A 50,973-nucleotide genomic window follows, 5' to 3' on the forward strand; every position below is an offset into this window, starting at 1 on the left:
TGGCTGGCCAGGCACCCTCGCTTTCACATGCACTTCACCCCGACCGGCTCATCCTGGATCAACCAGGTCGAGAGGTGGTTCGGCTTTCTGGCTGACCAGAAGATCCGTCGCGGCGCACACAAGAGCGTCCAGGCACTCGAAGCCGACATCCGCGCCTGGGTCAAGGACTGGAACGCAGACCCAAAGCCGTTCATCTGGACCAAGACCGCCGAGGAAATCCTTGAATCCCTCGCCCAATTCTGCCGACGGATCTCCGGCGCAGGACACTAGGTCCCGTCGGGGGTCAACGCGGCAGCCCTGGTTTTCCGTCATCACGGTGGTTTGCCGTACCCGGCCGCCGTCGTCGTGTCCGGTCACGCCCGAGACTTTCCGGCGTGGTGGCCGCGTGGCCACCGGGGAAGGCGAGGGCACGCGATGGCCGACAGCAGGATCCTGGTCGCGGTACCGCAGCACCCGCGCGCCGAGGGCGCCGGGGCCGAGCAGTTGCGGAAGATCCGGGACGCCGTGGAGGCGGACGGCTTCGAGGTGCGCTGGGCGGTCAGCGCCGAGGACGCCGAGGCGGTGCTGCGGACCGAGGCGGGCCTCGCGGCGGCCGTGGTCGCCTGGGACCTGCCGGGGGACGGGGTACGGCGGCACGGTGACGGTCCCGGCGCCGCGCTCGCCCCGGCGGACGGCGCCCCCGGCGGGAACCCGGGCGGGGCCGCCGTACTGCGCCGGATCGGGCGGCGGTTCCGGGATCTGCCGGTGTTCCTGGTCATGGCCGAGGAGGGCGTGCGGGAGCTGCCGCTGTGGGTGTCGGAGACGGTCGTCGGGTACGTGTGGCCGCTGGAGGACACCCCGGGGTTCATCGCGGGCCGCATCACCAGCGCGGCCCGCGCCTACCGGGAGGACGTGCTGCCGCCGTTCTTCCGGGCGCTGCGGCGCTTCGACGACGCCCACGAGTACTCCTGGCACACCCCGGCCCACTCCGGTGGCGTCGCCTTCCTCAAGTCGCCCGCGGGGCGCGCCTTCCACGACTACTTCGGTGAACGGCTGCTCCGCTCCGACCTGTCGATCTCGGTGGAGGAGCTGGGCTCGCTGTTCGAGCACACCGGCCCGATCGGGGAGGCGGAGCGCAACGCGGCCCGCGTCTTCGGCTCCGACCTCACCTACTTCGTGCTGCACGGCGACTCCACCTGCAACCGCCTGGTGGGCCACTTCAGCGTCACCCGTGACGAACTGGCGCTGGTGGACCGCAACTGCCACAAGTCGGTGCTGCACGGCCTGGTGGTCTCCGGCGCCCGGCCCGTCTACCTGGTGCCCACGCGCAACGGGTACGGCCTCGCCGGGCCGCTGCCCCCGGCCGAGCTGGCCGCGGACTCGATCGCGGCCCGGATCGCCGGGCACCCGCTGGCCGAGGGTGCGGTGTCCCGCGAGCCGCAGTACGCGGTGTTCACCAACTCCACCTACGACGGCCTGAGTTACGCCGCCGTACCCACCGCGCGGGCGCTCGCGGCCAGCACGCCCCGGGTGCACTTCGACGAGGCGTGGTTCGCGTACGCCCGGTTCCACCCGCTGTACCGGGGGCGGTACGGCATGTCGGTGGACGCGGACGCCTTCCCGGGCCCGGACCGGCCGACGGTCTTCGTGACCCAGTCCACGCACAAGCTGCTGGCCGCGCTGTCCCAGTCGGCGATGGTGCACGTACGGCCCGCGCCCCGGGCGCCGGTGGAGCACGACCGGTTCAACGAGGCCCTGATGATGCACGGCACCACCTCGCCGCTGTACCCGATGATCGCCTCGTTGGACGTGGCGACGGCGATGATGGACGGCCCGCAGGGCGAGTGGCTGGTGGACGAGGCGGTGACGGAGGCGGTCCGCTTCCGTCAGGAGATGGTCCGGCTGCGCCGGCGGGTGGAGAGCGCCGGGGACCGGCCGCCGTGGTTCTTCGGCGTCTGGCAGCCGGAGGAGGTCACCGACTCGGCGACCGGCGAACGCCTGCCCTTCGACGAGGCCCCGCCGGAACTGCTGCGCACGGAGCAGTCCTGCTGGCTGCTGGAGCCGGGCGCGGCCTGGCACGGCTTCCCCGGGCTGACCGAGGGCCACTGCATGCTGGACCCGGTCAAGGTCACGCTGACCTGCCCCGGCATCACCGCGACCGGGGAGATGGCGGAGGAGGGCATCCCGGCGCGCGTCCTGACCGCCTATCTCGCCACCCGGAACATCGTGGTCGAGAAGACCGACAGCTACACCACGCTGATCCTGTTCTCGATGGGCATCACGAAGGGCAAGTGGGGCACGCTGCTGGACGCCCTGATGGACTTCAAGGCCCTGTACGACGCCGACGCCCCGCTCGCCCGGGTCCTTCCCGAGGCGGTCGCCGCGCACCCTCGCCGCTACTCGGGCCTGACCCTGCGCGAGCTGTGCCGGCAGATGCACGAGCAGCTGCGCTCGGCGCGCCTGGTGGAGCTGCTGGACACCGCGTTCCAGCAGCTCCCGGAGCCGGTCCAGCCGCCGCAGCACTGCTACCAGCGCCTGGTGCGGGGCGGTACCGAGCGGGTGCGGATCGCCGACGCGGCGCACCGGGTGGCGGCGGCGATGGTCACGGTCACCCCGCCCGGCATCCCGGTCCTCATGCCGGGCGAGTCCACCGGCGCCCCCGACGGCCCCCTCCTGCGCTACCTCACGGCCCTGGAGACCTTCGACCGCCGCTTCCCGGGCTTCCGCAGCGAGACCCACGGGGTGACGATCGACGAGGACAGCGGGGACTACGAGATCGAGTGCCTGCGCGACCACTGAGCCGACCGTCGAACGTGGTCACGGGGCGGCGGTCCGGACGGCCTCGGCCGGCACGCACCGCCACGCGAGGCCCGCCGCGAGCAGGTAGGCGAGGGCGCCGACGGCCATGCAGAGGCGCACCCCGGAGCCGTAGTCCGTACTGGTCGCCAGCAGGCTGCCGCCGAGCGCGACGCCGGTGGCGCTGCCGATCTGGCGGGTGGTGTTGAACAGGGCGGAAGCGGCTCCCGCGTACGCCCGGGGCGCGGCGCCCATCACCGTGGTGGTGGAGCCGGTCAGGGCGAAGGACGTGCCGAAGCCGGCGGCCGTCATCGGGGCCACCAGCAGCGCGTAGGCCGGGTCGTTCCCCGCCGCGGCCCAGCCGGCCAGCCCGAGGGCGCCCAGGAGCATGCCGGAGACCACCAGCGGGCGGTCTCCGGTACGGCGGGTCAGGCGCCCGGACAGGACGGAGGCGAACATGGTCACCGCCACGGCCGGGAACAGCGCCAGCCCGGTCCGCAGGGCGCTGAAGCCGCGCTGGTGCTGGAAGTACAGGCTGGCGGTGAACACCATGCCGTAGAAGCCGAGGTTGAACAGGAGCCCGACGACGGCCGCTCCGCTCATCGCCGGTGAGCGCAGCAGCCGCGGCGGGAGGGCCGGACCCCGGGCGAGCCGCTCACGCACCGCGAACCCGGCCACGGCCAGTGCCGCCAGACCCAGTCCGGCGAGGACGGCCGGGTCGGACCAGCCGCGCCGTCCGGCCTCGTTCAGGGCGGCGGTCAGCAGGGTGACGGCCGCCACCACGGCGGCCTGGGCCGGCCAGTCCACGGCGCGGTCCGGATGCCGCGGCGAGGGCGCGACGGACCGCGCTGTCAGGGCCAGGCAGGCCGCGCCGACGGGCACGTTGATGAGGAACACCCACCGCCAGCCCGCGGTGGACACCAGCAGCCCGCCCAGCAGGGGCCCGGCGGAGGCGGCGATCCCTGCCATCGACCCCCACAGCCCGAAGGCGCGCGAGCGGGCCGCCGGCTCGGGGTAGGCCTCCTGGAGCAGGGCGAGCGAGCCGGGAACGATCAGCGCCGCGCCGAGCCCTTCGACCAGCCGGGCGGCGACGAGTGCCGGGGCACTGGGCGCGCCCGCGCACAGGGCCGATGCCACCGTGAACAGCGCCACGCCCGCGCAGAAGACCCGCCGGTTGCCCAGCCGGTCACCGAGCGCACCGCCCGTCATCAGGAACCCGGCGAGAACGAGGGTGTAGCCGTCGGTGATCCACTGGATGCCGGTGAGCGAGGCCGAAAGCGCACGGCCCACCGCGGGCACGGCGACATTGATGATCGTGACGTCCAGGATGACCATGAAGTACCCGGCGCACACGGCGAGCAGCGGTGCCACAGGCGCATGCTAGGGCCGGGCGAACCCCGGACCGACGACCGCGGGTGCGTGTTCACGACCGTGGGGGCCGACGATCGATGACCGCCGGCCCCTCCTGGATCGGGCCTACAGCACCGGCAGGTTCTTCCGCAGCTCGAAGGCCGTCACCTCGGAGCGGTACTCCTCCCACTCCTGCTTCTTGTTACGGAGGAAGAAGTCGAAGACGTGCTCGCCGAGGGTTTCGGCGACCAGGTCGCTGCCCTCCATGAGGGTCAGGGCCTCGCCGAGGTTCTGCGGGAGGGGCTCGATGCCCATGGCGCGGCGTTCGGCGTTGGAGAGGGCCCAGACGTCGTCCTCGGCGCCCGGCGGGAGCTCGTAGCCCTCCTCGATGCCCTTCAGTCCGGCGGCGAGGAGGACGGCGTAGGACAGGTACGGGTTGGCGCCGGAGTCGAGGGAGCGGACCTCGACGCGGGCCGAGCCGGTCTTGCCGGGCTTGTACATCGGGACGCGGACCAGGGCGCTGCGGTTGTTGTGGCCCCAGCAGATGTAGGAGGGGGCCTCGCCGCCGGCGCCGGCGGTGCGCTCGGAGCCGCCCCAGATGCGCTTGTAGGAGTTCACCCACTGGTTGGTGACCGCGGAGATCTCCGCCGCGTGACGCAGCAGGCCCGCGATGAAGGAGCGGCCGACCTTGGAGAGCTGGTACTCGGCGCCGGACTCGTAGAAGGCGTTGCGGTCGCCCTCGAAGAGGGACAGGTGGGTGTGCATGCCGGAGCCGGGGTGCTCGGAGAAGGGCTTCGGCATGAATGTCGCCTGCACGCCCTGCTCCAGCGCCACCTGCTTCATGACCAGCCGGAACGTCATGATGTTGTCGGCGGTGGAGAGCGCGTCGGCGTAGCGCAGGTCGATCTCCTGCTGGCCCGGCGCGCCCTCGTGGTGGGAGAACTCCACCGAGATGCCCATCGACTCCAGCATGGTGATCGCCTGGCGGCGGAAGTCCATGCCGACGTTGGTCGGGGTGTGGTCGAAGTAGCCCGAGTTGTCGGCGGGGGTCGGGCGGGAGCCGTCCAGCGGGCGGTCCTTCAGCAGGAAGAACTCGATCTCCGGGTGGGTGTAGAAGGTGAAGCCCAGGTCGGAGGTGCGGGCGAGGGCGCGCTTGAGGACGTACCGCGGGTCGGCGAAGGACGGCGAGCCGTCGGGCATGAGGATGTCGCAGAACATGCGGGCCGTGCCGGGGGTCTCCGCGCGCCACGGCAGGACCTGGAAGGTGGACGGGTCCGGCTTGGCGATCATGTCGGACTCGTAGACCCGGGCGAAGCCCTCGATGGCGGAGCCGTCGAAGCCGATGCCCTCGTCGAAGGCCTGTTCCAGCTCGGCGGGGGCCACGGCGACGGACTTGAGGAAGCCCAGCACGTCCGTGAACCACAGGCGTACGAACCGGATGTCACGCTCCTCCAAGGTCCGGAGCACGAACTCCTGCTGCTTGTCCATCTTCCGCTTCCCCATCCTTGCTGGTCAGGCCGCCTGTCCCCCGTACCACGGGAGGCGGTCGGGCACCTGAGCATCCCACCACAACACCATTTCACGCGCGTTGCGGACCTTGATCACTGATGCGTCCACGCCCTGAACGCCTCCCGTACGGCAGGTGTACTGCGCTCTCGCCCCATCTTGCCTGCTCGGACCGGCATCCGTAATGGCCGGTCCGCTTGCTCCGTGACCGACACCACGCCCGTTAAATTTGAATCCCAGATGCAAGTTTTCATAGCGTGGTGATCAGCCGAGTTCTCCGAGGAGTCCCGATGCTGACCGAGCAGTCCGCAGCCACCGTCCGTGCCACCCTGCCCGCCGTCGGCGCGGCGATCGGCGAGATCACCGAGCGCTTCTACGCCCGCCTCTTCGACGCCCACCCCGACCTGCTGCGCAACCTCTTCAACCGCGGCAACCAGGCCGCCGGCACCCAGAAGCAGGCCCTCGCCGGGTCGATCGCCGCCTTCGCCACGCACCTGCTGGACCACCCGGACCAGCGGCCGGACGCGATGCTCGGCCGCATCGCGCACAAGCACGCCTCCCTGGGCGTGGCCCCCGAGCAGTACGACGTCGTCCACGAGCACCTCTTCGCCGCCATCGCCGAGGTCCTCGGCGAGGCCGTCACCCCCGAGGTGGCCGCCGCCTGGGACGAGGTGTACTGGCTGATGGCGAACGCCCTCATCGCGATCGAGAAGCGGCTGTACGAGGAGAGCGGCGGCCCCGGCCTGCGCGCCTGGGAGGTCGTCGAGCGCGTCGAGGAGACCCCGGACGTCGTCACCTTCCGGCTGCGTCCGGCCGACGGCGGCCCGGTGGCCGGCTTCCGCGCCGGGCAGTACGTCTCCGTCGGCGTCACCCTGCCCGACGGCGCCCGGCAGATACGGCAGTACAGCCTGACCGGGGCGCCGGGCGAGGCGGTGCGCCAGATCAGCGTCAAGCGCGTACGGGGCGAGGCGACGCCCGACGGCGAGGTCTCGCACCACCTCCACACGCACGTGCGGCCCGGCGACGTCCTGGAACTGTCCGAGCCGTACGGCGACCTCGTGCTGGCCGGCACCCCGGACACGCCCCTGCTGCTCGCCTCGGCGGGCATCGGCGTGACCCCGATGATCGCGATGCTGGCCGCCCTCGCGGCCGACGGCCACCGCGCCCCGGTCACCGTCGTGCACGGCGACCGCTCCCCCGCCGACCACGCCCTGCGCACCGACCACACGGCGTACGCGGAGAAGCTGCCCGACGCCACCGCGCACTTCTTCTACGAGCGCGACGCCGAACCGGGCACCCGGACCGGCCTGGTCGACCTGACCGGCATCGCCGTACACCCCGGCACGCGCGCGTACCTGTGCGGCCCCCTCCCCTTCATGCGCGCGATCCGCACCCAGCTGATCGAGCAGGGCGTCGCCCCGGCCGACATCCACTACGAGGTCTTCGGCCCCGACCTGTGGCTGGCACAGGGCTGAGCGCTCGCAAGACGGCGCGAGGCTGAGCGCCCCGAAGGGGCGCGGGGAACTGCGCGACCAGCCACGACGGCGCCGCACACGCCAGGCGGCCTCTCGTGGCTGGCCGTGACGCGTTCAGTCCAGCCCCGGCCGCCGGGAGATCCCCAGCAGCAAAGGCCCCGTCGGCCCAGTGACGAGGTCCCCGATCGTGACGGAGTCCAGCGCGGCGAAGAACGCCTCCTGAGCCCCGCGCAGAGCGCCCCGCAGGCGGCAGTCGGAGCGCAGGGGGCAGGCCGGCGTCCCCTGCGTCCCCTCGCAGTCCACCACGTCACCGTCGCCCTCGAAGGTCCGCACGACCGCGCCCACCGACGCGGTGCGGCCCCGCTCCGTGAGCGCCAGCCCGCCGCCCCGCCCGCGCCGGGCGTCGACCAGGCCCAGGTGCTGGAGTTCGGCGACGACCTTCGCGGCGTGCGTGTAGGGCACGTCCATGTCGGCGGCGACCTGACGGGTCGTCGGGGTGGAGTCGGCGACGACCGCGAGTCGCATCAGGACGCGCAGGGCCAGGTCGGTGGAGCGCAGCAACCGCATACCGCGAGCGTAGATAATGCGCATCCCCGGTTCAAAATTATCCGGTTCCTGTGCCCTCCCTACGGAAGGGTGCTCCCGCCGCATTACGATCAGCGGGCCCCACCGTCCACGTCCCCCTTCCCCCGAAGGACACGCCTCATGGGTTCCGGCAAGAACAGCAGCACCGCGGCGCGCAAGGCGCGCATCGAGGAGATGCGGCGCGCGGAGCGTGTCCGCGAGCGCCGCAACCGGGTGCTCACCATCACCGCCAGCGCGGTGGTCGTCGTCGGTCTGGTCGTCGGCGGTGTGGTCCTGGTGAAGACACAGGGCGACTCCGGCAAGGACCAGGCGACGCCGAGCGGTGACGCCAAGGGCTCCGGGGACTCCGGGAAGTTCACCACCGGCGCGGACGGCGTGAAGACCTGGGCGGGCAAGCTGTCCCGGACGCACGTGACGACCAAGGTGTCGTACCCGATGCACCCGCCGGTCGGCGGCAACCACAACCCGGTCTGGCTGAACTGCAACGGCGACGTCTACACCAAGGCGGTGCCGGAGGAGAACGCCGTGCACTCGCTGGAGCACGGCGCGGTCTGGGTGACGTACACCGACAAGGCGGCCAAGGCCGACGTCGACGCGCTCGCGGCGAAGGTGAAGAAGACGCCGTACTCGCTGATGAGCCCGTACGAGAACCAGGACGCCCCGCTGATCCTGTCGGCCTGGGGCCACCAGGTGGCGGTGAAGAGCGCGAAGGACCCGGAAGTGGACAAGTTCTTCGCCACGTACGTGCAGGGCCGGCAGACGCCCGAGCCGGGCGCCTCGTGCACCGGCGGGGTCATGAAGTGAGGCGGCAGCACATCGGCTGGGTCGCCGGGGCCGCGGCGGCGGTGCTCGTCGCGGCCGGTGCGATCACCTACGCGGTCGCCGAGGAGACCGGCGGATCGGATCCGAAGACGCCGAGCGCGGAGTCGGCGGACGCCGGGTTCGCCCGGGACATGGCCGTCCACCACCAGCAGGCCGTCGAGATGTCGTACATCGTGCGCGACCGCACGAAGGACGAGGAGGTGCGGCGGCTCGCCTACGACATCGCGCAGACGCAGGCCAACCAGCGCGGGATGCTGCTGGGCTGGCTGGACCTGTGGAACCTGCCGAAGGTGTCGGCCGACCCGCCGATGACCTGGATGGGCATGGGCGGCATGGCCTCCGGCAAGGACGGCGCGCTGATGCCGGGTATGGCCACGAACACCGAGTTGAAGAAGCTCGGGTCGCTCAGCGGCAAGCAGGCCGAGATCTTCTACCTCCAGCTGATGACGGACCATCACAAGGGCGGCATCCACATGGCCGAGGGCTGTGTCGCCAAGTGCACGGTCGGCGTGGAGAAGCGGCTCGCGCAGGGCATGGTCGACGCGCAGCAGTCGGAGATCGAGCTGATGGCCGGAATGCTCAAGGAGCGGGGCGCGCAAGCCCGTTCGTAACACCGCCGCAAGGACGAAAGGGTCAAACCGCCCGACATGGCGGTTACTTGAGCTTCTCTTGACTTTCACGTTCCCCTCGCATGAACGGTTCATCGCAAGAGTGGCCCCCATCGTGTGATCCACTCGCCGGCCGACACCGCCGCGGGCCGGCGCGCGCCTCCACGACGTGCCAACCACTACATGCATGCGAACCGCATCGCAGGGGGTTCTATGAGATCCAACCGCGCCACCGTGCGCGCCGGTGTGAGCATGGCAGCGACACTGCCCATGATCGCCGGTGCGCTGGCGCTGGGCATACCCGCGGCACACGCCGCGGACAGCCCCGCTCGTGACGTACTGAAGGGCACCAAGCCGCTCTGGGCCACGGCCAAGGCGGACAAGGGCGCGACCTCGGACACCTCCCAGGTCAAGGCCCGCGTCTACCTGGCCGGCCGGGACGCGGCCGGACTCGCCGCCTACGCCAAGGCGGTGTCCGACCCCAGCTCGCCCCTGTACGGCAAGTACCTCAGCGCCAAGAAGGCGCAGGCCCGCTTCGGGGCCACCAAGGCCCAGGTGGCCGCCGTCACGTCCTGGCTGAAGTCGGCCGGTCTGACGGTCACCGCGGTCACCCCGCACTACGTCGCCGTCTCCGGTGACGTGGCCGCCGCCGAGAAGGCGTTCGGCACCCAGCTGCACAACTACGCCAAGGGCTCCAAGACCTACCGCGCCCCGGCGCGCACGGCCTCCGCCCCGGCCACCCTCAAGGGCGCCGTGCTGACCGTCACCGGCCTGGACACCGCCCCGCACAAGGCGAACCACGACGACCAGCTTCCGCCCCCGGACGCGGTCTTCAAGAACGCCGGCCCCTTCTCGTCGTACTACGGCTCGAACGTCGCGACGACGCTCCCGGACGCCTACGGCCAGAAGATCCCGTACGCCGTCAAGGGCTACACCGGCAAGCAGTTGCGCGCCGCGTACGGCGCCGGCACGTACACCGGCCACGGGGTGCGCATCGCGATCACCGACGCGTACGCCTCCCCGACGATCGCCTACGACGCCGGCGCGTACGCGGTGAAGAACGGCGACGCGGCCTGGAAGACCGGCCAGCTGCACCAGGTGCTGCCGAAGAACTACACCAAGACCGACGAGTGCGGGGCCGCCGGCTGGTACGGCGAGGAGACCCTGGACGTCGAGGCGGTCCACGCGGTCGCCCCGAACGCCGACGTCACCTACGTGGGCGCGGCCTCCTGCTACGACGACGACCTGCTGGACTCCCTCAGCAAGATCGTCGACGACCACCTGGCCGACATCGTCTCCAACTCCTGGGGCGACGTCGAGGCCAACCAGACGCCGGACCTCGCCGCCGCCTACGACCAGGTCTTCCAGCTGGGCGCGGTCCAGGGCATCGGCTTCTACTTCTCCTCCGGCGACGACGGCGACCAGGTCGCCAACACCGGTGTGAAGCAGGTCGACACCCCGGCCAACTCCGCCTGGGTCACCGCGGTCGGCGGCACCTCGCTGGCCGTCGGCAAGGGCGACAAGTACCAGTGGGAGACCGGCTGGGGCACCGAGAAGGCCTCGCTGGCACCCGACGGCAAGAGCTGGGTCGGCTTCCCCGGCGCGTTCACCTCGGGCGCGGGCGGCGGCACCAGCAAGACGGTCGCCGAGCCGTACTACCAGAAGGGCGTCGTGCCGAACGCGTTGGCCACGGCCAACAACGCCTCCGGCAACCGCGTCGTCCCGGACATCGCGGCCATCGCCGACCCGAACACCGGCTTCCTGGTCGGCCAGACCCAGACCTTCCCCGACGGCACCGAGCAGTACAGCGAGTACCGCATCGGCGGCACCTCGCTGGCCGCGCCGGTCATCGCGGCGGTCCAGGCCCTGGCCCAGGAGGCCCGCGGCGGCAAGCCCCTCGGCTTCGCCAACCCGGTGATCTACGCCAAGTACGGCAAGAAGGGCGTCTTCCACGACGTCACGGACAACCCGACGGGGTCGGGGCTGGCTGTGGCGCGCGTGGACTTCGCCAACGGCCTCGACGCCGCGGACGGTCTTCTCACGTCGGTCCGCAGCCTGGGCAAGGACAGCTCGCTGTCCGCGGTGAAGGGCTACGACGACGTGACGGGGGTCGGCTCACCGGCCAACGGGTATGTGGAGTCGTTCCGGCAGCGGTAAGTCGCCGGGTTGTTGTCTCGCTGACGGGGCGTGGGGTGCCGGGCACCTCACGCCCCGTTCGCGTTGCTGGTCAGCGGGACTTGAGCGCGGCGATGAAGGGGGTCCAGGCGGTGGGGGGGAGGAGGAGGACGGGGCCGCCGGGGGTTTTTGAGTCGCGTACGGGGATGACTCCGGGGACGTTGGAGGCGACTTCCAGACAGTTACCGCCGTCTTCGTTGCTGTAGCTGCTCTTGAACCAGAGAGCTCTACTGAAGTCGATCCGATTGCTTGCCATTTCGGTAATCCTCTGCCGCTGACTTGATCATGGCGAGGGACGTGTCTGGTGACAGCGCGACGGCCCTGAGCCGATCGTATGCCTTGCGGTACCGCTCCACGAGGGCCGGATCATCGACGGTGACTCCGCTGTAGGACGCCTCGGTGTAAACCAGCGGTGGGGCATCTGGGAACGTCATGATCATGATGGAAGCGGCCATCAGGGGATACGCCCGTTGCTTCCACGGAACGATCTGCGGAGTGATCCGGCGCCGGTCCGCCAACTTCCCGATGTGATCGAGCTGCACCGCCATGTCCGGTGCCTCCAGGAGCGGTTGGGTGAGCAGCGACTCGTGCATGATGACCCAGTACTCCGGGGTGTGGTGGTCCGCTTCGAAGAGGGCGGCGCGCGCTGTTCGGCCGCTGACCTTCTCTTCCACCTCGGCGTCGGAGGACAGCGGGAGACCGGCCAGGATGACAGCCCGCGCGTAGGCCGGAGTCTGAAGTAGTCCCGGCAAGAGCGTCGGGCACCACTCTTCGATGGCCAGCGCATACTTCTCCGCTTCCAAGACCTTCTCGAAATACGCGGGGTGCCCAGCCCTCCTCGCCCTCCGCACATCCTCGCAACGGCGCTCGAAGAAGCCGTCGGTGTCCAGCACCCGATCCGCATGCCGAGCCAGATCGATGGGCATCCTCCGCTCCCCGTGCTCGATATCGCTGAGGTACGTCTTGCCGTAGAAGCTGCCCTCAAGGAACGCTTCCAACGACAGGCCGGCCGCCTCCCGCTTCCACCGCAACTCCTTGCCGTAGAAGGTCGGGACGCTCATCGAGCCGTCAATGTCCTTGCCCCGAGCCACCGCTCACTCTCCTCCGCTGCCCTGGTCGCGAACGCGAAACCTCTTCCACGGTAGCGAGCGCGGCGACATTCTGTGAGGCGTTCGTCACGCACAGCACAGAAGGTTGCCGCCTCTCATGTCCGACCGCTCCCCCACCGCCTACGACGTCACGCTCTGCGTCGAGGACCTCCGTGCCGCGCTCGCCCTGCACGGCATCACGCTCCCCTCGCTCCGGGTCGACCTGCCGAGCTTCGCGGGTACGTACGCCCCGCCCGCCGGACTCGTCACGCTCGGGAACTGCAACACGGCCACGGCGCGGGCGCTGGCCGCCGCGCTGAGGAAGGCGGCGGCGGAGTGATGACGCCGATGGCACCGCTGGAACTGCACCTGCTGGCCACGCCGAAGGCCGCGCCGGAACTGCGCCACCACCTCCGCGCGCACGGCTTCGACGTCCGGCTGTGTGCGACGGAGCTGTTGACGAACGTCATCGACCACCTCGGCGAGGGAACACCGGTGACGGTCCGGGTCGGGGGTACGGCGGTGGGGGACCGTACCCGGATCGAGGTGACCGATCCCGACCCGCGCGCGTTGCCCGTCCTGCTGTCGGCCGGGGAAACGGCGGAGTCGGGGCGGGGGTTGGCTCTCGTGGACGCGCTGGCCGAGCGGTGGGGCGTGGAACAGGGGCCGGACCGGAAGACGGTGTGGTGCGAGCTGAGGAACTGAGGCGGGTGCTGCGGGGGCCTCTCGGGGAACTGATGTGAACGGATGCCGGGAAGTGGCCGTCGGGCCGCCCGCTTCTCGGCCAGTGTCGGGCTTCCGCGAGGTGAGTCAAGGGCGCTGCGCGTCGCCTTCGGCGATGGCCCTCCGGGCCACCCTTGACACACCTCGCTCCAGCCCGGGGAAGAAGCGAGCGGGCGACCGGAGGAAAGTGGCCCCCTCACCGGCACCGGTCCCCGCCGCCAACTGCGTCCGCACCGTCGGAAGGGGAGCGCGACCGCGCCTCGCCAGCACGCCGGGAGGGCTTGGCGGCGAACGGTGGGTTGGGGGTGGGCTCAGTGCAGTTGTACTGCGAGTCCGGGGCAGTGGCGCCGCATCGCGTCCAGGACCGCTTCCGGCGGCACCGGCAAGGTGTTCGTGGCCATGTTGGCCGGACCGAAGCCGAGCCGTGCGTTCATGGACGCGGTCCTGCGGGCGAGCTTGGGTGCGCGAGCCAGGTAGGCATCCGGGTCGTGCAGCACCAGTTCCGGTCGGTCGCGAAGCAGGCGCTGGATGAAGATCGCCGAGCAGAACCCGAAGAAGAGGACGGCCAGCACCCCCGCCACAGTCATCTTCACGGTGCTGTGAGCGACCAGGAGAACGACGCCCACAGCGACGAAGACCAGGGAACCGGCCAGCATGGCCCACGCACGTCCCTTGGCGAGCGGGTAGACCGTCGGGGACAGGGGAACGCCTTTTCCGTTCACGGGCAGACGATAGGACCGGAGCCCCCGCCAGCGGAACCCCAGCGCCCCTCACCCCACACGAAGGCCGGTGATTGGCGGATTTGGGCCACTGCGACCGCCTACCCACCCCTCTGACCTGCGGTACTGCTGCGCCCGTTGGCACAAATCCGCCAATCACGGCCTGCGGCGACCAGCGGGGCCCCATCCACCCGCCGCCCACCACCCGCAGCCGCTAAGCCGACCCGGCGTCCATGTGAGGCGCGTCCGCGTGCCCTCGCCGACGGCGCGCACCCGGCTGGCCTGGGGGCCCGTTGCCGCTGGGGCCACCGCTGTTTCGGGCCGCTCGCTCGCTTCTTCCCCGGGCTGGAGCGAGGTGTGTCAAGGGTGGCCCGGAGGGTCATCGCCGAAGGCGACGCGGAACGCGCCCTTGACTCACCTCGCGGAAGCCCGACACTGGCCGGGAAGCGAGCGGACCAACGGTCACCTCGGCAGCTCGGGCAGGTGCAGCAAGCCGTACGGGGGTGCCGGTGGGTCCCCCCTCAGCGGTACAGCACCTCCACGCCCTCCGTCTCCGACTCCGGCTCCAGAACCCGGGACGCCACCACCCGTCCCACCGACGGAGTCTCCCGGCGGCGGTCCACCGCGTACGCCACGCTGGCCACGCCCAGGCCCAGGACGGCCAGGGCCGCTCCCGCGAGTGCCGGGGACGTCGTGCCGAGGCCGGCCGCCAGGGCCAGGCCGCCGATCCAGGCGCCACCCGCGTTGGCCAGGTTGAACGCCGCCTGGTTGGCCGAGGAGGCGAGGGAGGGGGCCGCCGACGCCTTCTCCATCACCATGAGCTGGAGCGGGGAGCCGGTGATGAACGCCGCCATGCCCAGCAGGGTGACCGCCAGGGCCGCGCTCCACTCCGCCCGCATCAGCAACGGGAAGAGCACCAGCACCGCGCCCAGGGACGCCAGGCCGCCGAAGAGGGTGCCGCGCAGGGAGTGGTCGGCGAGCCGGCCGCCCAGCAGGTTGCCCGCCGTGGCGCCGACGCCGAAGAGGGCCAGGAGCAGGGTCACGCTGGAGTCGGCGTAACCCGCCGCGTCCGTCAGCATCGGGGTGACGTAGCTGTAGGCCGCGAAGAGCGCGCCGAAGCCCGCGACCGTCGTACCGAGGGCCAGCCAGACCGGTACCGACTTCAGGGCCGCCAGTTCGCCGCGCAGGCCCGTCGACGTGGCCGCGTGGTTCCGGTCGTGCGGGATCAGGAGGGCCAGGGAGGCGATCGCCGCCAGGCCGATCACGCTCACGCCCAGGAACGTCGCCCGCCAGCCCAGGTGCTGGCCCATCAGCGTGGCGACGGGGACGCCCGCGACGTTGGCGACGGTCAGGCCGAGGAACATCAGCGACACCGAGCGGGCCTTGCGCTCCGGTGGGACCATCGCCGTGGCGACGACCGCGCCGACGCCGAAGAAGGCGCCGTGCGGCAAGCCGCTGAGGAAGCGGGCGGCCAGCAGGGAGCCGTTGCCGGGGGCGAACGCCGACAGGGCGTTGCCCGCCACGAACAGGGCCATGAGGGAGATCAGGACCGTGCGGCGGGACATCCGCGCGGTCAGGGCGGCCAGCAGCGGGGCGCCGATGACGACGCCCAGCGCGTACGCCGAGACCAGGTGGCCGGCGGCGGGGATCGAGATGTGCAGGTCGTCCGCGACGTCGGGCAGGAGGCCCATCATCACGAACTCGGTCGTACCGATGCCGAAGGCGCCCACGGCGAGGGCGAGCAGGGCCAGGGGCATGAGGGACCTTTCAGAGAGCGGAGTGCCGTACAGAGTCGAGTCTCGCAGTATGTTCCTGGACGGAACAAACGCTCTCAGGTCCAGTATTCCGGCAGGTTAAGACCCTGTGTCGAGCTTCACACGGGCCGCTATGGGCAGGTGATCGCTGTCCGTGCGCGGCAGCGTCCAGCTCTTCTCCGGCTCCACGCCCTTCACCAGGATCTGGTCGATGCGGGCCATCGGGAACGACGCCGGCCAGCTGAACCCGAAGCCGCTGCCCGCCGCGCCCTGCGTGGAGCGCATCTGGGAGGTGACGCCGGTGAGCGCGCGGTCGTTCATGGTGCCGTTCAGGTCGCCGAGCAGCACGACCTGCTTCAGGGGCTCGTCCGAGATGGCCTCGCCGAGCGCGCCGGCGCTCTTGTCCCGCTGCCGTGCGGTGAACCCGGCCTTCATCTTCACCCGCACCGAGGGCAGGTGGGCGACGTAGACCGCGACCGGGCCCTTGGGCGTCGCCACGGTGGCGCGCATCGCCCGCTTCCAGCCGAGCAGGATGTCGACGGCGTGGACGCCGGTCATCGGGTACTTGCTCCACAGCCCGACCGTGCCGACGACCGCGTGGTACTTGTACGTCGACGCCAGCGCCTTCTCGTAGACGGGTACGGCGGAGGCGGGCAGCTCCTCAAGGGCCAGGACGTCGGCGCCGGACGCGGCCACGTCGGTGGCGGTCGCGGCCGGGTCGGGGTTGTCGGCGTTGACGTTGTGGGTGGCCACCGTGAGGTCGCCGCCGGCGCCCGACTTGTCGGTCAGCAGCCCGCCGAAGAGGTTCAGCCAGACGATCAACGGGAGCAGGAGCGCGATCAGCGCGGTCGCCGACCGGCGGATCAGGGCGAGGACCAGCAGCACCGGGACGGCCAGGCCCAGCCAGGGCAGAAACGTCTCGGTGAGCGAGCCGAGGTTGCCCACCGCGTTCGGCATGTGCGCGTGCAGCAGCATCACCAGGGCGAGCAGCAGGGCCAGCGCGGCGAGGACGGCGCCGCGCCGCCACACGCGCTTGTCGTTCCGCCACCCGGCGAACAGGCGGTGCTTCAGGCGCCGGAGCCGGGATCCCGGCCGCTCGGGCTCCGATCCGTCGCCCACCGTCTCCGTCATGTACGCCTGCTGCGCCATACCGTCTGCCTCACTGCCTGCCGTGCACACCGTTCGCCCCCCTTGCTCTTCCGACCCTAGGGGATGATCGGCTCCGTTCCGCCGTCCCATGACGGCCGTACGGAAGACGAGGACGAACGAGCCGGGGCCGCGAGTTCCGGTGACCCCCGGGGCGCGCGGGGTCTGTGACGAAACGCGCACATTAGTGCTACGACCCCGCGGACCTGACGGGGCGTAGGCCGTCCAGGACCGCGTCGACGATCTGCTCCGCCAGTCCCTCGGGCAGTTCGGCGTCGGGGCGCATGACGGACCGGACGAGCATGGGGCCGACGAACATGTCGTTGGCCAGGTCCAGGTCGATGTCCGCGCGGATCTCGCCGTTCGCCTGCGCGCGCCGCAGCAGGTCCAGGGCGAGGTCGCGGCGGGGCGCTATGACGCCGGCGTGGTACGCCGCCCAGATCCGCGGGCTGCTCTTCATCTGCGCGTACACGTTGTGCAGGATCGCCGAGGAGCGGCTGACCAGGCCGCGCCGGCGCAGGGACTCCAGCAGCACGACGAGGTCGTCGCGCAGGGAGGTGCCGGGGAGCTCGGGGTCGGGGGGTTCGGCGGCGCGTACGACGTCGACGAACAGTTCCTCCTTGCCTCTCCAGCGGCGGTAGATGGTGGCCTTGCCGACCCCGGCGGTGCGGGCGACCCGCTCGATGGACAGCTCGGCGAGGGGCACGCCCTCCTCCAGCAGCTTCATCACGCCCTCCAGAATGGCGCGTTCCACCGCTTCGCTGCGCGGCCGGCCCCGTGCGGGTCCGTCCGGGCGCGGCCGGCTCTCGGCAAGGCTCACGACGATCCGTCCTCTCACTGTGCTGCGGGGATTGTCCCGCAGCCGCCTCCTTCCCCCGTGGAACCGCGCGCGGAGCTCACTCCCCGGCGGCGACCAACTCCGTTTCCGTCTCGTGCCGCTGACCGGCGGGCGGCTTGCCCGGCAGGAACAGGAAGGTCACCACGGCGCCGATCAGCGCGACGCCCGTACCGCACAGGGCGGTGACGTGCATGGCGTGCAGGAAGGCGTCGTTGGCGGGGGTGACCAGGGCCTTGCCCTGCGGGCCGAGCTTCTCGGCGACGCCGAGGGTGGCCTCGATGGACTCGCCGGCGGTCGCCCGCAGGTTGGGGGGCAGCAGGCCGAGCTTGTCCTCGATGCCGTTGCGGTACGCGGTGGCGAGCACCGAGCCGAGCACGGCGATGCCGAGGGCGCCGCCGACCTGGCGGAAGGTGTTGCTGAGCGCCGAGGCGGAGCCGGCCTTCTCGCGGGGCAGGGCCTGCATGATGACGACCGAGGTCGGGGTCATGATGTGCGCCATGCCGGTGCCCATGAGGAAGAAGACGACCTCCAGCAGCCAGATCGGCGTGTCGGCCTCGAACGTGGCGAACGCGGCCAGCGTCGCCGCGATCAGCACCAGACCGCCGGTGGTGGTGGCCTTGTTGCCGAACCGGTCGACCAGCAGCCGGGCGCGGGGCGCGAAGATCAGCTGGGCGGCGGCGAGGGGCAGCATCAGCACACCCGACTCCAGCGGGGAGTAGCCGCGCACGCTCTGGGTGTAGAAGACGCCGAAGAACGTGACGCCCATCAGCGCGAAGAAGACCAGCGCGATGGCGCTCATGGCGGCCGAGAAGACCTTGTTGCGGAAGTAGGTGACGTCCAGCGACGGGTGGTCGCTGCGCTTCTCGAAGACGACGAAGGCGGTCAGCACGACGAGCCCGGCGACGATGGTGCCCAGCGCCTTGGCGTCGGTGAAGTCGGCCAGCTCACCGCCCTTGATGATGCCGTAGACGAGCAGCACGAGGCCGACGACGGACAGGACCACGCCGATGGGGTCGAGGCGGCCGGGCCGCGGGTCGCGGGAGTCGGGCACCAGCCAGGTCATCAGGACGAGCGCGACGATGACGATGGGGACGTTGATGAGGAAGACCGAGCCCCACCAGAAGTGGTCGAGGAGCGCGCCGCCGGTGATCGGGCCGATGGCGATGGCGAGGCCGACGCCGCCGGCCCAGATGCCGATGGCCTTGGGCTGTTCCTCGCGCTCGAAGACGTTCATGAGCACGGCGAGGGTGGCGGGCATGACGAAGGCGGCACCGAGGGCCATCAGCGCGCGGTAGGCGATCAGCTGGCCGGGCGAGCCGGACTCGGCGGCGAGCGCGGAGCCGATGCCGAACACGAGGATGCCGCCGAGCAGCACCTTCTTGCGGCCGAGCCGGTCGCCGACGAGTCCGGCGGTGAACAGCAGGCCGGCGAAGACGAGGGTGTAGGCGTTGATCGCCCACTCGATCTGGCTCTGCGTGGCGCCGAGGCCGGTGGGCGCCGGGGTGGCGATGGTCTTGATCGCGACGTTCAGGATGGAGTTGTCGAGCACCACGATCAGCAGGCTGAGCATGAGCACGCTGAGGATCGCCCAACGGCGCCGGTGCACCGCTTCCGGTATTCGGGAGGCAGGGACGGGACTTGTCATGTGTTCGAGCCTACGATCATTCCGATACGGAACCGTCTCGTATCTTATTTCTTTACCAATGCCTTACGCGGCTCGGCTCACAGGGGGGTACCCCTGGCCCCGAATGGCACGAGGTGCCACCATGGAGTCGATCCGGGGACGCCGTCAGGGCGCCTCGAGATGACTGAAGGAGCCGTTGCCATGACGCAGCTTTCGGCTGCCCAGCACAAGCCTTCCGACGGCAGCAAGGCGCTGTACGGGGGGAAGGGCACCCGCCGCATCACCGTCCGCGACATCGCCCTCGCCAAGGAGCGGGGCGAGAAGTGGCCCATGCTCACCGCCTACGACGCGATGACCGCGTCCGTCTTCGACGAGGCCGGGATCCCGGTCATCCTGGTCGGCGACTCGGCGGGCAACTGCCACCTCGGCTACGAGACCACCGTCCCCGTCACCCTCGACGAGATGACCATGCTGTCGGCGGCCGTCGTACGCGGCACGACCCGGTCCCTGATCGTCGGCGACCTGCCCTTCGGCTCCTACCAGGAGGGCCCGGTGCAGGCGCTGCGCTCGGCGACCCGGCTGGTGAAGGAGGCCGGGGTCGGCGCGGTCAAGCTGGAGGGCGGCGAGCGGTCGCACGAGCAGATCCGGCTGCTGGTGGAGTCCGGCATCCCGGTCATGGCCCACATCGGGCTGACCCCGCAGTCCGTCAACGCGATGGGCTACCGCGTGCAGGGGCGCGGCGAGGAGGCGGCACAGCAGCTGCTGCGTGACGCCAAGGCCGTGCAGGACGCGGGGGCGTTCGCGGTGGTGCTGGAGCTGGTTCCGGCGGAGCTGGCGGCCGAGGTGACGCGGGTGCTGCACATCCCGACGGTCGGTATCGGCGCGGGCCCGGAGACGGACGCGCAGGTCCTGGTCTGGACGGACATGCTCGGGCTGACCTCCGGCCGGGTCCCGAAGTTCGTCAAGAAGTACGCGAACCTGCGTGAGGTCATGGGCGACGCGGCGAAGGCGTTCGCCGAGGACGTCGTCGGCGGGAGCTTCCCGCTGGAGGAGCACTCCGTCCACTAGGCCACTGCGGCACCACCGGGCAGCCCGCCGATCGTCCCCCGTCGGCGGGCTGCCGCCTTTTGCGCCTAAGCCGGCGCCGCTCTCGCGGACGTGGTTGCTCGCCGTCGTGGTTGCTCAATTGATGGTTGCGGTGCTCGTCGAAGACGCGTCGGTGGTGTCGGCGGTGCGTCGGCGGGTGTCGGTCGGCTGTCGGTGGTTTGTCGGTGGGGCCTGGCACTGTCGTCGGCATGACACGCATCGACGACAACCCCGTCGGCGGACGCTCCGCCGTGACCGTACGGGGACTGGTCAAGCACTACGGCGAGACCAAGGCACTGGACGGTGTCGACCTGGACGTGCGCGAGGGCACCGTGATGGGTGTGCTCGGGCCGAACGGCGCCGGCAAGACCACCCTCGTACGCATCCTGTCCACCCTCATCGCCCCCGACGCCGGGCAGGCCACGGTGGCCGGCTACGACGTCGTACGGCAGCCCCGCCAGCTCCGCCGGGTCATCGGCCTCACCGGCCAGTACGCCTCGGTGGACGAGAAGCTGCCGGGCTGGGAGAACCTGTACCTGATCGGCCGGCTGCTGGACCTGTCCCGCAAGGACGCCCGCGCCCGCGCCGACGAACTGCTGGAGCGGTTCTCGCTGACGGAGGCGGCCAGGCGGCCCGCGGGCACGTACTCCGGCGGTATGCGGCGGCGACTGGACCTGGCCGCGTCCATGATCGGCCGGCCCGCCGTGCTGTACCTGGACGAGCCGACCACCGGCCTCGACCCCCGCACCCGCAACGAGGTGTGGGACGAGGTGAAGGCGATGGTCGGCGACGGCGTCACCGTGCTGCTCACCACCCAGTACATGGAGGAGGCCGAGCAGCTCGCCTCCGAGCTGACCGTGGTGGACCGGGGCAAGGTCATCGCGAAGGGCGGGATCGAGGAGCTGAAGGCCCGCGTCGGCGGGCGCACCCTGCGGGTGCGGCCGGTGGACCCGCTGGAGCTGCGCCCGCTCGCCACGATGCTGGACGAGCTGGGCATCACCGGACTCGCCGCGACCACCGTGGACGCCGAGTCCGGGACCCTGCTGGTGCCGATCCTCAGCGACGAGCAGCTGACGGCCGTGGTCGGCGCGGTCACCGCGCGCGGCATCACGGTCTCCTCCATCACCACCGAACTGCCCAGCCTGGACGAGGTGTTCCTGTCGCTCACCGGCCACCGCGCCAGTGCCCCGCAGGACGCCATGCCCGCCGACGACCGTCAGGAGGTCGCCGTATGACCGCCGCCACCTTGTCCCCGACCGCCCCGAAGACCGACACGCCGATCCCGCTGCGGGCGCATCTGCGCCACACCGGCGCGCTGATCCGCCGCAACCTGCTGTGGATCCGCCAGGACCCGGAGTCGATGTTCGACGCGATCCTGTTCCCGGTGGTCTTCACGCTGCTGTTCGTGTACGTCTTCGGCGGCTCCATCGGGAAGTCCCTGGGCGGCGGGCAGGACCAGTACGTCCAGTACGTCATCCCCGGCCTCATGGCCATGATGGGCATGAACATGGCCCAGGGCGTGGGCACCGGCTTCAACCAGGACTTCAACTCCGGTGTCATGGACCGCTTCCGGTCCCTGCCGATCGGGCGCGGCTCCGTGCTCTTCGCGAAGATCGCGGTGGAGCTGATGCGGATGCTGTTCGCGACCGCGGTGCTGATGGTGGTGGCCCTCCTCGTGGGCTACGACATCAACAGCTGGACCGGCCTGCTGGCCTCCGTGGGGCTGTCGGTGGTGTTCGGCTCGGCGCTGATGTGGGTGTTCCTGACCCTCGGCGTGGTGATGAAGAACGCGCAGTCGGTGCAGGCGATGGGCTTCCTGGTGCTGATGCCGTTGCAGTTCGGTTCGTCGATCTTCGCGCCGACCGCCTCCATGCCGGGCTGGCTCCAGGCGTTCACCGACTACAACCCGCTGTCGTCGCTGGCCGACACCGCGCGCGGCCTGATGGAGGGCGGCCCGGTCGCGCACGACCTGTGGGTGACGCTGATCTGGTCGGTCGGCCTGACCGCGGTCATGGCCCCGGTCGCCATCCACAAGTTCCGCACGAAGAGCTGACGTATCCCGGCACTCAGATCAGGGCGGTGGCCTCCGCGAGGGAGAGGCCACCGCCCTCGGCGTACGCGGCCTCGTACGAGAGCGGGTCGAGCGCCTCCCGGATCCGCGACTCGGTCAGGGCGTGGCACCGCCGCTCCACGTCGGAGGGGATGTGGCCGGGCGGCAGCAGCGCGTCGGCGGCGCCCAGGCAGCGGGCGGCGTCGACGGCACGGCTGCCGCCGTCGGCGCGGGCCAGGGCCATCGCCGCGATGGTGAGGCAGATGGAGTTCAGGTGCGGGTTGAGGGCCTCGGACAGCGGGTCGGCGCCGAGACGGACGGCCCTGCGGACCCGGGTGAGGGCTTCCTCCGTGCGCTCCTCCACGGCGTCCACCCAGGCCTCCTGGGAGGTGATCATCGCGTCGAAGACGACGAAGCGCGCGATGGTGACCTCCTCGCGCGTCAGCCGGAGCTGTTCGCGGGCCTCCGCGGTGCGGCCGGTCAGGCTGAGCCAGCCGGCGAGGAAGAGCCGCGCGAAGGGCACGGCCTCGTTGTGGGCGCCCTGCCGGTCCGCGGTGACGTCGCGGAGCATCCGCTCGCCGCGTTCGCTCTCGCCGGCCTGCACGAGCACGCTGCCGAGCCGGGCGCGGAGTACGGCGACCTGGGCGTGGGCGCCGAGGCGTTCGGCGTGCTCGATGGCGGCCTGGTAGTCGGCGGCGGCCTCGCGGTGGGCGCCCTTGCGTTCGTTGGCCTCGCCGCGGGCGGACAGGGCCTCGGTGATGCCCCAGGCGTCGCCGAGCCGGTGGTAGATCTCCAGGGACTCGTCGGCGTCGCGGGTGGCGTCGCCGGCCCAGGAGGCGCGGTTGGCCAGGAGATTGGCGCGCAGGTGGAGGGCGCCGGCCAGCTCCCACTCGTAGCCCGGGGTCTCCCGGCAGGTCCGCACGTTGGCGTCCACGATGGCGCGCACCAGGTCGGCGCCGCCGGTCAGCAGCCCGGCGAAGAACCACAGTATGCCCGGGGGCCGGCAGGTCTGCGGCAGGCCGGGCTCGTAGACCTGGGCGACGACGCGGAGCTTCGCCTGCGCCTCGGGGGTCTGCCAGCGGTCGATCTCGGTGTCCATACAGGCCAGATGGGCCAGATGGACCCCGCGCCGGGCCTCGGCGAGGAGTTCGCCGGTGTACGGCGGCGGGGCGTCGGTACAGCGCTGCCACACCGGTTCGGCACGGCGGACCGGTTCGGTGAACGGGTCGGGGCCGAGCGCCATGACCTCCCGGCACCAGGTGCGGATCTCGATGCGCTGGTCGCGCATCTGCCAGAACCAGAACAGGGACAGGACCAGGCACAGGCCCTCCTGTTCGTCGCGTTCGGCGACGGCGTGCCGGAACGCGGTGCGCAGGTTCTCGTACTCCAGCTGGAACCGGTCGATGGCGGCGCGCTGCTCGGAGCCGCGCAGCAACGGATCGGTGGTGCGGGCGAGTTCCCGGTAGTAGGTCAGGTGGGCGCGCTCGGCCTCCGCGCGGTGGCCGGTCTCCGCGAGGCGTTCGGCGGCGTACTCGGCGACGGTCTCCAGCAGCCGGTAGCGCATGCCGCCGTCGGCCGCGGGGGCGGCCACCACCAGGGACTTGTCGACGAGGGAGCCGAGCGCGTCCAGGGCGGCCGGCCCGCACACCGCCTCGGCGGCGGCCAGGTCGCAGCCGCCCGCGAACACCGACAGCCGGGCGAGGACGTCCCGTTCACCGGCGTCCAGCAGGTCCCAGGACCAGTCGACGACGGCTCTGAGGGTCTGCTGGCGGGGCAGCACGGTGCGGCTGCCGGAGGTGAGCAGCCGGAAGCGGTCGTCCAGCCGGTCCGCTATCTGGCGGGGTGTCAGCATGCGCAGCCGGGCTGCCGCCAGCTCGATCGCGAGGGGCAGTCCGTCCAGGCGGCGGCAGATCTCGGCGCACGCCTCCGGGTCGTCCTCGACCCGGAAGCCGGGGCGGGCCGCCGCGCCCCGGTCGGCGAGCAGCCGCAGCGCGACCGGCTCGGGCAGCGGCTCCACGGGCCGCACCACCTCCCCCGGCACACCGAGGGGTTCGCGGCTGGTGGCGAGGACGGTCAGCTCCGGGCAGCGGGCCAGCAGGTGCTCGGTGAGCCGGGCGGCGGCGTCCACGACGTGCTCGCAGTTGTCGAGGATGATCAGCATGCGGCGCCGGGCGCAGTGCTCCACGAGCCGTTCGACGGGTTCGTCGTGCCGGTCGGAGACCGCGCGCATGCCGTCCACGCCGGCGCCGTGCAGCACGGTCTCGCGGGCGCCGATCGCGGTGAGCACGGCCTGCGGTACGGCGTCCGGGGCGTCCACGGGGGCCAGCTCGACGAGCCACACCCCGTCCCGGACGGTGTGCCGTACCGCCTCGGCGGCCTCCTGGGACAGCCGGGTCTTGCCGGCGCCGCCGGGCCCGAGGAGGGTGACCAGGCGGGCCGTGGACAGGTCGGCGCCGATGGCCCGGATGTCGGTCTCCCGGCCGACGAAGGAGGTGAGCCGGGCGGGCAGGTTCCCCGGGCGGGCGGCGGCGGGCCGCTCGGCCGGTTCCTCGCGCAGCAGCTCGGCGTGCAGGGCGCGCAGTTCGGGGCCGGGGTCGGAGCCGAGCCGGTCCGCGAGGAGGCGTCGTACGTCCTCGTAGGCGGCGAGTGCCTGGGCGGGGCGGCCGGTGTCGCGCAGCGCGCGCAGCCGCAGCGCCTGGAGGGGTTCGTCCAGCGGGTGGCCGTCGCACAGGGCGGTCAGCTCGGGCAGCGCCCGCTCGGCCTCGCCGAGGGCGAGGGCGGCGGTGTGCCGGGCGCGCAGGGCGTCGAGCCGGCGGGTCTCCCAGCGGACCGCCTCGGCGGTGCGGTCGGGCAGGTCGGCGAGGGCGGGGCCGCGCCACAGGGCGAGGGCGTCGTCGAGGACGGCGGCGGCCTTGGCCGGGTCGCCGTCGGCGAGGGCGGTGAGGCCGTCGCCGGTCAGCCGGTCGAAGCGGCCGAGGTCGACGTCGTCGGGGGCGGCGGTGAGCCGGTAGCCGCCGTCGGCGGAGACGACGGCGTCGGCACCGAGGGCCCGGCGGAGCCGGCCGACGAGCGCCTGGAGGGCGCCGGTGGCGTCGGCGGGCGGGTCGGCGCCCCACACCTCCTCCACCAGCACGCCGGCGGGCACGGTCCGCCCGGCCCGGAGCGCGAGCACGCTCAGCAGGGCACGCAACCGCGCCCCGCCGACCGGAACGGCCGTACCGTCGGGGCGGATCGCCTGGGTGGTGCCGAGCAGTCGATAGCGCACGGGGTCCATTGTCTCCGGAGTGGTCAGCGGAGGTCACCGGGGTGCGGCGGCGTGCCGTCCGGGCCGGTTTCGAAGGTCACCAGAACTCCGACGGCCCGGCGGACACGGTACGGACCCCGCCGTGGCGGCTGTTCCCCCCGCTCGAACGCGCCGAACCACTCGGGGCAGGCGTCGACGGGCTCCAGGGTGGGGGCCGAGGGCACCGGCTCCAGCTCGCGCCCGGCCGCGACGAAGACGACCGCGCCGGGTGCCGCGGCGGGCGGTGCGACGGTGCGCGGGTCGTGACGGGCCAGGAACTCCTGGTGCACCAGGTCGATGCCCCGCACCCGGCCGACGGTCGTCCGGTCGGGTCCGCCGTGGTTCTCCACCCGGGCGGCGGCGCCGTGGCAGTCGTCCTCCTCGGCCGCCGGTACCAGCCGCCAGGCGACCTCGTCCCCGACGGCGAACGGTGTGCCGCAGCACTCCGTCTGCCAATCCGCGTAATACACCCTGATCCGTGGCATTCCTTCACCTTCCCGGAACCGGACGGCCACCGCGAGACGTTTTCCCCATGTGTCCGCGGCCGGTACGGTCGCAGTTCCCGACCGTCCCCGGCCGCAGCACAGGAGCTTGCCCATGACCACCGCCACCACCCGTCACGGCGACCGGCAGATCAGTCCCGTGTTCGTCGGCATCCTGGCCGTGACGGCGGTGACCGGCTGGGCCACCTGGAGCGGGTTCGCCGCGCAGCCGGGCATCGCGGTGTTCCTGTTCGTGACGGCGGCCTGGATCGTCTCCCTGTGCCTGCACGAGTACGCGCACGCCCGCACCGCCCTGCACAGCGGGGACATCACGGTCGGCGCGAAGGGCTACCTCACGCTGAACCCGCTGAAGTACACGCACGCGCTGCTGAGCATCGTGCTCCCGGTGCTGTTCGTCATCATGGGCGGGATCGGTCTGCCCGGCGGCGCGGTGTTCATCGAGCGGGGCCGCATCCGGGGCCGCTGGCGGCACAGCCTGATCTCGGCGGCGGGCCCGCTGACGAACGTGCTGTTCGCGGTGGTGTGCACGGCCCCGTTCTGGCTGCACGCGCTGGACGGCGTGCCCGCGGACTTCCGGTTCGCGCTGGCGTTCCTGGCGCTGCTCCAGGTGACGGCGGCGCTGCTGAACTTCCTGCCGGTGCCGGGCCTGGACGGCTACGGGGTGATCGAGCCGTGGCTGTCGTACAACGTGAAGCGGCAGGTGGAGCCGTTCGCGCCGTTCGGGCTGCTGTTCGTGTTCGCGCTGCTGTGGCTGCCGTCGGTCAACAGCGCGTTCTTCGACGTGATCGACTCCATCATGCGGGCGCTGAACGTCGACGACTTCTCCCGCTACTGCGGCCAGGACCTGTACCGGTTCTGGCAGGGCAACAACGAGTACTGCGCCGCGGTCAGCTCGTGACGGACCCGTCGCGGGCCGTCTTCCCACGCTTCGCGTAGTACCAGGTCATGTTGGACGACAGGCCCGCCAGCAGCACCCAGACGATGCCCAGCCAGCTGCCCTGGACGAAGGAGACGACCGCGGCGGCCACGGCGAGGACGCAGACGATCAGGGTGTAGAGGGCGAGTCGCCGGGTCGGGCCGGGCGGGGGCAGGGGGGGCATGGGGGTCGGCTCCGGATCCTGTCAGGGGGACACTGCTTGAGGTCTCCAGTGTCCCCCATGGCCGGACCCGGCTCACACGTCGGTGACGCGGAGCCCGGCGTGCGCCTTGTACCGGCGGTTGACGGAGATCAGGTTCGCGACCAGCGACTCGACCTGGTGGGCGTTGCGCAGCCGGCCCGCGAAGACACCGCGCATGCCGGGGATGCGCCCGGCCAGCGCCTGCACGATCTCCACGTCGGCGCGCTCCTCGCCGAGCACCATGACGTCGGTGTCGATCTGCTCGATCTCCGGGTCCTGGAGCAGGACGGCCGACAGGTGGTGGAAGGCGGCGGCGACCCGGGAGTCCGGCAGCAGGGCGGCGGCCTGCTCGGCGGCGCTGCCCTCCTCCGGCTTGAGGGCGTAGGCGCCCTTCTTGTCGAAGCCGAGCGGGTTGACGCAGTCCACGACGAGCTTTCCGGCCAGCTCCTCGCGCAGCGACTTCAGGGTGTCGCCGTGGCCCTCCCACGGTACGGCGACGATCACGATGTCGCTGCGGCGCGCGGTCTCGGCGTTGTCGGCGCCCTCGACGCCGTGGCCGAGTTCCCCGGCGGCGGCCTGGGCCCGCTCGGCGGCGCGGGAGCCGATGATCACCTTCTGGCCGGCCCGCGCGAGCCGGTAGGCGAGGCCCTTGCCCTGCGGTCCGGTGCCGCCGAGCACGCCGACGACGTACCCGGAGACGTCGGGCAGGTCCCAGGGGTCCTTGGCGGGGGCCTTGGCAGGGGTCTGTGCGCTGTCGGTAGAGGTCATGGGCCGACTCTACGTCCGCCGCCCGGTCCGTACCGGCTCAGGTCAGCCGGTGTACGGGCACCCGGCGGAAGGTGATCGTCCCGTAGGCGCCGAAGTCGCCCGTCTCGTACAGGAGCCCGACGGTGTGCGGGTCGACGCGGACCAGGTCGGAGTAGGCGGCGGGCAGTCCGTCGACGGTGAACGCCGGGCGCCAGGTGGTGCCGCCGTCGTCGGAGGCGCGGATCGTCATCAGGGCGCGGGCGGCGGGGTCGGCCGGGGCGGAGAAGAGGAGCAGGTCGGGGTCGCGGAGCTGGAGCACGGAGGCCTGGCAGACCGGCGCGGTCAGCCCGGCCTGCGGGCGGAAGGGCTTGACGAGGGTCTTGCCTCCGTCCTTGGAGTGGGCGTCGGCGCGGTTGCCGGGTGACGGGGAGTCGTTGCGGGTGTTGAGGTAGACGCGGCCGTCGGGGAGTTCGGCGGCGGTGGTCTCGTTGACGTTGACGTAGCCGTCGGTGTTCTCGTCCAGGTAGCCCAGGTACCAGTTCTCGCCGCGGTCGTCGCTGAGCAGGCAGTGCCCGCTGTTGTACCTGGCCTCGGCGCCGGTGTCGGTGCCGGTGGGCGGCAGGGTGTGGTTGGCCGGTACGAGGACGCGGCCGGACGTCAGCTGGAGGGCGTGGCCCGGGGTGGTGGCGTACCAGCGCCAGCCGGGCTTCTTCACCTGTCGGGTGATCTCCCTGGGCCTGGACCAGGTCAGCCCGTCGTCGTCGCTGTGCTGGACCCACACGCGCCGCCCGTCGGCCTCCTCGACCTGGCCGCGCAGGATGGCGGCCTCGGTGGCGGTGGCGGCGGCGCGCATGTGCACGAGCAGGACGCGGCCGGTGTCCAGGACGACGGGGGCGGGGTTGCCGGCGAGGTTCGCGCCGTTGTCCGCGGCGACCTGGAGCGGGCCCCAGGTACGGCCGCCGTCCGTGGACCGCTTGAGCACGATGTCGATGTGCCCGTGGTCGGCGGCGGAGTCGACGCGGCCCTCGCAGAAGGCGAGCAGGGTGCCGGACCTGGAGGCGACGACGGCCGGTATGCGGAAGCTCGCGTAGCCCTCGTGGCCCGCGCGGAAGGGGACGGTCACGTCGGTCATCGGGCGGCTCCTCGGGCCTGCGGGGCGGGCGGGGTGGCAGCCACCATCCCCGGGTCGGGCGAATTCGCGGTGAACTCCGCGTCACGAGTGCCGTGTTGCGGCAGGATGCGGTCGCATGGACGCCGTACGGGTCGCGTTGCTGCGGGAAGTGCTCGCCGGGACCGAGTGGCTGGGGGCCACCCGGAGGTTCGCGGGGGTGCTGCGCGGGTCGGTGGTGTCGCACGGCGGCGGGCTGCTGCTGGTGGGCACGCCGGAGTACGAGCCGTGGCACCTGGCCGCGCACCTGGTGGACGAGGCCGCGTGGTCGGGCACGCCCGAGCTGGCGCCGACGCTGGTACGGCAGCACGCGCGCCCCTCCGATCCCGCGCATCTGGCGGTGGGGCCGGGGCGGATCGCGGCGGCGCGGCGCGGGGAGACGCTGCTGGTGGTGGCGCCCGAGGAGCCGGCGCCGCTGCTGGAGCGGGTGCACGACGCCCGGCGGGCCGGGGTGACGGTACTGGCGCTCGGTGCGGGCGGGGGCGAGCTGGCCGCGATGGCGCATGACACGCTGGCGGTGCCTGAGGGGGCGGAGCTGGACCTGGACAGCGTGCAGCACCTGGTCAGCGCGGCGGCGGGCGAGAACGCGGGCTCTCCGAGGGCGCGACGGGGGTTCCGGGACCGCCTGTCACGGCTGGCAGAAGCGCTGACGGCTCCGCCGCCTGCCCCTTGGTGACCCGCCCCCACCCGCCCGACCCGCGCCGGTCGGGTCCGGGACCGTATCGGTTCGGGAGCGGTGGTAGGGGCGGGCCCGTGGGGGCACCTCTCGGCCTGCCGAGTCGGGTGGGTGGGAAAGGGCTGAAAAACGGTTGCCCGGGGGTGCCGGGGCGTCGAGCATGCCTCAGTGAGCCGAGCCCTCCTCCCCGACCTCGCCCCCTGGAAAGCCTCCGCCGACTTCCGGCGCCTGTGGAAGTCCGGTCTGATCAGCAACTTCGGCAGCTTCCTGACCTTCGTCGCGCTGCCGGTCCAGCTCAAGGACCTGACGGGGTCCGCGGCAGCGGTCGGCGCGATCGGCGCCGTGGAGCTGCTGCCGCTCATCGTGTGCGGCCTCTACGGCGGCGCCCTCGCCGACGCCCTGGACAAGCGGAAGCTCATCGTGTGGACCGAGGCCGGCCAGGGCCTGCTCAGCGCCGCCCTGCTGCTGAACGCCCTGCTGCCCCGCCCCGCCCTCTGGCCGCTGTACGTCGTCGCCGCCCTCTCCTCCGCCCTGGTCTCCGTGCAGCGCCCGGCCCTGGACTCCCTGTGGCCCCGGATCGTCGCCCACGACGACATGCCGGCGGCGGCCTCGCTGAACTCGCTGCGCTGGACCGTCGGCGGAGTCGCGGGCCCGGCGGTCGCGGGCGTGGTCGTCGCCTACGCGGGCCTCGGCTGGGCCTACGCGGCCGATCTGCTGACGTTCGCCGTCTCGTTGGCGTACATCGCGCGGATCGCCCCCTCCCCCGCCGCCGAGGAGGCCGCGAAGCCGGACCTGAAGGCCATCGCGGAGGGCGCCCGGTACGCGTGGAGCCGCAAGGAACTCCTCGGCACCTACGCCGTCGACCTCGCGGCGATGTTCCTGGCCATGCCGCTGGCCGTGCTGCCGTTCCTCGCCGACGACCTGCACGCGCCGTGGGCGCTCGGGCTGATGTACGCGACGATCCCGGCGGGGGCGCTGCTGGTGAGCCTGACCAGCGGCTGGACCTCGCGGGTGCACCGGCACGGGCTGCTGGTGGTGCTGTCGGCCGCCGGGTGGGGCCTGGCGGTGGCGGCGGCCGGGGTCTGCGGGAACGTCTGGCTGGTGCTGCTGTTCCTCGCCGTCGGCGGCGGCTTCGACATGGTCAGCGGGATCTTCCGGGCGGCCATGTGGAACCAGACGATCCCGGACGAGCTGCGCGGCAGGCTCGCCGGGATCGAACTGCTGTCGTACTCGGTCGGTCCGCAGCTCGGCCAAGTCCGCGCGGGCGGCATGGCCGCGTGGGCGGGCGTGCGGGCCTCGGTCTGGTCCGGTGGCCTGGCGTGCGCGGGCGCGGTGGGGCTGCTGGCGCTGTGCCTGCCGGGGCTCATGACGTACGACGCCCGCACGAACGAGCACGCGGTACGGATGCGCGAGCGGCGCGCGGCCGTGTCGGCGTGATCAGTCCTCGTCGGTGCCGCCCCCGGCGGGTGCGTCGTGCCAGCGCGGGTCGTTCTCCCACTGGAGGTTGCGCTCGGCGGCGGTCTCCATCGCGTGCCGGGCCTCCTCGGGGGAGGCGTACGGCCCGAAGCGGTCCTTGCCCGGGCAGTCCGGGCCCTCCTCGACCTTCTTGTGTTCCAGGCAGTAGTACCACTCGCCCGGCTTGCCGACGGTGCGCTTCTTGAACAGGGCCATGAACAGCTCCTCTCGCCACCGACATGTTCCCCCATGTCCGCTGGTTAGACTCGCTTGCATGTCTGGCCAGTCGCTGCTCGTACCAGGGGAACTGTCCCCCACCCGTCCGGTTCCCGGAAACATCCGCCGCCCCGAGTACGTCGGCAAGCCCGCGCCGGCGCCGTACACCGGACCGGAGGTGCAGACCCCCGAGACCATCGAGGCGATGCGGACCGCCGGCCGTATCGCCGCGCAGGCGATGGCCGAGGCCGCGAAGCACATCGCGCCGGGGGTCACCACGGACCGGCTGGACAAGGTCGCGCACGAGTACATGTGCGACCACGGCGCCTACCCGTCCACGCTCGGCTACCGGGGTTTCCCCAAGTCGCTGTGCACCTCGGTCAACGAGGTCATCTGCCACGGCATCCCCGATTCGACGGTCCTCAGGGACGGCGACATCGTCAACCTGGACGTGACGGCGTACATCGGCGGGGTGCACGGCGACAACAACGCCACCTACCTGGTCGGTGACGTGGACGAGGAGTCGCGGCTGCTGGTGGAGCGCACCCGCGAGGCGCTGAACCGTGCGATCAAGGCCGTCAGGCCCGGCCGGCAGATCAATGTCATCGGCCGGGTCATCGAGTCGTACGCCAAGCGGTTCGGCTACGGCGTGGTGCGGGACTTCACCGGGCACGGCATCAACACGTCGTTCCACTCCGGGCTGATCATCCCGCACTACGACAGCCCGCACGCGACGACCGTGATGCAGCCGGGGATGACGTTCACGATCGAGCCGATGCTCACGCTGGGCACGCACGAGTACGACATGTGGGACGACGGCTGGACGGTCGTGACGAAGGACCGCAAGCGGACCGCGCAGTTCGAGCACACGCTGGTGGTGACGGAGACCGGCGCGGACATCCTGACCCTCCCCTGAGCGCGGTACGACCGGGTCCCCGCCGCGCGCGGGAGGGGACCCGGGCCGGATCAGCGCAGGTAGTCGCTACAGTGGGCGCCCGACCACGTCAGGTGGTTCTCCAGCGAGGTGAGGGTGCCGGCGTACGGGCTGCACACGGCCTCGTCGTCGGTCTTGGTGTCGTGGTGGGCGGCACTGGCCGTCGTGGCGCCGGACGCGGCGAGGGCGGCGGCGAGGGCCGTCGCGGCCAGGACTGAGCTGATGCGCATGGTGCTCCTCTCAGGGAGGCGAAGTGGTCACGCCCAGAGGTCCCCGTTCGCCCCTGTCGGCCTTCGCGCGCACCCACGGATCCACCCGAACGGGGGCTCGCACGATCCCCCGGACGCGCGTACGCGTCAGCGCTCCAGGTGGACGCGTCCACCGACCTCGATCCACCCGTGCGGCTGGGGGGCGGTCAGCAGCTGCGAGCCCTTGCCCTGGGTGATGTTCAGCGCCCGGCCCAGCAGGTCGGTGAGGAGCAGCGCCGCCGCCCCCGTCGCCTCGTCCTCCTCGATGCCGTCGTCGCGGCCGGGGAAGGCGCGGGCCCGGACCCGCCCGGCCGCCTCGTCCTCCCACGCCCAGGCGTAGATCCACTCCCCCGGCGGCGGCACGTCGAGGGCGTCCACCTCGGCGGCGCTCGCGTACCGGCGCAGGGTGCGTGGGGGCGCCCACTCCGCGCGGGCCTCGATCCAGGTGAACTCGCCGTCCAGGCGGGTCCCGACGACCCCGGCGGGGGTGACCAGTTCGGGCACGTCGAGCAGCCAGGCCGTGCCCACGCAGGGGTGGCCGGCGAAGGGCAGGCGCAGGGTGGGGGTGTAGATGTCGATCACTCCGCGCTCGGGGTCGTCCACGAACACGGTCTCGCTGAAGCCGAGTTTGGCCGCCAGCGCCTGCCGGTCGCTCCGCTCGGGCAGCACCGAGCCGTCGCGGACGACGCCCAGTTCGTTGCCGTAGCCGCCGTTCGGCCCGCAGAAGACGCGGAGTACGTCGTAGTCAGTCACCGGGGAATTGAAACATCGCGGGGGCGGCGACCGCCTCCCGGGCAAAGACACCACCGGGCAGGGGCCAGGACCGGGTGCGGGCCTCCTCGTACGGGTCCCGGGGCCGTCGAGCAGCGGCCGGCCGTCGGGGGCGGTGACCCACCAGAGCAACACTGGCGCCAGGGTGCCGTCGCGGGCGTGTTCGTGGTAGGCGCGCGCCCGGGGCGCGTCCTCGGCGGAGAGCGGACGCAGGGGCACGACTCCGTGCCGGCCGTATCCGGACCAGTCGAGGTGACAGTGGGCCAGGTGCGGACGATGCCGGCGGCGTGCCGGACGTACGGGGGGGGGGAACACCGTGCGCATCCGCAGGTGCCAACGGGAGTCGTGCAACGGGCCCTGGCGGGCCTCCTCCAGCCATCGGGCGTAGGTGTGCACTCCCGCTGCCCCCACCCTGCCACCGCGTGAGAGCTGAATCACGGGAGGGAGGGGTATGGGTGAGGATAGGCTCATGTAAGTTAGGGCAGCCTCACTAGACCAGATCCGCTTGGAGCCTGCATGCGCGCCGTCCGACTGACCGTCACTGCCGCCGCCACCGCGGCGGCTCTGACCGCCCTCTCGGCCTGCACCGCGAAAAGCGATGCCAAGGACGGTGACGCCATACAGGTCACGGCCGCCGACTCCAAGTGCGAGACCTCCAGCACGTCGGTGCCGGCCGGCCAGGTCACGCTGAAGATCGAGAACACGGGCTCGAAGGCGACCGAGGTCGAGATCCTGTTCCCGGACGACCGGATCGTCTCCGAGAAGGAGAACATCGGTCCGGGCACCAAGTACACGCTCACCGCCGAGGTGAAGGCCGGCTCGTACGAGATCGCCTGCCGGCCCGGCATGAAGGGCCACGGCGTCCGGCAGAAGCTGACCGTGACCGGCGGCGGCAGCACCGCCAAGCGGAACCCGAAGCTGGACCAGGCGGTCGCCGAGTACCGCCAGTACGCCCAGGACCAGGCCGACGAGACGCTGCCGAAGGCAGAGACCTTCGTGAAGGCGGTCAAGGACGGCGACCTGGAGGCCGCGAAGAAGTCCTACGGCCTCTCCCGGCTCGGCTGGGAGCGCACCGAGCCGGTCGCCGAGTCCTTCGGCGACATCGACCCGAAGGTCGACGTCCGCGAGGACGGCCTGGAGGCCGGCCAGAAGTGGACCGGCTGGCACCGGCTGGAGAAGGCCCTCTGGCACGACAAGAAGATCGGCGCCGAGGAGAAGGCCCTCGCCGACCAGCTGCTGACGGACCTCAAGGACTGGCAGGGCCGGGTCGGCAAGGCCGAGATCACCCCGACCTCCATGGCCAACGGCGCCAAGGAGCTGCTGGACGAGGTCGCCACCGGCAAGGTCACCGGCGAGGAGGACCGCTACGCCCACACCGACCTGGTCGACTTCAAGGGCAACGTCGAGGGCGCCCAGAAGGCGTACGAGCTGCTGAAGCCGGTCGCCGCGAAGAACGACCCGGCGCTCGCCAGGGAACTCGACAAGCAGTTCGCGGCGCTGGACGCGCTGCTCGACAAGTACCGGTCGGACAAGACGTCGTACGACTTCGTCTCCTACGACAAGGTCACCAAGGACCAGCGCAAGGAGCTGTCGGACGCGGTGAACGCGCTCGCCGAGCCGCTGTCCAAGCTCGCCGCCGCGGTCGTGAAGTGAGCGAGGGGGCAGAGGCGATGACCGAGACCGAGGAGACCCGGGCCAATCCGTCGCGCCGCGCGCTGATCGGCTGGGGCGGCGCCGGGCTCGCGCTCGGGGCCGCCGCGGCCGGCGGCGCGGTGGCCATGGCCAGGACGGGCGACGACATGGACCCGGCCGCCGCCGAGACCGGCGGCGCCGTGGAGTTCCACGGCGCCCACCAGGCCGGCATCGCCACCCCGGTGCAGGACCGGCTGCACTTCGCCGCGTTCGACGTGAAGACCGACGACCGCGAGGCGTTCGTCCAGATGCTCAGGGACTGGACGGCGGCGGCCCGCCGGATGACCGCGGGGAAGACCGTCGGCGAGGGCGCCTACGGCGGGCTCGCCGAGGCCCCGCCGGACGACACCGGTGAGGCGCTCGGGCTCAGGCCGTCCCGGCTGACGCTCACCATCGGGTTCGGTCCCTCGCTCTTCGACAAGTTCGGTCTGACGGACCGGCGGCCCGAGGCCCTGGTCGACCTACCCAAGTTCCCCGGCGACAACCTGGACAGGTCCCGCACCGGCGGCGACCTGTGCGTGCAGGCCTGCTCCGACGACCCGCAGGTCGCCGTGCACGCCATCCGCAACCTCGCCCGGATCGGCTTCGGCAAGGTCGCCATCCGCTGGTCCCAGCTCGGCTTCGGCAAGACCTCCTCGACCACCCCGGACGCGCAGACCCCGCGCAACCTGATGGGCTTCAAGGACGGCACCCGCAACATCGCGGGCACCGAGACCGACCGGCTCAAGAAGTTCGTGTGGGTCGGCGAGGAGGACGGGCCGGACTGGATGACCGGCGGCTCGTACCTGGTCGCCCGGCGCATCCGCATGAACATCGAGACCTGGGACCGCGCCTCGCTCCAGGAGCAGGAGGACGTGTTCGGCCGGGACAAGCGCGAGGGCGCCCCGGTCGGCAAGGCCAAGGAGCACGACGAGCCGTTCCTGAAGGCGATGAAGCCCGACGCGCACGTACGGCTCGCGCACCCCGACTCCAACAACGGGATCACCATCCTGCGCCGGGGCTACTCCTTCACCGACGGCACCGACGGCCTCGGACGCCTGGACGCGGGCCTGTTCTTCCTCGCCTACCAGCGGGACGTGCGCAAGGGGTTCATCCCGCTCCAGCGCAGCCTCGCCGCGCACGACGCGCTCAACGAGTACATCCAGCACGTGGGTTCGGCGGTCTTCGCGGTCCCGCCCGGTGTCCGGGACTCCGGTGACTGGTGGGGCCGCACGCTGTTCTCGAAGGGGGCATAGCCCGTGTTCTCCAACTACCTGATCGGCCTGCGCGAGGGACTGGAGGCGTCGCTCGTCGTCTGCATCCTGATCGCCTACCTGGTCAAGACCGGCCGCAAGGACGCCCTGAAGCCGATCTGGATCGGCATCGGCATCGCGATCGCCCTCGCCATGGGCTTCGGCTGCGCCCTGGAGTTCGGCTCCCAGGAGCTGACGTTCCAGGCGCAGGAGGCGCTCGGCGGCTCCCTGTCGGTCGTCGCCGTGGGCCTGGTGACCTGGATGGTGTTCTGGATGCGGCGCACCGCCCGGCACCTGAAGTCGGAACTGCACGGCAAGCTGGACGCCGCCCTCGCCCTGGGCACGGGCGCGCTGGTCGCCACCGCGTTCCTCGCGGTCGGCCGGGAGGGCCTGGAGACCGCGCTGTTCGTGTGGGCGTCGGTGCACGCGGCGAGCGACGGCACCCCGCGCCCGCTGATCGGTGTCGCCCTCGGCCTCGCCACGGCCGTCCTCCTCGGCTGGCTGTTCTACCGGGGCGCCCTGAAGATCAACCTGGCCAAGTTCTTCACCTGGACCGGCGGGATGCTGGTCGTGGTGGCGGCGGGCGTGCTGGCGTACGGCTTCCACGACCTCCAGGAGGCCGACTGGATCCCGGGCCTGAACGACCTGGCCTTCGACATCTCCGGCGTCATCCCGCCGGACAGCTGGTACGGCACCCTGCTGAAGGGCGTGTTCAACTTCCAGCCGGACCCGACGGTCCTTCAGATCACGGTGTGGGCGCTGTACCTGGTCCCGGTGCTCGCGCTGTTCCTCTCCCCGGTAGGGTTCGCCTCCGGGAAGGGGAAGGTGAAGGAGCCCGATGACCAGGGAACGCAGCCGTCAGCGGCTTCGCAGGCGTGACCGGAACGCACTCATAGCGGCCTCGCTGACCGCTTTGTCGCTGACCGCGAGCGGATGCGTGGTGGTGCACGGGGAGCGGGTGGTGCTTCCCGCGGCCACCCGCGCCGAGGCCGCGAAGGCGGTCACCGCGTTCACGGACGCGTACAACAAGGCCGACAAGGCCTACGACAGCTCCCTGGACGCGCCCTACGTCACCGGCGCCCTCTCCGACATCGACTCCGCCCGGCTGCGGGCCGGGCACGTCAACAGCCCGTCGGGGAACGCGAACCACACCCCGCTCACGCTGACGGACGTGAAGATCACGATCCCGGAGAAGGCCGGCTGGCCCCGCTGGTTCGTCGCCGACGCCCGGGGCAACAAGGGCGGGAACTACCGCTGGGTGCTGGTCTTCACCCGGGGCGACCTCGGCGAGCGCTGGCAGGTGAGCTATCTGACGCTCATGGCCCCCGGCACCGTCCCCGCGTTCAGGACGGACCAGGACGGCTGGGCCGAGGCCGTACCGGCCGGTGCCGGCGGGCTGGCCGTCCGCCCGGACGCGTTGAGCAAGACGTACGCGGACTACCTGGAGAAGGGCGGGAAGACCTTCGCGGACGGGCGCGACACCAGCGGGCTGCGCGCGGACCGCGCGAAGGAGGCCAAGAAGCCCGGCCTGGTCCGGCAGTTCATCGACGAACCGCTCACCCACGGCGACTACGCGCCGCTCGCGCTGCGCACGGCGGACGGCGGGGCGCTGGTGTTCTTCACCACGCACCACTACGAGAAGCAGACCGCCTACACGGGCGCCACCGTGCCGGTCCCGAACAAGGACGTGCAGGCCCTGATCAAGGGCGACGTGAAGCAGTCCCTGACGCTGGAGTCGATCGCCAACCAGGCCGTGCTCGACCCGGCCGGCAGCGGCCCGGTGCGGGTGCTGGGGCGGGTGCAGGGGCTGACGTCCGCGCAGGGCGAGTAGGGCGAGCAGGACCGGGGGCCCGCCGGGCCGTCAGTGGTGCAGGGGCCAGGCCGTGCCGTGGTGGCCGTGTTCGGGGCCCGCGTGCCGGGCACAGGCGTCGGTGAGCGCCTCCAGCAGGCTCAGCGGGTCCGGCAGCGGATGCTCCGGGCCGCGCACCCAGCGCACCCGCTGGCCGGCGTCGCCGGGCAGCCGGGCGGGCGGTACCAGGACGTAGGAGCCCCGGCAGTGCCAGCGCAGCCCGGGGTGCTCGTCCATCGTCTCGGGGTGGCAGTCCAGCTCGCAGGGCCACCACTCGTCCTCGTCCTCGGGGGTGCCGCGGGTGAGGGTGAAGAACAGCATGCGGCCGTCGTCGCTCTCGGCGACCGGGCCGACCTCGACGCCGGAGCCGAGCAGCCGGTCCAGCGCCTCCCGGCCGGCCTCCAGGGGCACGTCCAGCACGTCGTGCACCATGCCGGTGGCGGTGATGAAGTTCGCCGTCGGCTGGTGCCGGGCCCAGCGCTCGATCTGGGCGCGGTCCGTGGTGGACTGCGTCTGCCAGGCGAACGACACCGGGTGCCGGGCGGGGGTGGGACAGCCCACGCGGTCGCAGGAGCAGCGGTAGCCGTCGGCGGGGTGCGCGGCCGGGGCGAGGGGCAGGCCCGCGGCGGCGGCGGCGAGCAGCAGGGTCTCACGGCCGCTGTCGTCGTCGGCGGCCTCCTTCGGGCGGCGTCCGAGCAGCCACTGGGAGAGTTTGCCCTGCCGGCCACCCCGGCCGCCGAACGTCGCGCTCATCTATCCCCTCGGTCTGGTGGTCGCCTCGCTGGTGTGCGGACAGCATGCCTCATCGTCCCATCTTCGCGTGCTTCGGGGGGTCGCCGCGGGAGAGTGGCCGACAGTCACCGGTGGGCGGGGGTTCAGCGCGGGGCGATTCCGTGCAGGGCGTACTCGACGAGGGTGTCCGTGTACGCGTACGAGACCGGCCCGCTGCGTTGCAGCCAGCGCTGGGCGAGCGGGGAGACGAACAGCTCCAGCGCGATCCGGGGGTCGACGTCGGCCCGTACGGCCCCCGCGTCCTGGGCCGAGCGCAACCGGGCGACGTACAGCTGGAGCTGCGGTTCCAGCAGCTTGGCGACGACCTCGCGGCCGAGCTGCTCGTTGACCACCCCCTCCGCGGCCAGCGCCCGCGCCGGCACCTCGAAGCGCGGGTCGAACAGCTCGTCCACCGTGGCCCGCAGCACCGCCTTGAGGTCGGCGGCCAGGTCACCGGTGTCCGGGACGGCGTCCGCCTCCTGCCCCACCGCCTGCGCCGACTGCCCGGCGAGGTCGAGGAAGGCCTCCAGCAGGACGTCCGCCTTGGACGACCACCAGCGGTAGATGGTCTGCTTGCCGACCCCGGCCCGGGCGGCGATGGCCTCGACGGTGGTCTTCGGGTACCCGACCTCCCCGACCAGGGCGAGGGCGGCGGCGTAGATGGCCCGGCGGGACCTCTCGCTGCGGCGGGTGGCGTCGGGTGCGGGCTTGCTGACCATGGGGTCGAACGTAACAAGCGGCGGGGGCGGGCTACGACACGCGTCAGGACGCGGGGTCGTACGGCGGCCAGGCGTCGCCCCAGTCCGCGTCCCGGGCCGCCTTGTACAGGTCGCCGTGGCGCTTGGTGACCGTCGTCCGGCGCAGCCGCTCCTCGGTCTCGCACAGGTCGAGCAGCACCTGGCCCTTGCGGATCTGCGGGCGCCGGACCACCCGGGCGGGGGCGGGCTCGGCGGGCAGCCGGGTGGCGGCGACGTAGGAGAACTTCTCGTCCTCGTACGCCAGTGAGCCGCCCTTGACCTGGCGGTGCAGGGAGGAGCGGCCGACGCGGGCGGAGAAGTGACACCAGTCCGTGCCGGGCGCGATGGGGCAGGCGGCGCTGTGCGGGCAGGGGGCGGCGATGCGGAAGCCGGCCCGGATCAGCCGGTCACGGGCCTCGATGACGCGCGCGTAGCCGGCCGGGGTGCCGGCCTCGACGATCACGACGGTCCGCGCGGCGCCGGCGGCGGCGTCGACGAGGGCGGCGCGGTCGGTCTCGGCGAGTTCGTTGAGGACGTACGACACCGTGACCAGGTCGGTGGCGTCCAGGGTGAGGTCCCCGCCGATCCGGGCGCGCTGCCAGCGGGCGTCCTTCAGGGCCGGGTTGGCGGCGGCGATCTGCCGGCCGAGGGCGAGGGCGGGTTCGGCCCAGTCCAGCACGGTGACGCTGCGCTCGCCGGGCCAGGTGGCGGTGACGGCCCAGGTGGCGGCACCGGTGCCGCCGCCGACGTCGACATGGCTGCCGGGGGTCCAGTCGGGGACGGTCGCCGCGAACGCCTCCAGCGCCGAGTGGACGGCCTCGAAGGTGGCGGGCATGCGGTAGGCGGCGTACGCGGCCACGTCGGCGCGGTCGCGGAGGATCGGCGCGTGGGTCGGGGTGTCACCGCGGTAGTTGGCGATGAGCCGGTCCACGGCGGCGGTGACCTCCGTGGGGGGCAGGCCGTCGAGCAGCTCGGCCAGGGCTGTGCGGAGGGGGTCGTTCACCTGGCGATTCTATGGCGCCCGGCGCCGGTGCGAACCCGCCGGAGGCCCCGCCCTCGGGCTCGGGCGGTGGGCAGGCACCGCCAGGCAGCCCGCCTCCCTCGGTTTTCAGACGACCGCCCTCGCCAGGTGGGTCGCCAGCCTCGCTCGGGGGGCGCTGTCCGGGGCGCGGCGTTTCGGGTGGACCGTGTTGGCCAGGAGTACGAGGAACGTGTCCGTCGCCCGGTCCAGGATCAGGGCCGTGCCGGTGAAGCCCGTGTGGCCCGCCGCGCCGCGGCCCGCCAGTTCGCCCATGAACCACGGCTGGTCCAGGTGGAAGCCCAGTCCGGGCGGGGTGAACAGCAGCTCCACGAAGTCCGGGCCGAGGATGCGCGCGGGACCGTAGGAGCCGCCCGCGAGCAGGGCCCGGCAGAAGACGGCCAGGTCGGGGGCGGTGGAGAAGAGGCCCGCGTGACCGGCGACCCCGCCGAGCGCCCAGGCGTTCTCGTCGTGGACCACGCCCCGCAGCATCCCCCGGTCGGCCTTGGCCCACGGCCGCCGCTGGTCCTCGGTGGCCGCGGCGCCGGGGCAGGGCCCGAACGCGGTGGCGGTCATGCCGAGCGGCCGGGTGACGCAGTCCCGCACGAGGACGTCGAGGCTCCGCCCGGTGACGCGTTCCAGGACGAACTGGAGCAGGAGCATGTTCAGGTCCGAGTACGCGTACCGGCCCACCTCGCCGGACGGGGCCTCGGCACGCAGCAGGTCGAGACGGGTGGCGTCGTCGGGGCAGTCGTACAGGGGCAGTTCGGGGCGCAGACCGGAGGTGTGGGTGAGCAGTTGCCGCACTGTGGTGCCGTGCGCGGCGGCGGCGTGGAAGTCGGGCAGGTAGTCGCCGACGCGGGCGTCCATGCCGAGGGTGCCGCGCTCGATCTGCTGCACGGCGGCGACGGACGTGAACAGCTTGGTCAGGGACGCCAGGTCGAAGGGGGTGCCGACGGTGGCCGGAACCCGGGCGGCCGGCGGCAGTTCCACGCCGGCGCCGCTCTCGGGGTCGTGGGCGGCGTAGCGCACGGCCCAGCCCGTGGCCTCGGCCACGGCGATCACGGGTCCGCGGCCGGCCAGGACGACGGCGCCGGACGCCCAGGGGCGCTCGCCGGCGGTGAGGGCGTGCACCTCGTCGACCAGGTGCCCGAGTTCGACGGGGTCGAGCCCGGCCCGTTCCGCTGTGCCGGCGCGCAGTCTCGGTGCGCTCAGCTCTCGTCTCCCTCCGACCCCGCACGGGTGGTCCCCCGTGTCGCCCAGGGACGGCACATTCCCACGAAGCAGGCCACCGCGACCAGTGCTCCGGCCAGCTGGACGACGGCCATCGGGACGGCGGTGTGCTCCCCGGCGACGCCGACGAGGGGGGAGGCGATGGCGCCGACGAGGAAGGAGGAGGTGCCGAGCAGCGCGGAGGCGGAGCCGGCCGCGTGCTTGGTGCGCAGCAGGGCGAGGGTCTGGGCGTTGGGCAGGGTGACACCCATCGCGGACATCAGGACGAAGAGGGCGGCGGCGACGGGGACGAGTCCGGTGTCGCCGAAGACGCCCGTGGCCATCAGCAGCAGGGCGGTCGCGGCGAGCACGATCACCGCCAGGCCGCCGGCGAGCACCTTGTCCAGGCTGACCCGGCCGACCAGCACCTTGCCGTTGAACTGGCCGGCGGCCACCAGACCGACGGAGTTGAGGCCGAACAGCAGGCTGAAGGTCTGCGGGGAGGCGCCGTAGATCTCCTGGACGACGAAGGGGGACGCGCTCACATAGGCGAACAGCGCGGCGAAGGCGAAACCGCCGGCGAGCATGTAGCCGGTGAAGGGCAGGTCGGCGAGGAGGCCGCGCATCGCCCGCAGGGCCTCGCCGGTTCCGCCGCTGTGCCGTTCGCCCGGCGGCAGGGTCTCCGGCAGCCGCACCCACACGAGGGCGGTGAGCGCGGCGCCGACCACCGTGAGCACCACGAAGACGCCCCGCCAGTCCGTCACCCGGAGGATCTGCCCGCCGACGAGCGGCGCGACGATGGGGGCGGCCCCGGAGATCAGCATGAGGGTGGAGAAGAAGCGGGCCATGGCGACGCCGTCGTACAGGTCGCGTACGACGGCCCGGGCGATGACCACTCCGGCCGCGCCGGCGAGGCCCTGGAGCAGCCGGAAGGCGATCAGCGTCCCGACGGTGGGCGCGAGGGCGCACAGGGCGGTGGCGAGCAGGTAGACGACGAGTCCGGCGAGCAGCGGGCGGCGCCGGCCCCAGCGGTCGCTGAGGGGGCCGACGACCAGTTGGCCGAGGGCGAGTCCGGCCATGCAGGCGGTGAGGGTGAGCTGGACAGTGACGGCGGGGGCGTCGAGCGAGCGGGTGACCTCCGGCAGTGACGGCAGGTACATGTCCATCGCGAGCGGGGTGGTCGCGGTGAGGCCGCCGAGGAGGAAGGTGACGAGGGGGCCGGTGCGGTGCGGTGCGCGGGCCGGTGACGGTGCGGAGGCAGAGGCGGAGGTGGGGGTGGACCGCTGGTCCTGTCGCGGTGTCGGTGCCGCCGCGTGGTCCGGCATGTGCCCCTCCGTGTTCCCTGACATCGTTCTCTGACATCGGTGTCGCTGACATGACCGGCACCTATGCTCTCAGCTCGTACACACTGCCGAGGAACGGATGAGCGAGGGCGGGGATGGCGGGAGAGAGCGTGCGGTGGGGGATCCTGGCGACGGGCGGGATCGCGGCGGCGTTCGCGGCGGATCTGGTGGATCTGCCGGGCGCGGAGATCGTGGCGGTGGCCTCGCGCCGGCGGGAGTCGGCGGAGGCGTTCGCCGAGCGGTTCGGTGTGGAGCGGGCGTACGGCGACTGGGAGTCGCTGGCGGCGGACCCGGACGTCGACGTCGTGTACGTCGCCACTCCGCACGCGGCGCACCGGACGGCGGCCGGGCTGTGCCTGGAGGCGGGCCGGAACGTGCTGTGCGAGAAGCCGTTCACGCTGAACCTGCGCGAGGCGGAGGAACTCGTCGCGCTGGCGCGGGAGCACGACCGCTTCCTGATGGAGGCGATGTGGATGTACTGCAACCCGCTGGTCCGGCGGCTGAAGGCGCTGGTGGAGGACGGGGCGATCGGCGAGGTGCGGACCGTGCACGCCGACTTCGGCCTGGCCGGCCCCTTCCCGGCCGCGCACCGGCTGCGGGATCGGGCGCTGGGCGGCGGTGCGCTGCTGGACCTGGGCGTGTACCCGGTGTCGTTCGCGCAGTTGCTGCTGGGCGAGCCGGACGGGGTCGCCGCGAGCGCGGTGCTGTCGCCCGAGGGCGTCGATCTCCAGACGGGCGCGGTGCTGTCCTGGCAGAGCGGTGCGCTGGCCTCGCTGCACTGCTCGATCGTCGGCGGTACGGCGGTCACCGCGTCGGTCACCGGTTCGCGCGGCCGGATCGACATCCCGTCCGGTTTCTTCCACCCCGACCGGTTCGTGCTGCACCGGGACGGCCGTGACCCCGAGGAGTTCGCCGCCGACCCGGCCGACGGGCCGCGCACCAGCCTGCGGCACGAGGCGGCGGAGGTCACGCGGGCGCTGCGGGCGGGCGAGAAGGAGTCGCCGCTGGTGCCGCTGGAGGGCACGCTCGCGGTGATGCGGACGCTGGACGCGGTGCGGGAGCGGATCGGGGTGCGCTACCCCGGGGAGGAGACGGCGGGTGGCGAGGTGGCCGTCCTCGCCGGGTAACCGTATGACGGACACTGGATTCCGCATGGCGGACTTCCCGCCTACGCTGCGGAACCATGACTGACACGCAATCGAACATCGCGGTGGTGACCGGGGCCGGCTCCGGCATCGGGCGGGCCGTCGCCGTGGAACTGCTGCGCGCGGGCTGGTCGGTGGCGCTGGCCGGCCGGCGCGCGGAGCCGCTGACGGAGACGGCGGCACTGGCGCCGGGGACGGCCTCGCTCGCCGTACCCACCGACGTGTCACGGCCCGAGGACGTCGAGGCGCTGTTCACGGCGACCGTGGAGCGGTTCGGCCGGGTGGACCTGCTGTTCAACAACGCGGGGACCTTCGGGCCCGGCGGGGTCCCGGTCGAGGAACTGCCCTACGACGCCTGGCGGCACGTGGTGGACACCAACCTCAACGGCGCGTTCCTGTGCGCCCAGGCGGCCTACCGGCGGATGAAGGAGCAGGACCCGCAGGGCGGCCGGATCATCAACAACGGCTCGATCTCGGCCCACACGCCCCGCCCGCGGTCGGTCGCCTACACCGCGACCAAGCACGCGCTGACCGGCCTGACCAAGTCGCTCTCCCTGGACGGGCGGCCGTACCGCATCGCGGTCGGGCAGATCGACATCGGCAACGCGGCGACGGACATGACGGCCCGGATGGGGACGGGCGCGCTCCAGGCGAACGGGGAGGTGGTCCCGGAGCCGGTGATGGACGTGGCCGATGTGGCGCGCACGGTACGGCACATGGCGGAGCTGCCGCTGGAGGCGAACGTGCAGTTCGCGACGGTGCTGGCGACGGCGATGCCGTACATCGGGCGGGGCTGAGGCGCGCTTTCCCCGCTCCCGCAAACGGAATTTGAACATCCGCGCTATTGCGGTCCATCGGTGACATGTGCTCAACTTTTCTCCACCAGAGCTTCACAGTTGGGGCACAGAGGTTCCGCGGCCACTGCGAGGGGGGAGGCGGCGGCCGTTCCACCGGACGGGAGTTGGGGGTGGACCTCGCGGCGGGCCGCGGGGTACACACCGGCCGCTGGAACGACCGCCGCCACATACCGCCGTGCGGCGGGATCACTGGCAGGACAGGCGGTACGACCGCTCAGCGCCGGTGCGGTGGGACCACCCGCGCCGGCACCCCGGTCAGCGCCGGTGCCCGCCCCTCGCCCCCGCTCCGTCGGCCGCCGGTGCTCCCGCCGTCCGTGCCCGGCGCCTGCGCAGGGTCCAGGCTCCCGCTCCCAGCAGCGCCAGCGCCCCGGCGGCGCCCTCCGCGATCCGCCACGCCGAGCCGCCGCCGGACGCCGGGCCGGGTGCGCCGGCCGCCGCCTGCACCGTCTTCGGTGCGGGCACCGGGGTCGCGCTCGCCCCGCCCTCGCTGAGCGGTTCGACCAGCAGGCCCACCGGCTGGGCCGAACGCCCGTGGGTGAAGCCCCAGTCGAGGAGCGCGGCGGTGTGCTCGTAGACGGCGTTGCCGCCCGCGTGGGGATGCATCACGGTGACCAGCAGGGTGCGCCCGCCCCGGGTGGCCGCGCCGGTGAAGGTGTTCCCGGCGTGGCTGGTGTAGCCGTTCTTGACACCGATCAGGCCGTCGTAGGTCTTCAGACCCCATGCCCCGGTCAGCAGACGGTCGGTGTTCTGGATCTGGAAGGTCTTCTTCCCGCCCGCCGGGAAGTCGGCGGTCCGCGTGCCGCAGTAGGCGCGGAAGTCGGGGTCCTTCAGGCCGTGACGGGCGAAGAGCGTGAGGTCGTACGCCGAGGAGAGCTGCCCCTTGTGGTCGAAGCCGTCCGGGCTGACCACATGGGTGTCCAGGGCCTGGAGGTCCGCGGCCTTGGCCTGCATCTCGGCGACGGTCTTCGCGACGCCGCCGTTCATGTGGGACAGCACGTGCACGGCGTCGTTCCCCGAGCGCAGGAACACGCCCTGCCACAACTGCTCCACGGTGTAGGTGATGCCGGGCCTGATGCCGACGAGGCTGGAGCCGGCCGGGATGTCGGCGAGGTCGGCGTCGGTGACCCGGTACCGCTCCGCGCGGTCGAACTTCTTCAGCACGGTGTCCGCGAACAGCATCTTCAGCGTGGACGCGGGCGCGAGCCGCCGGTGCGCGTCGAACGAGGCGAGCACCTCCCCGCTCTCGCAGTCGGCGACCAGCCAGGAGCGGGCGGTGAGCTTCTTGGGCAGCCCGGTGGCGCCGCGCACCTGGACGCCGGCGCGGGCCAGCCGCTCGCCGCCGACGACGGTCGCCGCGGCGGCGGAGGTGGCCGTGGACAGGGGAAGGGCGGCGGCCGTCAGCCCGAGGACGGCACGCCGGCTGAGCCGGGAACATTCACGCACCCGGGGACCGTACACCGCGTCGAGCAGGGACTTCGCGAACTGGTGGCCGAGACGGCACGGAATTTGCCGCGTTATGAAAATCCGATGAAGTACCCCGGGTTCTCGGCCCTTACACCTCTCTTACGCCTCTTACCGCTCACCTGCCGAGCAGACGGTCGATCTCCGCCGACTGTGCCGCGGTGAGGGGCCCCTTCGCGAGCGCCCCGGCGTTCTCCTCGGCCTGGGCGACGGTCCGGAAACCGGGGATGGGCACGGTGCGCGGGCTGCGGGCCCACAGCCAGGCGAGGGCGCCCTGGGCGAGGCTGCGGCCCTCGCTGGTGAGGAGGGAGCGGACCGCGTCGATCCGGGCCAGCCACTCGGGATCGGCGCCGGAGCCGTCGTCCGCGTACCCCGGGAGCCAGGCCGGCGGCCGGCTCCGGATGTCCCCGGCCTCCAGCGCCCCGCCGCGCCGCCCGGCGAGCAGTCCCATGGCGAGCGGGCTGCGGTCGACGCTCGCCAGCTCCAGCCGCTCGCACAGGGCCACGAGTTCCGGTGCGTCCTGGAGGACGTTGAGGGCGTGCTGTACGGCCGTGCAGTGCGGGCCCTCGGCGAAGACGGCGGCCCGCGCGGGGTCGTCGGTACTCCAGCCGTAGGCGCGGACGAGCCCTTCGCCGACGAACTCCTCGCAGGCGTCGCGCAGTTCGGCCGCCCGTGCCGGGTCGGCGTCGGAGATGTGGAGCTGGTAGAGGTCGACGCGGTCGGTGCCGAGGCGGCGCAGCGAGGCGGTGAGGGCCCGGCGGGCGTACTCCGGGGTGGCGTCGGTGCCGGTGAGGGTGCGGGTGTCCGCGTCGAAGACGTTGCCCCACTTGGTGGCGAGGACGACGTCGTCCCGCCGTTTGCCGAGGGCCTTGCCGAGGACCTCCTCGCTGTGCCCGGTGCCGTAGGAGTCGGCGGTGTCGAAGAAGGTGACGCCGAGGTCCAGCGCCCGGCGGACGGCCCGTACGGACTCGTCGTCGTCCACCTTCCCCCAGCCGACGGGCTGCCCGTCGGCGGTCTGGTGCTCACCCCCGATGGCCCAGCACCCGAAACCGAGCGCGCTCACCTCGATGCCACTGCGTCCCAGCGTTCGTGTCGTCATGGGCGGGACGGTAGGGGTTGGAGCGCACGCGAACACAAGCCCACGGGGGCGTCGTTACGTGTGCGTCTCCTCAAGCCCGGAACTTCTCACGCCTGCCCGGTCTCGAACCGCGAGATCCGCCCGTCGTCCTCGACGGTGAAGCTCCACCGGGTGCGCATCTCGCCCCAGGTGTCGTTGCGGTAGCGGGCGAGCAGGGTCCGGCCGCCGGCGGACTCGTTGTCGACCTCCATGTGGCCGTGGGAGGAGAAGATCTCCCGGTCGATCCAGTCGGCGAGGTCCCGGTCGGAGCCGTCGTCGGCCATGGTCGCCCCGGGCGCGAGCAGGGCCATGAAGCCCTCGCGGTCGTGGGCGTTGACGGCGTGGACGAAGGCCCGGATCACGGGGTCGCTGAGCTTGGCCGGTTGAATCGTCATGGCGTCAGGCTCACACCGCGCCGGCGGGCCCGCCACCCGAACGGCAGCCAGGACGGGCCGGACCGCGTCGGCGGTGCGAGGGTGGGAACGCGGGAGGGGACGTGTCCGCCTGTCTGCTGGGGAGTCACCGTGACCTGTTACGACCGACGTGATCTGGGACTGCTGCTGCTCCGGCTGAGCACCGGCGGGGTACTGGCGGCGCACGGCACGCAGAAGCTGTTCGGCTGGTTCGGCGGGCACGGGCTGGAGGGCACCGGCCAGTACATGGAGTCCATCGGCTTCGCGCCCGGCAAGCTGAGCGCGACGGCGTCGGGCCTGGCGGAGGCGGGCGGCGGCACACTGCTGGCCCTGGGCCTCGCGACCCCGGCGGCGGGCGCGGCGGCGGCCGGCGGCATGGCGGGAGCGGCGGCGGTGCACATGCCCCACGGCTTCTTCGCACAGGAGGGCGGCTACGAGTACGCGGCGACCCTCGGCCTGGCCGCGGCCGGCCTCGCCGTCGCCGGTCCGGGCCGCCTCTCCCTCGACCACGCCCTCGGCCACGTCTTCGACCGCGGCTGGATGGTCCCGGTCGCCCTCGGCGTGACCGCCGCGGCGACGGCCGTGGTGGTGGGCGCCCGCAACCGCCGGGTGCGGCAGCAGGCGGAGGGCGAACAGGAGACGCTGTTCGAGGAGTGAGCCGACGGTCCTGCGGGGCGGCGGGCGGTGCCTGAGGCGGGCCCCGCCTCTCCGGTCACGCTCAGGGCCTGGCGACCGGCGCCGGGGCCGGCTGCCTCTGGACGGCAGGAGGCATGCATGATCGGGTCGGGGCCATGACCTCCTTGATCCGCCATGTCACCATCGACTCCGCTGATCCCTACGTCCTTGCGCGTTTCTGGGCCGAGGTTCTGGACGGCTCTCTCGCCGAGGACGACTTCCCGGGAGATCCGGAAGCCGTGGTCACATCCGCCACAGCCACCTTGCTGTTCGTCCGGGTCGATGACCGCAAGAGCGTGAAGAACCGCGTACACGTGGATCTTCAGCCTCAGGACCGCACCCGTGACCAAGAGGTCGAGCGGCTGCTCTCGCTCGGCGCCACGCTGGAAGGTGACCACCGAAGGCCCGACGGAACGGGGTGGGTGACGCTGCACGACCCCGAAGGCAATGAGTTCTGCGTGGAACGCAGCGCGGCGGAGCGGGCGAACGGCTGACGGCTCGTCGTTCGGTCGAGCGGCCTGTCGATCGGTCGAGCGGCACTGCCGCCGAGCGTCGGCGGGCTGCGCCGGCTGCGCCACCCGGACCTGCGCGACAACCAGCTCGGCGAACTCCCTTACGTGGTAGCCGGGTTGACCGAGCTGACCCGTCTCGACCTGCGCGGCTGCGCCGTGCTGACCTGACACGACACTCCCACGACGTTTGAAGGGGCCTCCCCCGCCTGAAGGGGCCTCCCCCGTTCGCGGGGGGCCTCCCCGGGGGCGGCGAACGCACTGATGACTTTCAGCCATCTTTGAGCTCCTGTCACTTCCGCCCCGTGCGGCACAACCCGTCTCCCGCCCGGCCACGGCCCGGCCGCGCACCCTCCACGGGCGTCGCGGGAGAGCCCGCGGAGCCCTTGTCGCGCCTGGACGCAGAGCCCCGTTTTCGCTCGCTGTCCGAACAACTAACACACCCCGGGACACTACATCTGGGGTCCGTTGCGGCGCGAGACACAAGATGTATGCTCCCACCTGATTTCGGCGACACCTGAGACGCCCACGGCACTGCGGGCCCCTCGGGCACTGGCGTCTGCCTTTCCACGCCTTGCCTCCCCCGTGTCCCGGGCCCCGTCCTCCACTCAACGAGGGAGCACCACGTGACCATCGCTCCGAGCTTTCCGGCCTCGCGCACCGAGGAGTACTTGCAGCGGGACCTGGAGCCTGCGCTGCTGCGGACGCTGACCGAACTGACCGCCGACCTGCCCGACGCCGACCCGGGGCGGGTCGCCGCCGCCGCGCTGCGCGGCCGGTCCGCTCGGGCCGACGAGGCGGAGCTGCGGGAGCTGGCCACGGAGGCCGCCGCCGGGCTGATCTCCGAGGACCCCGCGTACTCCAAGCTGGCCGCCCGGCTGCTGACGATCAGCATCCGCCGTGAGGTCGCCGGGCAGGGCGTGTCGTCCTTCACCGAGTCGATCGCGCTCGGCCGGCGCGAGGGTCTTGTCGCCGACGGCACGGCGGAGTTCGTCCGCACCCACGCCGAACGCCTCGACGCCCTGGTCGAGTCCGCCGTGGCGGAGGGCGCCGACGACCGGTTCGGCTACTTCGGCCTGCGCACCCTCTACAGCCGCTACCTGCTGCGTCACCCGGTCACCCGCAAGGTGATCGAGACGCCCCAGCAGTTCATGCTGCGGGTGGCGAGCGGTCTGGCGGAGGACGACACGGAGCGCTCGGTGGACCAAGTGTCCGCGCTCTACGGTTTGATGAGCCGCCTGGACTACCTGCCCTCCTCCCCCACCCTCTTCAACTCCGGCACCCCGCACCCGCAGATGTCCGCGTGCTACCTGCTGGACTCCCCGCTGGACGAGCTGGACTCCCTCTACGACCGCTACCACCAGGTCGCCCGCCTCTCCAAGCACGCCGGTGGCATCGGCCTGTCCTACTCACGCATCCGCTCCCGCGGTTCCTTCATCCGGGGGACGAACGGGCACTCCAACGGGATCGTGCCGTTCCTGAAGACGCTGGACGCCTCC

Annotated in this window: 49 protein-coding genes and 1 pseudogene; 24 read left to right on the forward strand and 26 right to left on the reverse strand. The window is 72.2% G+C overall.

The genetic code is table 11. The annotated features are described in order from the left end of the window. A pseudogene (locus IE294_RS39510) lies at positions 1–270 on the forward strand (IS630 family transposase); the annotation flags it as partial. Between the two features lie 144 nt (positions 271–414). Beyond that, entirely contained in the window at positions 415–2,778 is a 2,364-nt protein-coding gene (locus IE294_RS39515) for an Orn/Lys/Arg family decarboxylase (protein WP_189894220.1), read from the forward strand. Between the two features lie 18 nt (positions 2,779–2,796). On the opposite strand, the gene IE294_RS39520 is transcribed toward IE294_RS39515, so the two are convergent. Then, positions 2,797–4,146 (reverse strand): MFS transporter, encoded by a 1,350-nt coding sequence (locus IE294_RS39520; RefSeq protein ID WP_189894221.1) that lies wholly within the window; start codon positions 4,144–4,146, stop codon positions 2,797–2,799. A gap of 105 nt (positions 4,147–4,251) precedes the next feature. Continuing rightward, positions 4,252–5,613 carry a gamma-glutamylpolyamine synthetase GlnA2 gene (gene glnA2, locus IE294_RS39525; RefSeq protein ID WP_189894222.1) on the reverse strand — a complete coding sequence of 454 codons (1,362 nt, stop codon included), beginning with the start codon at positions 5,611–5,613 and terminating at the stop codon, positions 4,252–4,254. Between the two features lie 308 nt (positions 5,614–5,921). Between glnA2 and IE294_RS39530 the strand changes: the two genes are divergently transcribed. Beyond that, complete coding sequence (locus tag IE294_RS39530) at positions 5,922–7,106, forward strand: globin domain-containing protein (protein WP_189894223.1); 1,185 nt, start codon at positions 5,922–5,924, stop codon at positions 7,104–7,106. 114 nt (positions 7,107–7,220) lie between these two features. Here IE294_RS39530 and IE294_RS39535 read toward each other — a convergent pair whose 3' ends face one another. Beyond that, positions 7,221–7,673, reverse strand: a complete 453-nt coding sequence (locus IE294_RS39535) for an RrF2 family transcriptional regulator (RefSeq protein ID WP_189894224.1) — start codon at positions 7,671–7,673, stop codon at positions 7,221–7,223. A gap of 138 nt (positions 7,674–7,811) precedes the next feature. Here IE294_RS39535 and IE294_RS39540 point away from each other — a divergent pair, with 138 nt between their 5' ends. The 3 genes from IE294_RS39540 to IE294_RS39550 all read left to right on the forward strand — a co-directional run bounded on the left by IE294_RS39540 (position 7,812) and on the right by IE294_RS39550 (position 11,278). Next, positions 7,812–8,495: a thioredoxin-like domain-containing protein gene (locus IE294_RS39540; RefSeq protein WP_189894225.1), complete on the forward strand. Its 684-nt coding sequence runs from the start codon at positions 7,812–7,814 to the stop codon at positions 8,493–8,495. Continuing rightward, positions 8,492–9,124: a DUF305 domain-containing protein gene (locus IE294_RS39545; protein WP_189894226.1), complete on the forward strand. Its 633-nt coding sequence runs from the start codon at positions 8,492–8,494 to the stop codon at positions 9,122–9,124. Before IE294_RS39540 ends, IE294_RS39545 begins: the two co-directional genes overlap by 4 nt. Before the next feature lie 210 nt (positions 9,125–9,334). Continuing rightward, positions 9,335–11,278 (forward strand): S53 family peptidase, encoded by a 1,944-nt coding sequence (locus IE294_RS39550; RefSeq protein WP_189894227.1) that lies wholly within the window; start codon positions 9,335–9,337, stop codon positions 11,276–11,278. Positions 11,279–11,348: 70 nt separating this feature from the next. Here the strand turns inward: IE294_RS39550 and IE294_RS39555 are convergent, their stop codons facing one another. Next, positions 11,349–11,552, reverse strand: a complete 204-nt coding sequence (locus tag IE294_RS39555) for a DUF397 domain-containing protein (RefSeq protein ID WP_189894228.1) — start codon at positions 11,550–11,552, stop codon at positions 11,349–11,351. Then, positions 11,524–12,387 carry a helix-turn-helix domain-containing protein gene (locus IE294_RS39560; protein ID WP_229917796.1) on the reverse strand — a complete coding sequence of 288 codons (864 nt, stop codon included), beginning with the start codon at positions 12,385–12,387 and terminating at the stop codon, positions 11,524–11,526. Before IE294_RS39560 ends, IE294_RS39555 begins: the two co-directional genes overlap by 29 nt. 115 nt (positions 12,388–12,502) lie before the next feature. Here IE294_RS39560 and IE294_RS39565 point away from each other — a divergent pair, with 115 nt between their 5' ends. Beyond that, the gene (locus IE294_RS39565; protein ID WP_189894229.1) at positions 12,503–12,724 is read left to right on the forward strand and encodes a hypothetical protein; all 222 of its coding nucleotides are present in this window, start codon (positions 12,503–12,505) and stop codon (positions 12,722–12,724) included. A gap of 8 nt (positions 12,725–12,732) precedes the next feature. Then, on the forward strand, positions 12,733–13,089 hold the full coding sequence (locus IE294_RS39570; RefSeq protein ID WP_189894265.1) for an ATP-binding protein: 357 nt from the start codon (positions 12,733–12,735) through the stop codon (positions 13,087–13,089). A gap of 329 nt (positions 13,090–13,418) precedes the next feature. Here IE294_RS39570 and IE294_RS39575 read toward each other — a convergent pair whose 3' ends face one another. The 5 genes from IE294_RS39575 to IE294_RS39595 form a co-directional block, all read right to left on the reverse strand. Then, positions 13,419–13,829 carry a hypothetical protein gene (locus IE294_RS39575; RefSeq protein ID WP_229917798.1) on the reverse strand — a complete coding sequence of 137 codons (411 nt, stop codon included), beginning with the start codon at positions 13,827–13,829 and terminating at the stop codon, positions 13,419–13,421. A gap of 518 nt (positions 13,830–14,347) precedes the next feature. Further along, positions 14,348–15,583 (reverse strand): MFS transporter, encoded by a 1,236-nt coding sequence (locus IE294_RS39580; protein ID WP_189894230.1) that lies wholly within the window; start codon positions 15,581–15,583, stop codon positions 14,348–14,350. A gap of 96 nt (positions 15,584–15,679) precedes the next feature. Continuing rightward, complete coding sequence (locus IE294_RS39585; protein ID WP_189894231.1) at positions 15,680–16,729, reverse strand: endonuclease/exonuclease/phosphatase family protein; 1,050 nt, start codon at positions 16,727–16,729, stop codon at positions 15,680–15,682. A 187-nt stretch (positions 16,730–16,916) separates the two neighbouring features. Further along, entirely contained in the window at positions 16,917–17,546 is a 630-nt protein-coding gene (locus IE294_RS39590; protein ID WP_189894232.1) for a TetR/AcrR family transcriptional regulator, read from the reverse strand. Positions 17,547–17,622: 76 nt separating this feature from the next. Then, positions 17,623–19,209: an MFS transporter gene (locus IE294_RS39595; RefSeq protein ID WP_189894233.1), complete on the reverse strand. Its 1,587-nt coding sequence runs from the start codon at positions 19,207–19,209 to the stop codon at positions 17,623–17,625. A gap of 180 nt (positions 19,210–19,389) precedes the next feature. Here IE294_RS39595 and panB point away from each other — a divergent pair, with 180 nt between their 5' ends. From panB to IE294_RS39610, 3 genes are all read left to right on the forward strand, one after another. Further along, entirely contained in the window at positions 19,390–20,256 is an 867-nt protein-coding gene (panB, locus tag IE294_RS39600; protein WP_189894234.1) for a 3-methyl-2-oxobutanoate hydroxymethyltransferase, read from the forward strand. 227 nt (positions 20,257–20,483) lie between these two features. Next, complete coding sequence (locus tag IE294_RS39605; RefSeq protein WP_189894235.1) at positions 20,484–21,509, forward strand: ATP-binding cassette domain-containing protein; 1,026 nt, start codon at positions 20,484–20,486, stop codon at positions 21,507–21,509. Then, positions 21,506–22,327, forward strand: coding sequence for an ABC transporter permease (locus IE294_RS39610; RefSeq protein WP_189894236.1), 822 nt, complete (start codon positions 21,506–21,508; stop codon positions 22,325–22,327). The genes IE294_RS39605 and IE294_RS39610 overlap by 4 nt, the downstream gene beginning before the upstream one ends. A gap of 13 nt (positions 22,328–22,340) precedes the next feature. On the opposite strand, the gene IE294_RS39615 is transcribed toward IE294_RS39610, so the two are convergent. Together IE294_RS39615 and IE294_RS39620 are read right to left on the reverse strand one after the other, a co-directional pair. Beyond that, the gene (locus IE294_RS39615; protein WP_189894237.1) at positions 22,341–25,598 is read right to left on the reverse strand and encodes an AfsR/SARP family transcriptional regulator; all 3,258 of its coding nucleotides are present in this window, start codon (positions 25,596–25,598) and stop codon (positions 22,341–22,343) included. 14 nt (positions 25,599–25,612) lie between these two features. Continuing rightward, complete coding sequence (locus tag IE294_RS39620) at positions 25,613–26,092, reverse strand: DUF6578 domain-containing protein (RefSeq protein WP_229917800.1); 480 nt, start codon at positions 26,090–26,092, stop codon at positions 25,613–25,615. A gap of 112 nt (positions 26,093–26,204) precedes the next feature. Here IE294_RS39620 and IE294_RS39625 point away from each other — a divergent pair, with 112 nt between their 5' ends. After that, positions 26,205–27,008, forward strand: a complete 804-nt coding sequence (locus IE294_RS39625) for a site-2 protease family protein (protein ID WP_189894239.1) — start codon at positions 26,205–26,207, stop codon at positions 27,006–27,008. Here the strand turns inward: IE294_RS39625 and IE294_RS39630 are convergent. The 3 genes from IE294_RS39630 to IE294_RS39640 form a co-directional block, all read right to left on the reverse strand. After that, entirely contained in the window at positions 26,998–27,210 is a 213-nt protein-coding gene (locus tag IE294_RS39630; RefSeq protein WP_189894240.1) for a hypothetical protein, read from the reverse strand. The genes IE294_RS39625 and IE294_RS39630 overlap by 11 nt on opposite strands. 72 nt (positions 27,211–27,282) lie before the next feature. After that, complete coding sequence (gene npdG, locus IE294_RS39635; protein ID WP_189894241.1) at positions 27,283–27,996, reverse strand: NADPH-dependent F420 reductase; 714 nt, start codon at positions 27,994–27,996, stop codon at positions 27,283–27,285. Between the two features lie 37 nt (positions 27,997–28,033). Next, on the reverse strand, positions 28,034–29,107 hold the full coding sequence (locus tag IE294_RS39640; RefSeq protein WP_189894242.1) for a sialidase family protein: 1,074 nt from the start codon (positions 29,105–29,107) through the stop codon (positions 28,034–28,036). Between the two features lie 115 nt (positions 29,108–29,222). Here IE294_RS39640 and IE294_RS39645 point away from each other — a divergent pair, with 115 nt between their 5' ends. Continuing rightward, positions 29,223–29,819 (forward strand): hypothetical protein, encoded by a 597-nt coding sequence (locus IE294_RS39645; protein WP_189894243.1) that lies wholly within the window; start codon positions 29,223–29,225, stop codon positions 29,817–29,819. Between the two features lie 168 nt (positions 29,820–29,987). After that, entirely contained in the window at positions 29,988–31,256 is a 1,269-nt protein-coding gene (locus IE294_RS39650) for an MFS transporter (RefSeq protein WP_189894244.1), read from the forward strand. Here the strand turns inward: IE294_RS39650 and IE294_RS39655 are convergent, their stop codons facing one another. Then, positions 31,257–31,490, reverse strand: coding sequence for a hypothetical protein (locus tag IE294_RS39655; protein WP_189813067.1), 234 nt, complete (start codon positions 31,488–31,490; stop codon positions 31,257–31,259). A 58-nt stretch (positions 31,491–31,548) separates the two neighbouring features. Between IE294_RS39655 and map the strand changes: the two genes are divergently transcribed. Then, positions 31,549–32,406 carry a type I methionyl aminopeptidase gene (map, locus tag IE294_RS39660; RefSeq protein ID WP_189894245.1) on the forward strand — a complete coding sequence of 286 codons (858 nt, stop codon included), beginning with the start codon at positions 31,549–31,551 and terminating at the stop codon, positions 32,404–32,406. A gap of 50 nt (positions 32,407–32,456) precedes the next feature. Here map and IE294_RS39665 read toward each other — a convergent pair whose 3' ends face one another. Next, a complete protein-coding gene (locus tag IE294_RS39665; protein WP_189894246.1) occupies positions 32,457–32,654 on the reverse strand; it encodes a hypothetical protein in 198 nt (65 codons plus the stop codon). Positions 32,655–32,780: 126 nt separating this feature from the next. Beyond that, the gene (locus IE294_RS39670; protein ID WP_189894247.1) at positions 32,781–33,425 is read right to left on the reverse strand and encodes a PhzF family phenazine biosynthesis protein; all 645 of its coding nucleotides are present in this window, start codon (positions 33,423–33,425) and stop codon (positions 32,781–32,783) included. A 534-nt stretch (positions 33,426–33,959) separates the two neighbouring features. Here IE294_RS39670 and efeO point away from each other — a divergent pair. The 4 genes from efeO to IE294_RS39690 are packed head-to-tail and all read left to right on the forward strand — an operon-like array spanning position 33,960 to position 38,198. After that, positions 33,960–35,096 (forward strand): iron uptake system protein EfeO, encoded by a 1,137-nt coding sequence (efeO, locus tag IE294_RS39675; protein WP_189894248.1) that lies wholly within the window; start codon positions 33,960–33,962, stop codon positions 35,094–35,096. A 17-nt stretch (positions 35,097–35,113) separates the two neighbouring features. Continuing rightward, positions 35,114–36,370 carry an iron uptake transporter deferrochelatase/peroxidase subunit gene (gene efeB, locus IE294_RS39680; RefSeq protein ID WP_189894249.1) on the forward strand — a complete coding sequence of 419 codons (1,257 nt, stop codon included), beginning with the start codon at positions 35,114–35,116 and terminating at the stop codon, positions 36,368–36,370. Positions 36,371–36,373: 3 nt separating this feature from the next. Next, positions 36,374–37,246 (forward strand): iron uptake transporter permease EfeU, encoded by an 873-nt coding sequence (gene efeU, locus IE294_RS39685; RefSeq protein WP_189894250.1) that lies wholly within the window; start codon positions 36,374–36,376, stop codon positions 37,244–37,246. Continuing rightward, positions 37,206–38,198: an SCO2278 family lipoprotein gene (locus tag IE294_RS39690; protein WP_189894251.1), complete on the forward strand. Its 993-nt coding sequence runs from the start codon at positions 37,206–37,208 to the stop codon at positions 38,196–38,198. The genes efeU and IE294_RS39690 overlap by 41 nt, the downstream gene beginning before the upstream one ends. Positions 38,199–38,228: 30 nt before the next feature. Here IE294_RS39690 and IE294_RS39695 read toward each other — a convergent pair whose 3' ends face one another. The 5 genes from IE294_RS39695 to IE294_RS39715 all read right to left on the reverse strand — a co-directional run bounded on the left by IE294_RS39695 (position 38,229) and on the right by IE294_RS39715 (position 43,279). Beyond that, positions 38,229–38,969: a bifunctional DNA primase/polymerase gene (locus IE294_RS39695; protein ID WP_189894252.1), complete on the reverse strand. Its 741-nt coding sequence runs from the start codon at positions 38,967–38,969 to the stop codon at positions 38,229–38,231. Between the two features lie 122 nt (positions 38,970–39,091). Then, positions 39,092–39,706, reverse strand: a complete 615-nt coding sequence (locus tag IE294_RS39700) for a TetR/AcrR family transcriptional regulator (RefSeq protein ID WP_189894253.1) — start codon at positions 39,704–39,706, stop codon at positions 39,092–39,094. Positions 39,707–39,749: 43 nt separating this feature from the next. Continuing rightward, the gene (locus IE294_RS39705; RefSeq protein ID WP_189894254.1) at positions 39,750–40,727 is read right to left on the reverse strand and encodes a small ribosomal subunit Rsm22 family protein; all 978 of its coding nucleotides are present in this window, start codon (positions 40,725–40,727) and stop codon (positions 39,750–39,752) included. 105 nt (positions 40,728–40,832) lie between these two features. Beyond that, the gene (locus IE294_RS39710; RefSeq protein WP_189894255.1) at positions 40,833–42,014 is read right to left on the reverse strand and encodes a serine hydrolase domain-containing protein; all 1,182 of its coding nucleotides are present in this window, start codon (positions 42,012–42,014) and stop codon (positions 40,833–40,835) included. Next, positions 41,954–43,279, reverse strand: coding sequence for a multidrug effflux MFS transporter (locus IE294_RS39715; protein WP_189894256.1), 1,326 nt, complete (start codon positions 43,277–43,279; stop codon positions 41,954–41,956). The genes IE294_RS39710 and IE294_RS39715 overlap by 61 nt, the downstream gene beginning before the upstream one ends. 113 nt (positions 43,280–43,392) lie before the next feature. Between IE294_RS39715 and IE294_RS39720 the strand changes: the two genes are divergently transcribed. After that, positions 43,393–44,424 carry a Gfo/Idh/MocA family protein gene (locus tag IE294_RS39720; RefSeq protein WP_189894257.1) on the forward strand — a complete coding sequence of 344 codons (1,032 nt, stop codon included), beginning with the start codon at positions 43,393–43,395 and terminating at the stop codon, positions 44,422–44,424. Positions 44,425–44,480: 56 nt separating this feature from the next. Then, the gene (locus tag IE294_RS39725; protein ID WP_189894258.1) at positions 44,481–45,239 is read left to right on the forward strand and encodes an SDR family oxidoreductase; all 759 of its coding nucleotides are present in this window, start codon (positions 44,481–44,483) and stop codon (positions 45,237–45,239) included. Positions 45,240–45,554: 315 nt separating this feature from the next. Here the strand turns inward: IE294_RS39725 and IE294_RS39730 are convergent, their stop codons facing one another. The 3 genes from IE294_RS39730 to IE294_RS39740 form a co-directional block, all read right to left on the reverse strand. Next, positions 45,555–46,742 carry a D-alanyl-D-alanine carboxypeptidase family protein gene (locus IE294_RS39730; RefSeq protein ID WP_229917802.1) on the reverse strand — a complete coding sequence of 396 codons (1,188 nt, stop codon included), beginning with the start codon at positions 46,740–46,742 and terminating at the stop codon, positions 45,555–45,557. 136 nt (positions 46,743–46,878) lie between these two features. Continuing rightward, entirely contained in the window at positions 46,879–47,859 is a 981-nt protein-coding gene (locus IE294_RS39735; protein WP_189894260.1) for an aldo/keto reductase, read from the reverse strand. Positions 47,860–47,945: 86 nt separating this feature from the next. Further along, entirely contained in the window at positions 47,946–48,272 is a 327-nt protein-coding gene (locus IE294_RS39740; RefSeq protein WP_189894261.1) for a nuclear transport factor 2-like protein, read from the reverse strand. Positions 48,273–48,401: 129 nt separating this feature from the next. Here IE294_RS39740 and IE294_RS39745 point away from each other — a divergent pair, with 129 nt between their 5' ends. The 3 genes from IE294_RS39745 to IE294_RS39755 form a co-directional block, all read left to right on the forward strand. Further along, the gene (locus IE294_RS39745) at positions 48,402–48,947 is read left to right on the forward strand and encodes a DoxX family protein (RefSeq protein ID WP_189894262.1); all 546 of its coding nucleotides are present in this window, start codon (positions 48,402–48,404) and stop codon (positions 48,945–48,947) included. 134 nt (positions 48,948–49,081) lie between these two features. Next, complete coding sequence (locus tag IE294_RS39750; RefSeq protein ID WP_189894263.1) at positions 49,082–49,459, forward strand: VOC family protein; 378 nt, start codon at positions 49,082–49,084, stop codon at positions 49,457–49,459. Positions 49,460–50,100: 641 nt separating this feature from the next. Next, the coding region (locus IE294_RS39755) for a ribonucleotide reductase N-terminal alpha domain-containing protein (RefSeq protein ID WP_306433516.1) at positions 50,101–50,973 on the forward strand (873 nt) is incomplete at its 3' end.

The sequence above is a fragment of the Streptomyces canarius genome (genome assembly GCF_014650735.1).
Classification (GTDB): domain Bacteria; phylum Actinomycetota; class Actinomycetes; order Streptomycetales; family Streptomycetaceae; genus Streptomyces; species Streptomyces olivaceoviridis.

What these genes read in the sequence shown, in the direction of transcription:
- IE294_RS39550 (WP_189894227.1), top strand. Translation starts at nt 9,335, where the DNA reads ATGAGATCCAACCGCGCCACCGTGCGCGCCGGTGTGAGCATGGCAGCG.
- IE294_RS39725 (WP_189894258.1), top strand. Translation starts at nt 44,481, where the DNA reads ATGACTGACACGCAATCGAACATCGCGGTGGTGACCGGGGCCGGCTCC.
- glnA2 (WP_189894222.1), bottom strand. Translation starts at nt 5,613, where the DNA reads ATGGACAAGCAGCAGGAGTTCGTGCTCCGGACCTTGGAGGAGCGTGAC.
- IE294_RS39700 (WP_189894253.1), bottom strand. Translation starts at nt 39,706, where the DNA reads ATGGTCAGCAAGCCCGCACCCGACGCCACCCGCCGCAGCGAGAGGTCC.
- IE294_RS39655 (WP_189813067.1), bottom strand. Translation starts at nt 31,490, where the DNA reads ATGGCCCTGTTCAAGAAGCGCACCGTCGGCAAGCCGGGCGAGTGGTAC.
- IE294_RS39720 (WP_189894257.1), top strand. Translation starts at nt 43,393, where the DNA reads ATGGCGGGAGAGAGCGTGCGGTGGGGGATCCTGGCGACGGGCGGGATC.
- IE294_RS39750 (WP_189894263.1), top strand. Translation starts at nt 49,082, where the DNA reads ATGACCTCCTTGATCCGCCATGTCACCATCGACTCCGCTGATCCCTAC.
- IE294_RS39540 (WP_189894225.1), top strand. Translation starts at nt 7,812, where the DNA reads ATGGGTTCCGGCAAGAACAGCAGCACCGCGGCGCGCAAGGCGCGCATC.
- IE294_RS39605 (WP_189894235.1), top strand. Translation starts at nt 20,484, where the DNA reads ATGACACGCATCGACGACAACCCCGTCGGCGGACGCTCCGCCGTGACC.
- IE294_RS39715 (WP_189894256.1), bottom strand. Translation starts at nt 43,279, where the DNA reads ATGCCGGACCACGCGGCGGCACCGACACCGCGACAGGACCAGCGGTCC.
- IE294_RS39615 (WP_189894237.1), bottom strand. Translation starts at nt 25,598, where the DNA reads ATGGACCCCGTGCGCTATCGACTGCTCGGCACCACCCAGGCGATCCGC.
- IE294_RS39690 (WP_189894251.1), top strand. Translation starts at nt 37,206, where the DNA reads ATGACCAGGGAACGCAGCCGTCAGCGGCTTCGCAGGCGTGACCGGAAC.
- IE294_RS39555 (WP_189894228.1), bottom strand. Translation starts at nt 11,552, where the DNA reads ATGGCAAGCAATCGGATCGACTTCAGTAGAGCTCTCTGGTTCAAGAGC.
- IE294_RS39570 (WP_189894265.1), top strand. Translation starts at nt 12,733, where the DNA reads ATGGCACCGCTGGAACTGCACCTGCTGGCCACGCCGAAGGCCGCGCCG.
- IE294_RS39735 (WP_189894260.1), bottom strand. Translation starts at nt 47,859, where the DNA reads ATGACGACACGAACGCTGGGACGCAGTGGCATCGAGGTGAGCGCGCTC.
- efeB (WP_189894249.1), top strand. Translation starts at nt 35,114, where the DNA reads ATGACCGAGACCGAGGAGACCCGGGCCAATCCGTCGCGCCGCGCGCTG.
- IE294_RS39640 (WP_189894242.1), bottom strand. Translation starts at nt 29,107, where the DNA reads ATGACCGACGTGACCGTCCCCTTCCGCGCGGGCCACGAGGGCTACGCG.
- IE294_RS39515 (WP_189894220.1), top strand. Translation starts at nt 415, where the DNA reads ATGGCCGACAGCAGGATCCTGGTCGCGGTACCGCAGCACCCGCGCGCC.
- IE294_RS39625 (WP_189894239.1), top strand. Translation starts at nt 26,205, where the DNA reads ATGACCACCGCCACCACCCGTCACGGCGACCGGCAGATCAGTCCCGTG.
- IE294_RS39530 (WP_189894223.1), top strand. Translation starts at nt 5,922, where the DNA reads ATGCTGACCGAGCAGTCCGCAGCCACCGTCCGTGCCACCCTGCCCGCC.
- IE294_RS39630 (WP_189894240.1), bottom strand. Translation starts at nt 27,210, where the DNA reads ATGCCCCCCCTGCCCCCGCCCGGCCCGACCCGGCGACTCGCCCTCTAC.
- map (WP_189894245.1), top strand. Translation starts at nt 31,549, where the DNA reads ATGTCTGGCCAGTCGCTGCTCGTACCAGGGGAACTGTCCCCCACCCGT.
- IE294_RS39535 (WP_189894224.1), bottom strand. Translation starts at nt 7,673, where the DNA reads ATGCGGTTGCTGCGCTCCACCGACCTGGCCCTGCGCGTCCTGATGCGA.
- IE294_RS39665 (WP_189894246.1), bottom strand. Translation starts at nt 32,654, where the DNA reads ATGCGCATCAGCTCAGTCCTGGCCGCGACGGCCCTCGCCGCCGCCCTC.
- IE294_RS39695 (WP_189894252.1), bottom strand. Translation starts at nt 38,969, where the DNA reads ATGAGCGCGACGTTCGGCGGCCGGGGTGGCCGGCAGGGCAAACTCTCC.
- IE294_RS39740 (WP_189894261.1), bottom strand. Translation starts at nt 48,272, where the DNA reads ATGACGATTCAACCGGCCAAGCTCAGCGACCCCGTGATCCGGGCCTTC.
- IE294_RS39580 (WP_189894230.1), bottom strand. Translation starts at nt 15,583, where the DNA reads ATGCCCCTGGCCCTGCTCGCCCTCGCCGTGGGCGCCTTCGGCATCGGT.
- IE294_RS39610 (WP_189894236.1), top strand. Translation starts at nt 21,506, where the DNA reads ATGACCGCCGCCACCTTGTCCCCGACCGCCCCGAAGACCGACACGCCG.
- IE294_RS39595 (WP_189894233.1), bottom strand. Translation starts at nt 19,209, where the DNA reads ATGACAAGTCCCGTCCCTGCCTCCCGAATACCGGAAGCGGTGCACCGG.
- IE294_RS39645 (WP_189894243.1), top strand. Translation starts at nt 29,223, where the DNA reads ATGGACGCCGTACGGGTCGCGTTGCTGCGGGAAGTGCTCGCCGGGACC.
- efeO (WP_189894248.1), top strand. Translation starts at nt 33,960, where the DNA reads ATGCGCGCCGTCCGACTGACCGTCACTGCCGCCGCCACCGCGGCGGCT.
- IE294_RS39585 (WP_189894231.1), bottom strand. Translation starts at nt 16,729, where the DNA reads ATGGCGCAGCAGGCGTACATGACGGAGACGGTGGGCGACGGATCGGAG.
- npdG (WP_189894241.1), bottom strand. Translation starts at nt 27,996, where the DNA reads ATGACCTCTACCGACAGCGCACAGACCCCTGCCAAGGCCCCCGCCAAG.
- IE294_RS39620 (WP_229917800.1), bottom strand. Translation starts at nt 26,092, where the DNA reads ATGCCACGGATCAGGGTGTATTACGCGGATTGGCAGACGGAGTGCTGC.
- panB (WP_189894234.1), top strand. Translation starts at nt 19,390, where the DNA reads ATGACGCAGCTTTCGGCTGCCCAGCACAAGCCTTCCGACGGCAGCAAG.
- IE294_RS39565 (WP_189894229.1), top strand. Translation starts at nt 12,503, where the DNA reads ATGTCCGACCGCTCCCCCACCGCCTACGACGTCACGCTCTGCGTCGAG.